Raw genomic sequence first — 55,618 nt, 5'->3', positions numbered from 1 at the left:
CTTTCTCGACGACGACGGGCAACGCCGTGCGCCCGCCCCGCGCGTTGACGGTTTCCATCCACGGGCGCAGGTCCGGCTCGCCGCGAAACGGCCAATAGAGGCTGACCACGCGGCCGGCGACGTCACCGATCACCGCGTCGAGCCCTTCGGCAATGCGCTGCGACATGGCTGCGCGCGTGTCGGCTGAAACGGCAAGGCGGGATGCGATCAATCGCTGGCGCTCGGCCTTGCGCCAGCGCCTTACGTCGGTCCAGTCGGATAGCGGAGCTTGGAACTCCGGGTCGAGCTCGTGCATAAAACAAGGCGGGGAGGCGTACTGCGCTGAGCCTTCGTCTTCATCCCTAGCCATGCTTCACCTGCAATATACAGTTCCAACCAAGTCGTATCGTGGACGCAGGCTATATCTGGGAACGAGTCTGCAGCATGCGTATTCACGACATCAAGAGACGACTCCCAGTTAGTTGCAGCGCAGGCATTGCTGCACTGCACAAGGACACTTACATCAGCCTTGGCGAGAGGGATGAGTGAGATGAACACAACCAACCATCACGTCGTCGTCGTGGGCGCCGGATTCGGCGGTCTCGAATTCACCCGCGCACTTGCCGGCGCGCCGGCGCGCATCACCATGATCGACAGGCGTAATCATCACCTCTTTCAGCCACTACTCTACCAGGTGGCGACGACGGCGCTGGCCACCTCCGAAGTGGCCTGGCCGATCCGCCATCTCCTGCGCAAGCGCGATGATGTGACGACGCTGCTCGCCACCGTTACCGGCATCGACCGCACCGGCAAGCGCGTGCTGCTGCAGGACGGTGGCACGGTCGCTTACGACACGCTTGTGCTGGCGACCGGCGCGCGGCACGCCTATTTCGGCCATGACGAGTGGGAACCGTTCGCCCCGGGCCTGAAGACGCTGGAGGACGCCACCACCATTCGACGGCGTATTCTTTTGGCTTTCGAGCGGGCCGAACGGGAAACCGATCCCGCCAAGCGTCAGGCATTGCTGACGCTGGCGATCGTCGGCGGCGGGCCGACCGGCGTGGAACTGGCCGGCACCATTGCTGAGCTGGCGCACGACACGCTGCGCGGTGAGTTCCGCAACATCGACACGCGGCAGACGCGTGTGGTGCTGATTGAGGCCGGCGACCGCATCCTCTCCAATTTCGCTCCCGAACTCTCCGGTTATGCAACGAAGGCGCTCGAAAGGCTCGGCGTGACCGTCGAACTCGGCCGGGCGGTTACGCGCTGCGATGCCGAGGGTGTCGTCTTCGGCGACACACACTTGCCGGCCAGGACAATCCTGTGGGCGGCGGGCGTCGCCGCTTCGCCGGCCGCCGAATGGCTCGGCGCGGCAGCGGACCGCGCGGGCAGGGTGCTTGTCGAGCCCGACCTGAGTGTGCCGGGAAACCCGGAGATTTTCGTCATCGGTGACGCAGCGCACGTCCTGCGGCCGGATGGCCGGCTGGTGCCGGGCGTCGCGCCGGCCGCCAAGCAGCAGGGGCGGCACGTCGCCGCGACGATCAAGGCAAGGCTTGCCGGTGACGCGACACCGCGTCCTTTCAGCTACAGGCATGACGGCGATCTGGCGACGATCGGCAAGCGCGCCGCGGCCATCGATTTCGGCTGGATCAAGCTCACCGGCCGGCTTGCCTGGTGGCTGTGGGGCTTGGCGCATATCTACTTCCTGATCGGCTTTCGTAACCGGCTTGCGGTTTCCCTGAGCTGGCTATGGATCTACTTCACCGGTCAGCGCAGCGCGCGGTTGATCACCCAGGGCGACGACGATAAGGGCTGATTGTTCGCTGCCGGACATTCATCGGCGCGTCACCTCCTCTTGATGGAATCGGCTTCTGGACTCGGCTGGATTTCGGCGCGAAGCTTTGCTTAGGGCAGGACTTGTCACGTCGTGGAAGAAAGAGAAAACGAATGTCCCAACTGCGCCACCTCGTCTCACGCCGCGATTTCCTCGCCGGCGTTGCCGCCAGCGGAGCGCTGATCATGCTGCACCCGTTCTCCGCCCGTGCTCAAGCCAATCAGGCGCATCTGAGAATTATGGAGACGACCGACATCCACGTGAATGTGCTGCCTTACGATACTACGCCGACAAAGCCAACGACACGATGGGGCTGTCGCGAACGGCATCGTTGATTGAAGCCGTGCGAAAGGAAGCAACCAACGCGATGCTGGTCGATAATGGCGACCTTCTACAAGGCAACCCGATGGGCGACTACATCGCCTACGAGAGAGGGATGAAGGATGGCGATCTGCATCCGGTCATGAAGGGCATGAACCTGCTCGGCTACGAATGCTCGACGCTCGGCAACCACGAGTTCAACTATGGCCTGTCGTTCATGGACAAGGTGCTGGCCGGCGCCAATTTCCCGTTCGTCTGCGCGAACCTGATCCGCGGCACCGAGCTCGCCGCGAACCCGCGCGACGACAAGCTCTATCTCAAGCCGTATGTCATCCTCGACAGGAAGATCAAAGACGGATCGGGCGCCGAGCAACCGATCAGGATCGGCATCATTGGCTTCGTGCCGCCGCAGATCATGGTCTGGGACCTGAAAAATCTCGAAGGCAGTGTCAAGACGCGCGACATCGTCGAGGCGGCCAAGGCGTGGGTGCCGCAAATGAAGGAAGAAGGCGCCGACATCGTCATTGCGCTCTCCCATTCCGGCATCGACGTGAAGCAAAGCGACATGATGGAGAATGCCTCCGTCTTCGTGGCAGGTGTCGAAGGCATCGATGCGGTGTTCACCGGCCACCAGCACCTCGTCTTCCCTGGCAAGAAGGACTTTCAGTTGCTGGAAGCCGTCGATCCGGCGAAAGGCACGCTGCAAGGCAAGCCCGCCGTTATGGCCGGCTTCTGGGGCTCGCATATGGGGCTGATCGATCTGTTGCTGGAGCGCGACGGATCGACATGGAAAATCGTCTCGGCGACCTCTGAGGCCAGGCCGATCTTTGAGCGGGTCGACAAGACGAACAAGCCGACCGTCGCGGACGACCAGCGCATCGTCGACGCGCTCAAACAGGATCACGAGGCGACGCTCGCCTATGTGCGCCGGCCTGTCGGCAAAACCTCGGCGCCGCTCTATTCCTATTTTGCGCTGGTCGCCGACGATCCATCGGTCCAGATCGTCAGTCAGGCGCAGACCTGGTACTTGAAGGACATCCTGAAGAACACCGAGTGGAAGGATATGCCGCTGCTGTCGGCAGCGGCACCGTTCAAGGCGGGTGGGCGCAACGGCGCCGACTACTACACCGACGTGCCGGTGGGCGATATCGCCATCAAGAACGTCGCCGACCTCTACCTCTATCCAAACACGGTGCGCGCCGTCGAAATCACCGGAGCGGAGGTGAAGGAATGGCTGGAAATGTCGGCCGGCATCTTCAACCGGATCGAACCGAACCGGGCAAAGCCGACCAGGCGCTCATCAACACTGACTTCCCATCCTATAATTTCGACGTGATCGACGGCGTCACCTACAAAATCGATCTGTCGCAGCCACCGAAATATGATTCGAAGGGCGGGCTGGTGAATGCTGGCTCGAACCGCATCATTGACTTGATGTTCAACGGCAATCCAATTGATCCCAAGCGGAAATTCGTCGTCGCCACCAACAACTACCGAGCCGGCGGCGGAGGCAATTTCCCGCAGATCAATGCCTCGAAGATCATCTACGAAGCGCCCGACACCAACCGCGATGTGATCGTGCGTTATATCGTCAGCAAAGGCACCATCAATCCGTCGGCGGACGCCAACTGGTCGTTTGCGCCACTACCGGGAACCAGCGTCGTATTCCAGACCGGCGCCAGGGCAAAGGATTTCATTGCGCAAGTGACGTCGCTGAAGATCGAGCCGGCGGGCGAGGGCGAAGCAGGGTTTGCCAAGTACCGCATCACTCTCTAGGTGAGGATTTGAGCGTCGACTCGAAACTGTCTCAGCGCTAAGATACTGTCCGGTATGGCAAACCTTTTTCCAGCAGATGGCCTTGTCACCCACGTGGTGCGAAACGCCGCTTGATGGCAGGCATGACCAGATCCAGTGCGTCCGTCGAAATCCCACCGGAATAATCGTCCGGCAGTTGGTCGATCGAGGCTGGGTCGTCGAGGCCTTGTGAAAAGCCGCCGCCGGAATAGGGACCGAGCAGGTAGACATGGCTGCCGACACCGTCCATACGGTCGAGAAAACGGTCCGGCCAGCCCCACATCCACTTTGCGATATTGACGGGGATGAGCAAAGTGCCCTGGCGGCAGGCATCAGGAACGTAGCCGCTCCAGCCGAGCGCAGTGTAGCGAAGAATGCAGCGCGTCAGGGATGCGCGGCTCAGCGTGTGCGTATCCGGCAACGCTGCCTTGACCGCGTCCATAGGCCTGTCGCCGCCATAGACCGTCAGATTGGCGCGCTCGGCCGGCGTCAATGTGGCGAGCCAGGCAGCCAGCATCTCGCCTTCCTTGGGATCGTTGCTTTTGACGTTGATGTTGAAGCGTCGGTTCGGGAAGCGCTGCAAGACTTCATCCAGCGACGGCATCATGCCGACACCCTTGCCGCGAAACGGAAAGGTCTTGCCGCCATCGGCAGTGTAGCCATAACCAATATCGAGCGCCTTCAATTCGGACATTGCATGGCTGCGCGTTTGACCCTTGCCGTCGGTGCGACAATCCAGCGTCCAATCGTGGAAGACGGCGAACTTGCCGTCCGTGGTAGGATGGACATCAAGTTCGAGCGCGTCCGCACCGAGCGCGAAGGCGGCTTCCATCGACGGTATCGTGTTCTCGAGGAGGGAATGGCGCGGCGTCAGCATGCGAGCGGCCGTGCATGTTTCCGATCCGAGGTTCGTACGGTCGAAATCCTGAGCCAGGCCGCGATGCGCAAGCACCGAAGGGGTGCCGGCCGGCCGGCTCGAAAGCAGCGAGGTGTTGTTGAGCCAGATGCCGCCTGCAGCGACAAGAATTGCAACGAGGGAGATCGTCCGTCTGCGCATGATATGATTTCCCATTGGCCGTTATGGCCGCATCCTGCGTCACGATCGGACTTTTTGACGGCCGGGCAGATCAAACGGCCGCTAAAGATTCCCGGGGAGGGTCCCCAGCAGCGTTGGAATCGTTATGGTTGCAGCCGTCCATATGCGCTAGTTTTAGTCATGCGCTATGTCATCGTCATCACGACCGTCACCTTTTTCCTGATCTGGGACGGCATTTACAACCAAGGCCGCTACCTCGACAGGACGGTCAGGGAGGTGACCCGCATCGTGCACTATGTAACCAGCATGGTGTAGTTTCTCTTCGCTGCTACGGTTCGCAGACGCGACAAACCTGCCGATTGACGGCACGCTGCCGCTGACACAAAAGAACGCCGGTCCAACGGTCGAGGAGGCTGGGTTGATCCGGCATATCGTTTTCTTCAGCGCACGGCATAAAGCGGATGTCGAGGCAGTGCGCACGGGCCTCCTTGAGCTTGGCAAGATACCTCATTCGCGTCATTTCGAGGTAACGCTCAACACCAAGGTCGACCCGCTCTCGGATGAGATCGATGTGGTCGTCTACGCCGAGTTCGAGGACGAAGCGGCGCTCGCCGCCTACAAGGCGCATCCGCTCTATGCAGAGACGACCAGCCGGGTCAAACCGCTACGCGAATTGCGTTATTCGGCCGACATCGTTGCAAGGTGACGAGCCGCCGTCCACTACCCGCTGATAGTGGTCTTGCCGCTGAGGCGTCGGCCAAGCCCTTGAACCATTTTCAGGAATGAGGCACATCGCGCGGACATGACCGAGAACACCTCCGCAAGGCCTCATCCGCTCGATCACTTGGTGCTGCCGACCGCGAGCCTCGATATTGCGCGGGCGCGCTTGACCCTGCTTGGCTTTACCGTTGCCCCGACAGGTATCCACCCTTTCGGAACGGAAAACTGCTGTGTCTTCCTCACCGACGGCACCTATCTCGAGCCGCTCGTGGTCGCCGACAGACAGGCCGTGGCAAAGGCGATCGCGAACCGCAATGTCTTTGTCGCGCGTGATCGCACCTATCGCGAAGAAAACGGCGATGAAGGATTTTCTGCCGTGGCGCTGGGCACCGAAAGCGCCGCCGCGGACTACGCGCGCTACATGGAAGCCGGTCTGTCGGCGGGAGACGCGCTAAGCTTTTCGCGCGCCTTCACCGATGCGACGGGAACGAGCGAAACCGCATCGTTCAAACTGGCCTTCGCGGCTACAGGCAAGGCAACGGACGCTTTTCTCTTCGCCTGCGAGCGGATCAATGCGCCGAACATCGACCGCACTGCGTTGCAGGTCCACGCTAATGGCGCAACCGGCATTGTCGAAGTCGTAGCAGTCACTGGCGAACCTTTCGAACAAGGCCGCTTGATTTCGATCGCAGCCGGAATCGAGGCGCAGGGCGGCACTGTCTATGAGCTGCCGAATGCCGTTGTAACCATTCTGGGTCCTGCAGCCTATTCGGCACGCTTCGGCATTCCTGCCGGCGCGCCATCTGAACTCCGCTTTGCTGGGATCGTCTTTTCGATTAGGCACGCCGACGCCGTCGCCAAGCTGCTTGCAGCCAATTCCGTCGAACACCACACGCGCGGCGGTGATATCATCGTGCCGCCGGCGCCAGGGCAGGGCGCCGCCTTCATTTTCCGGGAGATCGCATGAACAAGCTCAATCCACTGATGCCGAACTCTTCCGTTGCGGTCGGCAAAGTCATTTTCGGCAACAGCGCGCCCTTATCGCTGATCGCCGGTCCATGTCAGCTGGAATCGCGGCAGCACGCTTTCGACATGGCCGGTGCGCTAAAGGAATTGACTGAAAGGCTCGGCATTGGGCTCGTCTACAAGACCAGCTACGACAAGGCCAATCGCACCTCGCTTGGCGGCACGCGCGGCGCGGGGCTTGAAGCGGCAATGCCTATCTTCGACGACTTGCGCAAGAATTTTGTGCTGCCGATCCTGACTGACGTCCACACTGAGGAACAATGCGCGATCGTCGCTCCGCATGCCGATATCCTGCAGATTCCTGCCTTCCTCAGCCGCCAGACCGATTTGCTGATTGCTGCGGCAAGAACCGGCAAGGTGGTCAATGTGAAGAAGGGCCAATTCCTCGCGCCGTGGGACATGAAAAACGTCGTCGCCAAGATCATCGGCTCCGGCAACGCCAATGTCTTGGTGACCGAGCGCGGCGCATCCTTCGGTTACAACACCCTGGTGTCCGACATGCGGGCGCTGCCGATCATGGCCGAGATCGGTGCGCCGGTGATTTTCGATGCCACCCATTCCGTGCAGCAGCCGGGTGGGCAGGGCGGTTCGTCTGGAGGCGACCGGCGCTTTGTCGAGACGCTGGCGCGCGCGGCCGTCGCGGTTGGCGTCGCCGGCGTCTTCATCGAGACGCACCAGGACCCCGACAACGCGCCTTCCGACGGTCACAACATGGTGCCGCTAAAGGATCTTCCCGCATTGCTTGAACGACTGATGGCCTTCGATCGCATCGCCAAGAGCGTGGGTTGAACCAGCAGTTGCGCCACAGCAGCGTCGTCAGGAAAACTTTGAAGAATTTCGAACCCGCCTGGAACCTTAGCCCGCGGCCCTCATTGTCAAAATCTAATGTCAACGACGACGAGGAGAATACCATGACGACCCAGACGGGACACACCGAAGCCATCGCCGCTTCGCGGGTTATCGGCACATCGGTCTACAACACGGAAGGCACTCATATCGGCGACATCGAGGACGTCATGCTCGACAAATTGTCGAACGGAATCATGTTTGCCGTCATCGGTTTTGGCGGATTTCTCGGCATTGGCGAGAAATACCACGCCATTCCGTGGGCGAGCCTTGATTATGACGAGAACAAGGGTGGCTATGTCGTGCCGTTCACCAAAGACCAGCTGATGGCCGCTCCTTCTTACTCGATCAACGAGCTGACCGGCGCCGACGGCGAGGCCGCACGTGACGCCTCATACAACTACTACAAGGTCGAGCCTTACTGGCATTGACCTTACTGGCACTGACTAAGTCTCCTGGAATCAAAAAAGGCCCCCGGGAAATCGGGGGCCTTTCGATGTGGCGGGTTGCTACTGCGCAATCTGCAGGGCCGGCAAAGGCGACGATCCCTGCGGGGGTTGCTGATTGTCGCACGACGTCAGGAACGCAGCCGCGATCAGGAACAAACTCACAATACCGCTCAACTGGGACATGGCGAAACTCCTCCTGTTTCGCCCCGCGCGACAACAGCCATAAACCAGAAACCGGCATGCGGCCTATGACAAATGATGACAGTGTTTTGTGCTTCGTGAGTCCCAAGAGCGGCAATGGGCGCGGGGCAATATTTGCAACTGCCCCGATTGCGTTTTGCGGCGCTTTGGCTAAGAGGTGCGCGACGCTTCAATCGATCAATCGGGGACATCGCAATGACGGCCATCATCGACATTGTCGGGCGTGAAATCCTGGACAGCCGCGGAAATCCGACCGTCGAGGTCGACGTCGTGCTCGAAGATGGCTCGATGGGTCGCGCCGCGGTGCCGTCCGGTGCCTCTACCGGCGCGCATGAGGCGGTCGAACTGCGCGATGGCGGCCCCCGCTATCTCGGCAAGGGCGTGCTCACGGCGGTCGAGGCGGTGAACGGCGAGCTGTTCGAGGCGATCGGCGGCATGGAGGCAGAGAATCAGATCCATATCGACCAGACCATGATCGAGCTCGATGGTACGGCCAACAAGAGCCGGCTCGGCGCCAATGCCATCCTCGGCGTGTCGCTGGCGGTGGCCAAGGCCGCGGCCGAAGCGGCCGACCTGCCGCTCTACCGTTATGTCGGCGGTACCAAGGCCCATGTGCTGCCGGTGCCTATGATGAATATCATCAATGGCGGCGCGCATGCCGACAACCCGATCGATTTCCAGGAATTCATGATCCTGCCGATCGGCGCGCCGACGCTGCGCGACGGCGTGCGCTGGGGCTCGGAGATCTTTCATACGCTGCGAAAGAAGCTGAAGGACGCCGGCCATAACACCAACGTCGGCGACGAGGGCGGCTTTGCTCCCAACCTGAAGAGTGCGCCGGCCGCGCTCGACTTTATCATGGAATCGATCGAGCAGGCTGGCTTCAAGCCTGGCGAGGAGGTTGCGCTAGGTCTCGACTGCGCGGCGACCGAATTCTTCAAGGATGGCAACTACGTCTATGAAGGCGAGAGGAAAACCCGCGACCCGAAGGCACAGGCCAGATATCTGGCCAAACTTGCTGCCGACTACCCGATCATCACCATTGAGGACGGCCTGGCGGAGGATGACTGGGACGGTTGGAAAATACTGACCGATCTCATCGGCAAGCAAACGCAGCTGGTTGGCGACGATCTGTTCGTCACCAACACGGCGCGGCTGCGCGACGGCATCCGCATGGGTGTCGCCAATTCGATCCTGGTCAAGGTCAACCAGATCGGCTCGCTTACCGAAACGCTCGACGCCGTCGAGACCGCGCACAAGGCCGGCTATACCGCGGTGATGTCGCACCGCTCGGGCGAGACCGAGGATTCGACCATCGCCGACCTCGCCGTTGCCACCAATTGCGGGCAGATCAAGACGGGCTCGCTGTCGCGCTCGGATCGCATGGCCAAGTACAACCAGCTCATCCGCATTGAGGAGGAGCTCGGCAAGCAGGCGCAATATGCCGGCAAGTCGATCGTGAAAAGCTGATTTCGAGAGAAAATCCGTGGCGGCGAGGGCGGGGACATTCCCGCCCTTTTTTGCTTCCTGGCTCTGAATCCAACAGGCTGTAACCGTCCATTAAGCACAATCGGGCGACAAAGGCGGCGTAGAGGATTCGGACCATGTGGACACGCCAGCACAAGCAAAGAAACACCGGCCGGCTGATCATCCCCTCGCTCTGCGTGGTGTTCCTGACTTATTTCGGTTTCCATGCCTATCATGGCGAGTTCGGCATCTATTCCAAGTATCAGCTCGAAGCTGAGACTGCCGAATTGCAGGGCAGGCTCGATACCGTCAAGGCACGTCGGATCGATCTCGAGCGCCGCGTTCAGCTGATGCATGAGGGCACGCTGGAGAAGGACATGCTGGACGAGCAAGCGCGCAAGGCGCTTAATCTGTCTCACGCCGACGAGATCACCATCATGTTGCCGGTCGCAAGATAACCCGATTTCAGTTAATCGGCGATATTTGCAATGATTTTAATTGCTTAGATGCATGACAGCCATGCGTTTTCGGCATGGCGAAAGCCTTCCCTGCATGTTAGCCTGCCTCAAATCGGTGGGAGAACTGATCTCCCTCGCTGTCCGCCAAGAGACGCCAACAGGGAGTGATGCATGGCCACCGCCACCAGAAAAGCGCCTGCCAAATCCAAATCAGACGGTAAAACGCCGGGCCTTTCCACCCCGAAGCCTGTTGAATTCACCAAAGACCAGGAGCTTGCCGCCTACCGGCACATGCTGCTCATCCGCCGCTTCGAGGAAAAGGCCGGCCAGCTTTACGGCATGGGCTTCATCGGCGGTTTCTGCCACCTCTACATCGGCCAGGAAGCGGTCGTTACCGGCATGAAGATGGCGCTGATCGATGGCGACCAGATGATCACCGCCTATCGCGACCATGGTCATATGCTGGCCATGGAGTTGTCACCGCGCGGCGTCATGGCCGAACTGACCGGGCGCCGTAGCGGCCTGTCGAGAGGCAAGGGCGGCTCCATGCACATGTTCTCCAAGGAGAAGCATTTTTACGGCGGCCACGGCATCGTCGGCGCGCAAGTGTCGCTCGGCACCGGCATTGCCTTCGCCAACCGCTATCGCGGCAACAACAATGTGACGCTGACCTATTTCGGCGATGGCGCCGCGAACCAGGGCCAGGTCTACGAAAGCTTCAACATGGCCTCGCTGTGGAAGCTTCCGGTGATCTACATCATCGAGAACAACCGCTACGCCATGGGCACCTCGGTCTCGCGCTCTTCGGCCGAGACGGATTTCTCGCACCGCGGCGCCTCCTTCAAGATTCCAGGCATCCAGGTCGACGGCATGGATGTGCGCGCCGTTAAGGCCGCCGGCGACCTCGCCGCCGAATGGTGCCGCGCCGGCAACGGGCCGCTCATTCTCGAAATGCAGACCTATCGTTACCGCGGCCATTCGATGTCGGATCCGGCAAAATACCGCTCCAAGGAAGAAGTGCAGAAAATGCGCTCCGAACGTGACCCGATCGAGCAGGTCAAGGCGCGGCTGCTCGACAAGAAATGGGCAAGCGAGGACGAACTCAAGGCCATCGACAAGGAAGTCCGCGACGTCGTCGCCGACGCCGCGGAATTTGCCCAGAACGACGCGGAGCCGGATCCGTCCGAGCTCTGGACCGACATCGTACTTTAACGAGAGGGCAAGGACATGCCGATCGAAATTCTCATGCCCGCCCTCTCGCCGACCATGGAAGAGGGTAATGTTTCCAAATGGTTGAAGAAAGAGGGCGACAAGGTCGCGGCGGGTGACGCCATTGCCGAGATTGAGACCGACAAGGCAACGATGGAAGTCGAAGCCGTGGACGACGGCACGCTTGCCAAGATCGTGGTTCCTGCCGGCACCGAGGGTGTCAAAGTCAACACGCTGATCGCCGTGCTGGCCGTCGATGGCGAAGACATCGACGAGGCAGGCGAAGGTATCGGCGAGGAGGCTGTTGAGTCGCAAGCGGAAGCGCCCGCGGCTGCTCCGCCCCCCGCGGCTGCTCCGGCCAAGAACGAAGCGGCAGCACCTGTTGCCGCCTCCCCCAAGCTGGAAATTGCCGCCGATCCCGACATCCCGGCCGGCACCGAAATGGTCTCGACCACAGTGCGTGAAGCCTTGCGCGATGCAATGGCGGAGGAAATGCGCCGCGACGGCGACGTCTTCGTCATGGGCGAGGAAGTCGCCGAGTACCAGGGCGCCTACAAGATCACGCAAGGCCTGTTGCAGGAATTCGGTCCGAGACGCGTGGTCGACACGCCGATCACCGAGCACGGCTTTGCCGGCGTTGGTGTTGGCGCGGCGATGGCCGGCCTGAAGCCGATCGTCGAATTCATGACCTTCAACTTCGCCATGCAGGCGATCGACCAGATCATCAATTCAGCCGCCAAGACGCTCTATATGTCCGGCGGCCAGATGGGCGCCCCGATCGTCTTTCGCGGCCCGAACGGCGCTGCTGCCCGCGTCGCCGCGCAGCATTCGCAGTGCTATGCCGCCTGGTACAGCCATATTCCCGGCTTGAAGGTGGTGATGCCTTATACCGCCGCCGACGCCAAGGGTCTGCTCAAGGCGGCGATCCGCGACCCGAACCCGGTCATCTTCCTCGAGAACGAAATCCTTTACGGCCACTCCTTCGACGTGCCGAAGATGGACGATTTCGTGCTGCCGATCGGCAAGGCGCGCATTCACAAATCCGGCAAGGACGTGACCATCGTCTCGTTCGGCATCGGCATGACCTACGCGATTAAGGCCGAGGCGGAGTTGCGTGGCATGGGCATCGATGCCGAGATAATCGACTTGCGCACCATCCGCCCGCTCGACTTCGACACGATCATCGCCTCGGTCAAAAAGACCAATCGCCTGGTGGTGGTCGAGGAAGGCTTTCCGCAGAACTCGGTCGGCGACCATATCGCCAATCAGGTCTCGCAGCGTGCCTTCGATTTCCTCGACGCACCGGTCATCACCATTGCCGGCAAGGACGTGCCGATGCCCTATGCAGCGAACCTCGAAAAGCTGGCGTTGCCCAATGTCGGCGAGGTCGTCGAGGCGGTCAAAGCCGTCACATATCGCTGAGCAGGGCGGAGGACAAAATGCCTATCAACATCACCATGCCGGCGCTGTCGCCCACAATGGAAGAGGGCAACCTTTCCAAGTGGCTGGTCAAGGAAGGCGACAAGGTCTCGCCGGGAGACGTGATTGCCGAGATCGAGACCGACAAGGCAACGATGGAAGTCGAAGCCGTCGACGAAGGCACGGTCGCCAAGCTGGTGGTTCCGGCGGGCACTGAAGGCGTCAAGGTCAATGCGCTGATCGCGGTGCTGGCGGCTGAGGGGGAGGATGCGGCGGCCGCCGCGAAAAGCGGTGACGGCGCTGCGCCGGCAAAGGCTGAGGCTCCGAAAGCGGACGCCTCCAAAGCTGAAACACCAAAGCCCGAAGCGCCGAAGCAGGAGCCTGCCGCACCTGCAGCTAAGGCGGAAGCGGCGCCGGCCGCCAACGGCCATGCAAACGGTGAGCGCATCTTCGCCTCGCCGCTGGCCCGGCGCATTGCCAGCGAAGCTGGTATAGATGTCGCGGCGCTGACCGGCTCCGGCCCTCACGGCCGCGTGGTAAAGGCCGACGTCGATGCCGCGATTTCCAGTGGCGGCGCCAAGGCGGCACCAGCAGCAAAAGCGGCGCCCGCCGGCGCTGCGGCACCTGCGACCGCAGCACCCAAGGCGATGCCGGACGAGCAGGTGCTCAAACTGTTTGCCGAAGGCTCCTACGAGCTGATCCCGCACGACAATATGCGCAAGACCATTGCGCGGCGGCTGGTCGAGGCCAAGACCACCATTCCGCATTTCTATCTGACGCTCGACTGCGAACTCGATGCACTTCTGGCCCTGCGCACACAGATCAATGCGGCCGCCCCGGTGAAGAAGACCGAGAAGGGCGAAACGCCGGCCTACAAGCTGTCGGTCAACGACATGGTCATCAAGGCTCTGGCCATGGCGCTGATGGCGGTTCCGGACGCCAATGCGTCGTGGACAGAAAACGCCATGATCAAGCACAAGCACGCCGATGTCGGCGTTGCCGTGTCGATCCCCGGCGGCCTCATCACCCCCATCATCCGGCGTGCCGACGAAAAGACGATGTCCGTCATCTCCAACGAGATGAAGGATCTTGCCGGCCGCGCCCGCAGCCGCAAGCTGAAGCCGGAAGAATATCAGGGCGGTACCACGGCGGTGTCCAATCTCGGCATGTTCGGCGTCAAGGATTTTTCTGCCGTCATCAACCCGCCGCATGCGACGATCCTGGCGGTCGGCGCCGGCGAGCAACGCGCGGTGGTGAAGAACGGCGAGATCAAGATCGCAACAATCATGTCGGTGACGCTGTCGACCGATCACCGCGCAGTCGACGGTGCGCTCGGCGCCGAGCTGCTCGTCGCCTTCAAGCGCATGATCGAAAATCCGATGGGCATGCTGGTCTAAGCAGGGAACAGGGCGGTGCGGAAATTCTACACCAGCCTTTTCGCCTCCATCCAATCCGGCTCGTAAACGATTATCGTACATTGGCTGTTCGGGCGGTAGCGATTGCGGATAGGTCTTTGTTGGAGGGGGGAAAACGCATGAAAACGGTCCTCTGCTATGGCGATTCGCTGACCTGGGGCTATGACGCGGCAAGCCTCGGCCGGCACCCGCTGGAAGATCGCTGGCCGAGCGTGCTGCAGGCGGCATTGGGCAGCGGCGTCGAGGTCGTTGCCGAAGGCCTGAATGGCCGAACCACCGCCTTCGACGATCACTTGGCCGGGGCGGACCGCAATGGCGCAAGGCTGTTGCCAACAATCCTGACGACGCACGCACCGATCGATCTGATCGTCGTCATGCTCGGCGCCAACGATATGAAGCCGTGGATTCACGGCAATCCTGTCGCGGCAAAGCAAGGCATGCAACGCCTGATCGATATCGTGCGCGGTCACGATTACCCGTTCAATTGGCCGGCGCCGCAGATCCTGATCGTCGCGCCGCCCGTAGTCAGCCGCACGGAAAACGCCGAGTTCAAGGAAATGTTCGCTGGCGGCGATGACGCGTCAAAGCGGCTGGCGCCGCAATATTCCGCCCTTGCCGACGAGGCCGGCTGTGGCTTCTTCGATGCCGGCACGGTGGCCAAAACCACGCCGCTCGACGGCGTCCATCTCGATGCCGAAAACACGCGGAACGTCGGGCAAGCGCTGGCGCCGCTCGTGCGCCTCATGTTGGAATTGTGAAGGAGAAAGCCGTGGCTGAGAACTACGACGTCATCATCATCGGCTCCGGCCCCGGCGGCTATGTCACTGCAGTGCGTTCGGCCCAGCTTGGCTTCAAGACGGCGATCGTCGAGCGCGAGCACTTGGGCGGCATCTGCCTCAACTGGGGCTGCATTCCGACCAAAGCGCTGCTGCGCTCCGCCGAGATCATGCACTATTCGGATCATCTGAAGGACTACGGCCTGAAGATCGATGGCAAGGTCGGCGTCGACACAGCCGCCGTCGTCGATCGCTCGCGAAAGGTCTCGCTGCGGCTCAACGGCGGCGTCGGCTTCCTGATGAAGAAGAACAAGGTCGACGTCATCTGGGGCGAAGCCAAGCTGACCAAACCTGGCGAGATCGTCGTGTCGAAATCGTCGAAGAAGCCGATGGAGCCGCAGCCGCCGGCGCCCAAGGGCGTCAAGGGCGAGGGCACCTATAGCGCCAAGCACATCATCCTGGCGACCGGCGCCAGGCCGCGCGCCCTGCCCGGCATCGAGCCTGACGGCAAGTTGATCTGGACCTATTTCGAGGCGATGGTGCCGAAAGAGATGCCGAAATCGCTGCTGGTGATGGGCTCGGGCGCCATCGGCATCGAGTTCGCCTCATTCTACCGCACCATGGGCGCCGAGGTGACGGTGGTCGAACTGCTGCCGGCTGTGATGCCGGTCGAGGACGCCGAGGTCTCGAAATTCGCGCAGAAGCAGTTCGAGAAGCAGGGCATGAAGATCATCCTAGAAGCCAAGGTGACCAAGGTCGAGAAGGGCACTAACTCGGTCACCGCGCATGTCGAGATGAAGGACGGCAAGGTCGAGAAGATCACCGCCGATCGCATGATCTCGGCCGTCGGCGTACAAGGCAATATCGAGAACCTCGGCCTCGAGACGCTCGGCGTGAAGACGGACCGCGGTTGCGTCGTCGTCGACGGCTACGGCAAGACCAATGTGCCGGGCGTCTACGCCATCGGCGACGTTGCCGGACCGCCGATGCTCGCCCACAAGGCCGAGCATGAGGGCGTGGTCTGTGTGGAAAAGATCGCCAATTTCCCCGGCGTGCATGCCATCGACAAGCTGAAGATCCCGGGCTGCACCTATTGCAATCCGCAAGTCGCCTCGGTCGGACTGACGGAAGCCAAAGCGAAAGCCGACGGAAAGGACATCCGCGTCGGCCGCTTTCAGTTCGCGGCAAACGGCAAGGCGATTGCGCTCGGCGAGGACCAAGGCTTCGTCAAGACCATTTTCGACAAGAAGACCGGCCAGTTGCTGGGTGCCCACATGGTCGGCGCAGAAGTAACCGAACTGATCCAGGGCTTCGTCGTGGCGATGAATCTGGAGACCACCGAGGAAGAGCTGATGCACACGATCTTCCCGCACCCGACGCTGTCGGAGATGATGAAGGAGAGTGTACTCGACGCCTATGGCCGCGCACTGAATGCATGATAAATTAGTTGGGCGAGTCTCACACGGAAGACACAAAGGAACTCGACGGCAGAGCAATTCGTTTCGCAGGCATCATCCATCATACAAGGAGAGGGCATATGGAAATGAACGGCGTGGGCTGGGTTGCAGCCATCATCATCGGCGGCCTGGCGGGATGGCTCGCCGAGATGGTCATGAAGAGCAATACCGGCATCCTCATGAACATCGTTCTCGGCATTGTCGGCGCAATCGTGTTGAACGCCATCTTGCAGGCCCTGAACATCGGCATCTTCGGCGTCGGCTGGATAGCCTATCTGATCACCGGCTTCATCGGTGCCTGCATTCTGATTGCGGTCGGACGACTGGTGCGCCGCTAACCTCTGTCGGCACTTGCTATGCGAAAAAGGCCACCGCGGCATGCGTGATCGCGGCCTTTTTCTTTTCGCCGAAAAGTCCTAGATGACGTGGGTAGAGCGAGCGCTGGACAAGCGCTTGCCAATGAGCCGGGTTTCACATGGTCACCGTCCTCGACACGATTGCCAATGCGCCGCGCCTGCGGCATCCCGAAAAGGCGCACAAGCCGGATCAGGACGTACTGCGCAAGCCTGACTGGATCCGCGTCAAGGCGCCGATGTCGAAAGGCTATGCCGAGACGCGCGAAATCGTGAAATCTCACAAACTGGTGACGGTTTGCGAAGAGGCGGGCTGCCCCAATATCGGCGAGTGCTGGGAGAAGAAGCACGCCACCTTCATGGTCATGGGCGAGATCTGCACGCGGGCCTGCGCCTTTTGCAATGTCGCCACCGGCATCCCGACCGCACTCGATCCCGACGAGCCGGCGCGTGTCGCGCATGCGGTCAAGCAGATGGGGTTGAGCCATGTCGTCATCACCTCCGTCGATCGCGACGATCTCGCCGATGGCGGGGCCCAGCATTTTGCCGATGTCATCCGTGCGATCAGGGCAGCGACCCCATCGACGACGATCGAAATCCTGACGCCCGATTTCCTGCGCAAGGACGGTGCACTGGAGATCGTCGTGGCGGCCAAGCCGGACGTTTTCAACCATAATCTCGAGACCGTGCCGTCTAACTATCTGACTGTTCGGCCGGGTGCGCGCTATTTCCACTCGATCAGGCTCTTGCAGCGGGTCAAGGAACTCGACCCCTCGATCTTCACCAAGTCCGGCATCATGGTCGGCCTTGGCGAGGAGCGGAACGAAATCCTGCAGCTGATGGACGATTTGCGTTCGGCCAATGTCGACTTCATGACCATCGGCCAATATCTGCAGCCGTCGAAGAAGCACCATCCGGTGATCCGCTTCGTCACGCCGGAGGAATTCAAGTCCTTCGAGACGATCGGCAAGACCAAGGGCTTCCTGCTGGTGGCGTCAAGCCCGCTGACGCGCTCGTCGCACCATGCCGGCGACGATTTCGCCAGACTACGCGCGGCGCGCGAAGCGTTTCTCAGGAAGTCCGCCTAACACACTGGTTTCATGCCACAATTCGAAGCCCATCGCCGCGTTGCGCATACGCCGGAGCAGATGTTCGCTCTGGTTGCCGATATCGAATCCTATCCGCAATTCCTGCCGCTTTGCGAGGCACTGACGGTTCGTTCGCGCAAGGAACGCGACGGACGCACCTTGCTCATCGCCGACATGAGCATCGGCTACAAGGCGATCCGCGAGACCTTTACCACGCAGGTGCTGCTGAAGCCGGACGAGAACGCCATCGATGTCAAATATATCGACGGCCCTTTCAAATATCTGAGCAATGTCTGGCGCTTCGACCCGGCGGACGGCGGCGGTTGCAACGTCTGCTTCTTTATCGACTACGAGTTCAAGAGCCGCATTTTGGGTGCGTTGATGGGAACCATGTTCGACCGCGCCTTCCGCATGTTCTCCGAGGCGTTCGAGAAACGGGCCGAAATCACCTACGGCGCGCCATCGGCAGCCTGATCCGCAGCGAGCGCGCGTAGACCCAGTTCAAGCGCATGCCGCACCGTCTCCCGGCGGATGAAATCACGGCCCTTGTCGGCGAACAGCTGGCATTCGCTGACTACCGGCCGGCCAGCCACGGCAACGCCGAACCAGACCAGGCCGACAGGTTTTTCCGCAGAGCCGCCGTCCGGACCGGCGATGCCAGTCACCGCCAGGGCGAGCCCGGCCGGCGAATGCGCCAAGGCTCCGGCCGCCATCTCCACCGCAGTCTCGCGCGAGACTGCGCCGTGCGCCTCGAGCGTAGCGGCCGAGACGCCGAGCATCTCGGTCTTGGCCTGGTTGGAATAGGTGATGAAGCCGCGATCGACCACCGCGGAAGAGCCGGCGATGTCGGTCAGCGCGGCGATGATCATGCCGCCGGTGCAGCTCTCCGCCGTCGCCAGCATGATGCCGCGCTGCTGGCAGGCCTGAAGCAGGGCATCTGCGAGATCGCTATTGCTCACTCGGGGACATCCCCTGGAAACACAACGCTGGCGGTCGCGATGGCCGCTATGCCTTCCTCACGGCCGACGAAGCCGAGCTTCTCATTGGTTGTCGCCTTGATCGAGATGCGATTGCGCGAAATTCGCAGCATTGCCGAAAGCGCTTCGGTCATTGCCTCGCGATGTGGGCCGACGCGCGGCGCCTCGCAGATCAGGGTGATGTCGGCGTTGGCAATGCGCCCGCCGCCCTCGCGCACCAGCTTCACCGCGTGTTCGACGAAGATGCGTGAAGCGGCCCCTTTCCACTGCGGGTCGGAGGGCGGGAAATGCGTGCCGATGTCACCGGCGCCGCAGGTGGCCAGCAGGGCGTCGGTCAAGGCATGGAGACCGACATCGGCATCCGAATGGCCGGATAACTTCCTGTCGTGTGGAATGGCGACGCCGCACAGGGTGACATGGTCGCCGGGCTCGAACGCATGGACGTCATAGCCATTGCCGGTTCGGATGTCCGGAAAACGTGCCCCCCCGGAAAGCCGCTGATCCGCCATCGCAATATCCCTTGCCCAGGTCAGTTTGACATTGTCCGGCGAGCCGGGAACGATCTTCACCGGAATATGCGCCCATTCGGCGATTGCCGCATCGTCGGTGAAATCCGCCTTGCCCAGATGATGAGCCTTTTCGTGCGCAGCCAGGATCGGCCAGAACGGAAAGCCTTGCGGTGTCTGTGCGGCATGGAGCCCGGCCCTGGACACTGTTTCGCCGATCATGCCTTCGGCCGTTTCGCGCTTCAGCGTATCAGCAACGGGCAAAGCAGACAGCGCTCCCTGGCGCTCTTCAATGGCGGCGATCGTACGGTCTATCAGTTCCGCATCGACAAACGGCCGAGCCGCATCATGGATCAGGACCCGGCCCGGCGCATGGCTTCTCAACGCCAGCAGTCCAAGGCGGACGGACTCCTGCCGTGACGTACCGCCGGTGACCGCGACGACACGGTCGGCGTTCGCACCGGCCGCACGGCGAAAAAGCGCGCCGTCGTCGGCATGGATAGCAACGACGACAGCTCCAATTTTTGGATGCGTCAGAAAGGCGTCGAGCGTGCGTGCGATAACGGCGCCGCCGCCAATCTGCTGGTACTGCTTCGGCCCATTGGCCTGTCCGGCGCGCGCGCCGCGGCCGGCGGCAACGATGACCACCGCGACCTTGTCGTCCGCAGCTTGCTTTTCGCTCACATCTCTCATGCCGAGACGCTTAGCGCATGATCCCGAAAAGTGGTATCGCTTTCGGAAGACCCAGGATTGATGCGGTCCGGCGATCCTTTTTTTCCCAAATGCGCCTTAATGTCACGACATTGCGCGTTGCACATTGCCGTCGTTCTGGCTAGAGAATGTGCAGCAATCGAAGATGCTTGGTTTTTGTGCATGCCTGATGTGACCAAATTGGCTTCACCGCTGGACGTGGGTGGCGTGAGAATCCACAACCGCGTGTTTCTCGCGCCGATGTCGGGCATTACCGACGAACCGTTCCGGCAGCGCGCCCATGCGCATGGCGCCGGGCTGGTAGTTTCGGAAATGGTGGCGAGCGGTGAGCTTGCAAAGGGCAGGGCTGGCTCGGGCCTGCGCATCCGTCATTCCGGGCTGCCTGTCCACATGGTCCAGCTTGCCGGCCGCGAAGCGATGCACATGGCCGAGGGCGCGCGAATCGCGGTCGGCGAAGGCGCCGACATCATCGACATCAACATGGGCTGTCCGGCCAAAAAGGTGACGGGCGGCTATGCCGGTTCGGCACTGATGCGAGACCTCGACCACGCGCTGTCGCTGATCGAAGCGGTAGTCGGCGCGGTCGACGTGCCGGTCACGGTCAAAATGCGGCTCGGCTGGGACGAAGGCGCGCTCAACGCGCCGATGCTGGCGCGACGCGCCGAGCAGGCCGGGGTGATGATGGTGACGGTGCACGGCCGCACACGTTGCCAGTTCTATCAGGGCACGGCCGACTGGCGTGCCATCGCACGTGTCAAGCAGGCCGTCTCGATCCCGGTCGTTGCCAATGGCGATGTCGGCTCGCCGGCGGAGGCAGCGTCGATCCTCGACCAGTCCGGCGCCGACGCGGTGATGATCGGCCGCGCGCACTATGGCGCGCCTTGGACGGCCGGCAGCATTGTAGCGGCCGCGCTGGCCGAGCCGGTAGCCGGCATGCCGGCCAGCCCGCAAGCGCTGGGCGACTACGTCATTGCCCATTACGAAGACATGCTGACGCTCTATGGCGTGGAAAGCGGATTGCGCCAGGCGCGCAAGCATCTCGGCTGGTATCTCGACCGCCACGCCGGCGGCACAAGCGACGACCGGCGCAAGGCCATACTCACGTCTTTCGAGCCTGGGCGTGTCATTGCGTTGCTGCGTGACATGTTTTCAACCGCTCCCGAAGCGGCGAACCTGCGGAGTGCGGCATGAACGCCACCGTCACACAGAGCACGGATATGGCGGACGCCGCGCATATTGTGCTCAACACCATTCGCCGGCCGGTGATCATGGTCGATCCGCAAGGTTTCATCACCTTCGCCAATGCCGATGCCGAGGATTTTTTCCGGTCGAGCGCCACGATGCTCGCCCGCAACACGCTGCACAAGCTCATTCCTTTCGGCAGCCCGCTGCTGACGCTTGTCGACCAGGTGCGCGAGCGCCGGGCGCCGGTCAACGAATACCGGGTCGACGTGTCGTCGCCACGTCTCGGCATCGAGAAGGTGGTCGACCTCTACGTCGCACCAGTGACGGAATTTCCAGGCTCGGTCGTGGTGATGTTCCAGGAACGCTCAATGGCCGACAAGATCGACCGGCAGATGACGCATCGCGGCGCGGCACGCTCGGTTACCGGCCTCGCCGCGATGCTTGCCCATGAGATCAAGAACCCGCTGTCCGGCATTCGTGGAGCCGCGCAGCTGCTTGAACTGTCGGCGTCCGACGAGGATCGCGCACTGACCAGGCTGATCACCGACGAGACCGACCGCATTGTCTCGCTGGTCGACCGCATGGAGGTGTTTTCGGACGAGCGGCCGATCGACCGCTACCCTGTCAACATCCATGTCGTGCTCGACCATGTCAAAGCAATCGCCAAGAACGGTTTTGCCAAGCGGATCAAGATATTAGAGGATTATGATCCATCATTGCCTCCGGTCTTTGCCAATCGCGACCAGCTCATCCAGGTGTTTCTCAATCTGGTAAAAAATGCCGCCGAGGCGATCGGCAGCGATCCGCAGGGCGAGATCATGCTGTCGACCGCCTTCCGCCCGGGCATCCGTGTTTCCGTGCCCGGAACGCAGGACCGCGTGTCGCTGCCATTGGAATTCTGCGTGCGTGACAACGGTTCGGGTGTCTCCGAAGATATCCTGCCGATCCTGTTCGATCCCTTCATCACCACCAAGCCGAACGGCTCCGGTCTCGGTCTGGCGCTGGTCGCAAAGATCGTCGGCGAGCATGGCGGCATCATTGAATGCGAATCGACCCCGCGCGGCACCACTTTCCGCATCCTGATGCCGGCGTGGAAAGAAACCCAGTTTGGCACGGAAGACGACGGTGAAGGAGACCGCAAATGACCGTTCGCGGCAATATTCTCGTCGCCGACGACGATGCGGCCATCCGCACTGTCCTCAACCAGGCGCTTTCGCGCGTCGGCCACGACGTGCGTGTCACCTCCAACGCTTCGACGCTGTGGCGCTGGGTTGCGGCGGGCGAGGGCGATCTGGTTATCACCGATGTTGTCATGCCTGACGAGAACGCCTTCGACATGCTGCCGCGCATCAAGAAGGCGCGACCGGAACTGCCGGTCATCGTCATGAGCGCGCAGAACACGTTCATGACAGCAATTCGTGCCTCCGAAACCGGGGCCTACGAGTATCTTCCGAAACCGTTCGACCTGACGGAGCTGCTCAACATCGTCAACCGCGCTCTTTCCGAGCCGCGGCGGCCGAAGATCGATACGCGGGCCGACGAGCCGCCGGAAACGATGCCGCTGGTCGGCCGCTCGGCGGCCATGCAGGACATCTACCGCATGCTGGCGCGCATGATGCAGACCGACCTGACGGTCATGATCAGCGGCGAGTCGGGTACCGGCAAGGAACTGGTGGCGCGCGCGCTGCATGAATACGGCCGCCGCCGAGGCGGTCCCTTCGTCGCCATCAACATGGCGGCGATCCCGCGCGACCTGATCGAATCGGAATTGTTCGGGCACGAGAAGGGTGCCTTTACCGGCGCGCAGAACCGCTCCACCGGCCGTTTCGAGCAGGCCGAAGGCGGCACGCTCTTCCTCGACGAGATCGGTGATATGCCGATGGAAGCGCAGACGCGGCTGCTGCGTGTGTTGCAGCAGGGCGAATACACCACGGTCGGCGGCCGCACGCCGATCAAGACCGACGTGCGCATCGTCGCTGCCACCAACAAGGACCTGCGCACACTGATCAATCAGGGGCTTTTCCGCGAGGACCTGTTCTACCGCTTGAACGTTGTGCCGCTCAGGTTGCCGGCGCTGCGCGAGCGGTCGGAGGACATTCCGGACCTCGTCCGCCACTTCTTCAAGCTCGGCGTCAGTGAAGGCTTGCAGACCAAGCGCATTTCCACCGGCGGCATCGAGCTGATGAAGCGCTACCCATGGCCCGGTAATGTGCGCGAACTCGAAAACCTCATTCGCAGGCTGGCCGCACTGTATTCGCAGGACGAGATTTCCGCCGAGATCATCGAGGCGGAGTTGAAGACCGGCGAAAGGCCTGTCGTTCCAGGTGGCGGCAACCTCATTCCCGACGACCTTTCCATCGGCCAGGCGGTGGAGCATTTCCTGCAACGCTATTTTGCCTCGTTTGCCGGCGACCTGCCCCCGGCCGGGCTCTATCAGCGAATCCTCTCCGAGGTCGAATATCCGCTGGTCCTCGCCTCGATGACCGCAACGCGCGGTAACCAGATCAAGGCTGCCGAATTGCTGGGGCTCAACCGCAACACGCTGCGCAAGAAGATTCGCGAACTCGGCGTCAACGTCTACAAATCGTCCAGGCAGGTCTAGACGAATCCCTTTACGAGCGCTTTCCAGGGGATCGATTGCCGAAAGATTTCCGTCTCGGCCACACTTGTTGCATAATCGCCACAATGCGTTGCATACATCCGACGCAATCACTGGCTCTAGACGGCGACATGGCCCTGCACGCACCGACACTGAGCAAATCGCTTTTCAGCAATACGGGCGCGCGAGACGGTCGCCGGCTGCTTGCGCTGCCGGGCGTGATCGCCATTGCCGGTGCGCTGGTGACGGCAGCGATCTCCTTCGCCATTCTGGTCGGCGCGACGCCGATCACACCCGACGCGAGGACGACGCTGGCGCTGATTGCACTTAATGCGGCGTTCGTCCTGTTTCTGATCTTGCTGGTCGGCCGCGAGGTGCACCGCATCCTGATGGCACGACGACATGGCAAGGCTGCGTCGCGCCTGCATGTGCGCATAGTAGCGATGTTTGCCCTGGTCGCCGCCATCCCCGCGATCATGGTGGCGATCATCGCGTCGATCACGCTCGACATCGGCCTCGACCGCTGGTTCGAGATCCGCACCAAGACGATCGTCAATTCGTCGTTGTCGATCGCTGACGCCTATGTGCAGGAAAACGCGCGAAATCTTCAGGGCACGACGTTGTCGATGGCTTACGACCTCGACGCTTCGCGCACGCTTTACGGCCTCGATCGTACCGGTTTCCTCGACCTCATGAACAAGGAGGCGGTGGGTCGCTCGCTGGCGCACGCAGCACTCATCAAGCCCGATGGTTCCTTCGTCATGAGCGCCAAGACCGACGCGGACTTTGCCATGCCAGAGCCGCCTGAGGGCGCCGTGGCAAGCGCTGCAGACGGCAAGCCGGTGCTGATAGAACCGCGCACCCGTAACATCATGGGTGCCATCGTCAAGCTGCGCGAGATCGACGGCCTCTATCTTTACACCATCCGCCTCGTCGATCCCGAGGTGATCAAGGCGCGGCAGATCGTCAAATCCAACACAGCCGAATATCGCGGTCTCGAAGACAATCGCCGCACCTCGCAAGTGGCTTTCGCGCTTCCCTATTTGTCGCTGACGCTGATCATTATCCTGTCCGCCATCTGGACCGGCATTGCGGTGGCCGACCGCCTGGTGCGGCCGATTCGTCAGCTCATCGGCGCCGCCGACGAGGTCGCTACCGGCAATCTCGACGTAGCCGTGCCTGTCCGCCCCTCCGACGGTGACGTCGCCTCGCTCGGCGACACCTTCAACAAGATGCTGATGGAGCTGAAATCGCAGCGCAACGAGATCCTGTCGGCCAAGGATTTGATCGACGAGCGGCGGCGCTTTTCGGAGGCGGTGCTTGCCGGCGTCACCGCCGGGGTCATCGGCGTCGATCCATATGGCATCGTCACCATCGTCAACCGTTCGGCCGAAACGATGCTGGCCATATCCGCTCCGGCAGCGCTTGGGCAGAACCTTTCCGCGGTGCTGCCGCATGTCGGCCGCGTTTTCGAGATCGGCCGCAAATCGGGCAAGCCGGTCTATCGCGAACAGGTCACCTTCTATCGTGCCGGCACCGAACGGACCTTCAACGTGCAGATCACTATTGAAGCCGGCGACGACGGTTCGGAGGATTCGGAGGATAAGTCCTACGTCGTGACAGTCGACGACATTACCGATCTGGTCCAGGCACAGCGTTCCTCTGCATGGGCCGACGTGGCGCGGCGCATCGCCCACGAGATCAAGAACCCGCTGACGCCGATCCAGCTTTCGGCCGAGCGCATCAAGCGCCGTTACGGCAAGGTCATCACCGAGGACCGTGAGGTTTTCGATCAATGCACCGACACCATCATCCGGCAAGTGGAGGACATCGGCCGCATGGTCGACGAGTTCTCGGCGTTCGCCCGCATGCCGAAACCGGAAATGAAGGCAATCGATCTGCGCGATTCGTTGCGCGAGGCCTCGTTCCTGGTCGAAGTAAGCCGCGCCGACATCACCTTCGAGCGCGTCTTCGGCAATGAGCCGCTCAAAGGCACGTTCGACAGCCGCCTGATGGCGCAGGCGTTCGGCAACGTCATCAAGAATGCTGCCGAAGCCATCGACGGACTTGATGCAGAGGATCGTCCGCACGGCATAATCCGGATTCAAGCCGGGCGTCAGAATGGCGCGATTCGAATCGACGTCATCGACAACGGCAGGGGCTTGCCGCGCGAAAACCGGCAGCGCTTGCTCGAGCCTTACATGACGACACGCGAGAAAGGCACCGGGCTTGGCCTCGCTATCGTCAAGAAGATCGTGGAGGACCATGGCGGGCGACTCGAATTGCACGATGCACCAGCGGACTTCCACGATGGGCGGGGTGCAATGATCAGCATCATCCTGCCGGTTGCCGCCACAGTTCCGATACGCGGCGAGGGCAAGACAGAACACGAAAAAGAAACTGAAAAGGTCGGTAATGGCGTCTGATATTCTCATCGTCGATGACGAGGAAGACATCCGCGAACTCGTCGCCGGTATCCTGAGCGACGAAGGTCACGAAACACGCACGGCGTTTGACGCCGACAGCGCGCTGGCGGCGGTCGCCGACCGAGCACCCCGGCTGATCTTCCTCGACATCTGGCTGCAGGGCTCGCGGCTCGATGGCCTCGCTCTGCTGGACGAGATCAAGACGATGCACCCGAACCTGCCGGTGGTGATGATCTCGGGCCACGGCAATATCGAAACGGCGGTCTCGGCCATCCGCCGCGGCGCCTATGATTTTATTGAAAAGCCGTTCAAGGCCGACAGGCTGATCCTTATTGCCGAACGGGCGCTTGAAACGTCCAAATTGAGACGCGAGGTTTCGGATCTCAAGTTGCGCAGCGGCGAGACTTTCGACCTCATCGGCATGTCGTCCGCAATGAGCCAATTGCGCCAGACCATCGAGCGCGTCGCGCCGACCAACAGCCGCGTCATGATTATCGGCCCCTCCGGCTCGGGCAAGGAACTGGCGGCGCGCGCCATCCACGCATTGTCGGCGCGCAAGAGTTCACCTTTTGTGACGCTGAGCGCCGCCAACATCACGCCTGAGCGTATGGAGATCGAGCTGTTCGGCACCGAATCGAACGGCGTCGAACGCAAGGTCGGCGCGCTGGAGGAAGCCCATCGCGGCATTCTCTACATCGATGAAGTGGCCGACATGCCGCGCGAGACGCAAAACAAGATCCTGCGCGTGCTGGTCGAACAGCAGTTCGAGCGGGTAGGGGGCACCAAGCGGGTCAAGGTCGACGTGCGCATCATCTCGTCGACCTCGCAGAACCTCGAAGCCATGATCGCCGACGGCCGTTTCCGTGAGGACCTTTATCATCGCCTGGCCGTGGTTCCGGTCATGGTGCCGGGACTGGCCGAGCGTCGCGAGGACATTCCTTATCTGGTCGACAATTTCATGAAGCAGATCGCTCGCCAGGCCGGCATCAAGCCGCGTCGCATCGGCGACGACGCGCTGGCGGTGCTGCAGGCGCACAACTGGCCGGGCAACGTTCGGCAGTTGCGAAACAATGTTGAGCGTCTGATGATCCTGGCGCGTGGCGACGATGTCGATGCGCCGATCACCGCCGACCTCTTGCCTGCCGAGATCGGCGACGTCATGCCGCGCACTCCAAACAAGTCCGATCAGCACATAATGGCGCTGCCGCTGCGTGAAGCACGCGAACAATTCGAAAAGGATTATCTGATCGCCCAGATCAACCGTTTTGGCGGCAACATCTCGAAGACGGCAGAGTTTATCGGCATGGAACGCTCTGCATTGCACCGCAAGCTGAAGTCGCTGGGCGTCTGACAGCCAAACCAGTCGTGGCCCACGCAATTATCGGTTACTGCGGTCCTTGGAATCGCATAAGAAAGCTGGGACTTCTTCCAGGGATTTGCCATGCCGCGCATTGCCTATGTTAACGGGCGCTATGTCGCTCACGCCGAAGCTTCGGTGCATATCGAAGACCGTGGCTATCAATTCGCCGATGGCGTCTACGAGGTCTGCGAGGTGGCACGAGGCTTCATCGTCGACATGCCGCGCCATCTCGCTCGATTGAACCGCTCACTTACCGAACTCTCGATCGATTGGCCGATCACGCGCGGCGTGCTGCCGCTCGTCATGCGTGAGGTGGTGCGCCGCAACCATGTCGTCGACGGTCTGATCTACGTCCAGGTGACACGCGGCGTCGCCAGCCGCGAGTTTTTCTTCCCGCCGGCGGGCACGAAGCCGTCACTGGTGGTGATCGCCAAAAAAGCCGATCCTGCAGTTGCCGCGAAGCGGGCCGAGAGCGGGATCCGGGTCATCACGGTGCCGGAGAACCGATGGGATCGGGTCGATATCAAGTCGGTCGGCCTGCTGCCGAACGTGCTGGCCAAGCAGAAAGCCAAGGAAGCCGGCGCTCAGGAGGCCTGGTTCGTTGATGTTGACGGTACCGTCAAGGAAGGTGGATCGTCGAACGCGTGGATCATCACCAGGGACGGCGTGCTGGTGACACGGCCCGCCGAGCACGGCATCCTGCGCGGCATCACCCGCACGACACTGTTCGATGTCGCCGCCAAGCTTGGCCTGAAGATTGAGGAGCGCGGCTTTTCGGTTGCCGAAGCCAAGGCCGCGCGCGAGGTTTTCATCAGTTCTGCAACCACGATTGCCATGCCGGTGGTGGCGATCGATGGCGCTCCCGTCGCCAACGGCCACCCGGGCTCGATAACAGTTTCATTACGGCAGGCCTTTTTTGACGTTGCGGAAAAAAGTCCAGCCTGATAACCGCACAGATGGAATGAACATCAATATATCTCGTTCTGCTTGTCGTTACTGACGGCAAGATGGTGTTTGCGTGCTTGACATGTGCCGGCTAATTTGGCGCATTGGCCTGCAAACCGAAGGGGATCGGCGAAAGACAAGAACAATGGCGGAACGATCGCAAAATCTTCAGGACCTGTTCCTGAATTCAGTTCGCAAGAGCAAAAACCCACTCACCATCTTTCTCATCAACGGCGTGAAGCTGACCGGCGTGGTCACTTCGTTCGATAATTTCTGCGTTCTGCTGCGTCGCGACGGCCATTCCCAGCTTGTCTACAAGCACGCTATTTCCACGATCATGCCGAGCCAGCCGGTTCAGATGTTCGATGGTGAGGAAAGCCAGGGCGCCTGATTGGCACGTGAGAAAGACGCGGACCGCAGCGTTCGCGGAAAACCAGCACATCAGACCGGGACAGAGGCGAACGGTCCGACCCGGGCGGTCGTCATCGTGCCGGTGCTTACCCGGCAGCCGCGTGGCGACGACGATACCAATCGTCCGCGCCTGACCCGTTCCGCCGAGGCCCGTCGCGACGAGGCGGTCGGCCTCGCCAGCGCCATCGACCTTGACCTGGTCCACACGGCGGTGGTGACCGTCAACGATCCACGTCCGGCGACCCTGCTCGGCAGCGGCAAGGTCGCGGAGTTCGCCGAGATCGTCAAAGAGGGCCACGCGGAAGTGGTTATTGTCGATCATCCGCTGACCCCGGTACAGCAGCGCAACCTCGAAAAAGAGTTGAACGCCAAGGTGCTCGACCGCACCGGGCTGATCCTGGAGATTTTCGGCGAGCGCGCCCGCACCAAAGAAGGCACGCTGCAGGTCGACCTTGCCCATCTCAACTACCAGAAGGGCCGGCTTGTCCGAAGCTGGACCCACCTCGAGCGCCAGCGCGGCGGCGCCGGCTTTCTCGGCGGTCCTGGCGAGACCCAGATCGAGTCGGATCGGCGTGTGCTGCAGGACAAGATCACCAAGCTGAAGCACGAGCTCGAAACCGTGCGCCGCACCCGCGACCTGCACCGCGCCAAGCGCAAGAAGGTGCCATTTCCGGTGGTGGCGATCGTCGGCTACACCAATGCCGGCAAGTCGACGCTGTTCAACCGGCTAACCGGAGCAGGGGTGTTGGCCGAAGACATGCTGTTTGCCACGCTCGACCCGACGCTGCGCCGCGTGCGCCTGCCGCACGGTACGCCGATCATCCTTTCCGATACGGTCGGCTTCATTTCCGACCTGCCAACGCATCTGGTCGCGGCCTTCAGGGCGACGCTGGAGGAAGTGGTCGAGGCAGACCTCGTCATTCATCTGCGCGACATCTCCGATCCCGATACGGCCGCGCAGGCCGGAGATGTCGAGCGCATCCTTGCCGATCTCGGCGTCGATGCCCGCGATAGCAAGCGAGTCATCGAAGTATGGAACAAGATCGACCGGCTCGACGAGGGCAACCGGGCGCGGCTGCTTGCTGATGGTGCTGACGGCAAGAAGGCACCGCCAATCGCCATATCGGCGGTGACCGGCGAGGGCATCGATGCGCTGAAGGCGATCATCGAGACGATGATGTCGGGCGAACTGGAGACGTTCACCGTCACGCTCAAGCCCGACCAACTCGCCGTCGTCGACTGGCTTTACCGCAACGGCGACATCGTCTTGCGTGATGACAATGAGGATGGCAGCGTGACCATCGCGCTCAAGGCCACGCACAGCGCCCGGCAGGAGATCGAAAGCCGATTGCGCCGTCAAAACAACGGGTAGGGACCTTTACTTCGCACTTTTTGCTTGCTGCCAGAGCGCTTCCATCTCGTCCAGCGTCGCCTCTTCGAGGCTGTTTCCCGACGCTTGCAGCGTCCGCTCGACATAGTGGAAGCGCGACCGGAATTTTTCGTTGGTGCCGCTGAGTGCCGCTTCGGAATCAATTCTGAGGTGCCGGCCGAGATTGACGACCGCAAACAGCATGTCGCCGAACTCATCCTTGATCGGCGCGCTGTCGCCTTTGGCCAGCGCTTCGCGCAATTCGCCGATCTCCTCCTCTATCTTTTCGAGGATCGGTGCCGCCTCGCTCCAGTCGAAGTCGACGCGGGCGGCCTTTTCCTGCAGCTTGAGCGCCCGGGTCAGCGCGGGCAGCGCGACCGGCACGCTGTCGAGAAAGCCCTTGCCATGGTCTTCCGGGTCGAGCCCACGGGTGAGGCGCGCACTGCGCTTCACCGCCTTTTCCTCTGCCTTGATCTTTTCCCACATGCCCTTGGCCATGCCGGCGCTGCGCGCCTTGTCGTCGCCGAAGACATGGGGGTGGCGGCGGATCATTTTTGTGGTGATGGCCTGGACCACATCGCCGAATGAAAATTCGCCGGCCTCCTCGGCCATTTGCGCGTGGTAGACCACTTGCAGCAGGAGATCGCCGAGCTCATCCCGCAGATCGTCGAGGTCGCCGCGCGCAATGGCGTCCGCCACTTCGTAGGCTTCCTCGATCGTGTATGGCGCGATTGTCGAAAAGTCCTGCTCGATATCCCACGGGCAACCGGTTTCCGGCGCCCGCAGCGCTGCCATGATCTCGATCAGCCGGGAAATATCTTTCGAGGGTTTCATCTGGGAAACGCTATCCTGTACACGGCTGTGCGGCCAACGGCTTCAGCCGGTGAGGGCGCCTTGTCCACAGATGGGTCGCCAGACCATGATACGAAAGTGGAAGCCGGTTTCCGGAAGATCCTAGTTAGCAAAAGCATCAGTCGAGCACGGAGACGATCGCCTTGGCGAGCGCATCCATGCCGTCCTCGGGCAGCCCGGCAACGTTGATGCGGCTGTCGCCGACCATGTAGATGCCATGCTCGGCGCGCAGCCGCTCGACTTGGTCTTCCGACAGGCCGAGCCGGGAAAACATGCCGCGATGGCTGGCGACGAAATCGAAACGGTCGGAGTTGGACTGCCGCCGCAGCGCCTCGGCGAACTGGACGCGCAGCCGCAGCATGCGCAGCCGCATCTCTTCAAGCTCTGCCTCCCAATCGGAACGCAATGCGGAGTCTTCGAGCACGATGCGCACCGCCGCCGCGCCGTGGTCCGGCGGCATCGAATACATGGCACGTGCCGCCGACAGCATCTGGCCCATCGCCAAATCCGCCTGCGCGCCGTCTTTCGCCATGATCAGCGCTGCACCGACTCGGTCGCGATAGACGGCAAAGTTCTTCGAGCAGCTCGAGGCAACGACCATTTCCGGAACTTTTGCCGCCAGAAGGCGCAAGCCGGCGGCATCCGCATCAAGCCCGTCGCCAAAGCCCTGATAGGCGATGTCGACAAAAGGCAGCAGACCACGCTCAACGACAAGATCGGCAATGGCAGCCCATTGCGGGATGTCTAGATTGGCGCCCGTCGGGTTATGGCAACAGCCATGCAACAATACGACGTCGCCAGGATTCGCGGTTCTCAATGCATTCAGCATGTCGTCGAAGCGAACCGCACCAGAAGCAGCGTCGAAATAGGGATATTCGCGTGTCTGCAGGCCAGCGGCGCGCATGACCGGCGTGTGGTTCGGCCATGTCGGATCCGACAGCCAGACCATCGCGTCGGTGCGGGTCCTTTTCAGCAGCTCTGCCACCAGCCGCAGCGCGCCGGAGCCGCCAGGCGCCTGTGCCGCACAAATGCGTGTCATGTCGGCGGCTGGGCCGAACACCAACCTGGCCAGCGCCGCGTTGAAGGCGGTATCCCCGGCGAGGCCGAGATAGGTCTTGGTATCCTGGCCCTGCAGCAACCGCTTTTCGGCTTCGCGCACCGCGCGCATCACCGGCGTCTTGCCGTCGCGATCCTTATAGACGCCGACCCCGAGATCGACCTTGTCGGGACGCGGGTCGGCGCGATAGAGGCCGATCAAGGCCAGGATCTTGTCGGCAGGCGCGGGCTGGAGATTTTCGAACATCGATAAGTTTCCGTTGGCGGCGGAGTGATACGCAAACCGGCCGTGCTTTGCCAGCAGTTTCATATGCGCCAACGCGGCGTCGGTTTGCCTCGAGGGCGGCCGATACTATCTGCCGGGCGAGGGCAGGCGCGATATCTCCCAGAGAGAGCGCGGCGAGCCGAAAAATTCGGGCGAGCGGGATTAAAATTCCGACCTGCTCCGTAAACAGGACATGAAACGGCCGATGCCACGCTTCGACATTCTGGGACAGCTCGGTTCACTGCGCCGCTATGCACGCTCGCTGACACGCGACAGCGCCGATGCAGAGGATCTGGTGCATGATGCGCTGGTGCGTGCCTATGAGCGACGCGGCAGCTTCCGCTCCGGCGGAAACCTTCGCGTATGGCTGCTGTCGATCGTCCACAACGCGTTCATCGACGGCTTGCGATCCCGCAAATCCGAAGCAATGCGCATCGAACAGGCCGGCTATCTCGCCGAGGCCAGCGTCCAGGCTGCGCAGGAACATTCGGTCCGTCTGGCACAGGTGCGCGACGCTTTTTTCACATTGCCGGAAGAGCAACGTTGCGCGCTGCATCTCGTCGCCATCGAGGGGCTCAGCTACAGCGAGGCGGCCGAGGTTAGCGGCGTGCCGCTTGGCACGCTGATGTCGCGCATCGGCAGGGCACGTGCGGCACTCCGCGAGATGGAGGACGCGGCACCGGCACGGGCGAAAGGCCATCTGAAGATCGTCGGAGGTCGATAATGAACCAACTGCGCGATCCCGTGACCGACACCGATCTCGACGCCTATGTCGACGATCAGCTGGACGTGGCACGCCGCATCGAGGTCGAGGCGTTCCTTTCGGCCCGCCCGGACGCGGCCGCGGGGGTGATGTCCGACCTGCGGATGCGTGACGAATTGCGCGTGGCGCTTGCCGGATCGAAAGGCATGGCGCGGCCCTCGACGGCCGAGGCCGCACGGCGGCTGGAGCGGGGATTGGCGCGCGGCCGCGTCCTTGGTGCTTTGCAGCGAGCGGCGGCAGTCGCTGTCTTCGTCGCTGCCGGCTGGCTTGCGAACGGGCTCATCGGACCGATATCGGTGACGGAAGTCGTCGCTTCGACCCATCCGCCCGCCTATGTGGAGGACGCGGTCCGGGCGCACCGCACGACGCTCGTGCGCGAGGCGATGTCGTCGCAACCCGAAGCGCCCGGCTACAATGCCGACGAAGTTCGCGCCGCGACGGCGATCATTATGCCATCGCTGCCAGCGGACTGGACGGTCCGCGACGTGCAGATCTACCCATCGCAGTTCGGCCCGAGCGTCGAGATGGCTGTCGAGACGAAAGAGATGGGGCTGGTCTCGTTGTTCGCAATCAGGCCCGGGACATTCGACGTCGTCAAGCCGACTGTCGTTCCCTCGGGCGACGTTTCCTCAGCTTATTTCCAGATCGGCGAGGTCGCCTACGCGGTCGTCGCACGTAGCGACATCCAAGGCATAGATCTCACGGCCGAAGCGCTCGCCAAGACGCTTTACTGATCGACCTTCAAGAAGGAGAACCACATGAACAATCTCGGATATATCGGGGCCGGAGCCCGAGCCGGAGCCGTCTACGACGAAGGCCTGCGCCGGCACATGCTGCGCGTCTACAACTACATGGGCCTTGGCCTCGTCGTTACGGGCGTGATCGCGTTCGTGGTGGCTTCCACACCCGCGCTTTACGTGCCGATCTTCTCCACACCGCTGAAATGGGTGGTTATGCTGGCACCACTGGCTTTTGTGCTCTTGTTCTCCTTCCGGATGCAGACGATGTCGGCGGCCGGCGCCCAGGCGATGTTCTGGGCATTCTGCGCGGTCATGGGGCTGTCGCTGGCTTCCGTGTTCCTGGTCTTTACCGGCACCAGCATCGCACGCACCTTCTTCATCGCCGCCACCATGTTCGGCGCGACCAGCCTTTACGGGTACACGACCAAACGCGACCTGACGCAGTTCTCGTCGTTCCTGATCATGGGCCTGATCGGCGTGGTGATCGCCAGCATCGTCAATATCTTCCTGGGCTCGACCGCGCTCCAGTTCGCGATCTCGGTGATCGGCATCGCCGTCTTCATCGGCCTCACCGCCTGGGATACCCAGACTATCAAAGAGCAGTATGCGGAAAACTTCGGTGCGGAATCACAGCAGAAGCTCGCTGTCTTCGGTGCATTCTCGCTCTATCTGAACTTCATCAACATCTTCCAACTGCTGTTGAACTTCACCGGCGAGCGCGAATAGCCGGCGTCGGACCACGACCGGAGGCGGATATCATGGACAGAAACGATCAACAGGCGATCGGACGCCTCTTCGAGAAGTTGGCAAATGTCGAGCGCCAGGCGTCGCCGCGCGATGCGGAAGCAGAGCGCTTCATCCAGGATCAGATCGGCCAGCAGCCTGGCGCGCCATATTACATGGCCCAGACGATCGTGGTTCAGGAGCAGGCCTTGAACGCAGCTCAGGCGCGCATCGAAGAACTGGAAGAGCAGGCGCAGCAGCCCGCCGGCGGTGGACCGCTCAGCAGCTTCTTCGGCCGCAGCGGCGGCAGGCGCTCGGGCTCGGTTCCGCGGGTAGGGCGCGCCGCCTCCGTTGCAACTGAAGGGCCGCAGGACACGCCACAGCGGGCAGGCGGCGGTTTTCTTGCTGGCGCTGCGCAGACCGCGATGGGCGTGGCCGGCGGAGTGCTGCTCGGCAACGCGATCGCCGGCATGTTTGGCGGCAGCGAAGCGAAGGCAGCTGAACAGCCGACGCCGCAGCCGGACGAAGCCGATCAGGCAGGCGATGCCAGCTCCGACAATGGCGGTGACTTCGGTGATATGGAGTTCTGACGAGCGACCCAGACTGTGCCTGTGCCGGCGCTGGTGACGATTGCGGGCCAGCATAGGCGAGATGGCGAGGGCAGCATCCGGGAAGCGAGCCCTCGCCGGCGGCTAATAACCCAGGCGCTTCAGTTCAGTCTTGACCGCTGCGATCGTCTTGAAGCGGAAGTGCTTCGTTGTGCCGTCGCGCCAATGGCAGTCGCATGTGGCGTCGAACTTCCGGCTCGCTTTCAATTGAGTCAGCGCCTTCTGGCCTGGCTTGGGGCCATCGAAGATGCGAACTTCGTAGAGCGTCCCTTCGACATCGTAGTGCATCTGAGCCCAGGAAAGTATCACGATCAGTTCCTTTGCCGGGTCGTGGTCGGCGTTGGCGAGGCCGAGCGCTATGTCCGGCGTGTCGCCCTCTTGTTCACCGATCGTGACCTGGATTGTGCGATATCTGTTGTCAGCTAGCCGTTGCAGCGCGACGAGCGGGCGTTCCGGATAGTCCTCAGCGGTCTGGTAATCGACGAAGAGTGTCTGGAGGCCGCTCCAGCTCACGGCTGTGGTGTGCGGATCAGCATTGTCGGCGAACCCGACAACACGTTTGGCGAAAGCCAGGTCGTTCTCGCCTGGCGCACGATCAAAGTCCTGCGCTCGCGCGCCAGTGAGCACGCAGGCGAGGGTGAGGACGAAACTTGTGAAGAGCCCAAGTCGCTTCATGATTCGCAACCCTAGCATGCCGGTTGAGAATCTTCGCGCCTGGCCGGCAGCCGATGAAATCTTGTCTGGCCATCATGCGTGAGGAAGCCGGCTTTCAAACTTGACGGACGATGGTGCCGATTACATTGACGAGAAGGCGCGCGGCGGTCATCGCCGACAGGCCGTCAATGTCGGCGGGAGGATAGAGCTCGACAAGGTCGAATCCTGCGATCTTGGCCCGCCTGCCGAGGCCCGCGATCAGGTCGATCACTTGCGTATAGGTGAGGCCGCCGGGTGTACGCGCAGCTACGCCAGGCATGATACCGGGATCGAGGCCATCGCAGTCGAGCGTGATGACGATCCGCGCTCCTTCCGGAATGTATCGGAGAGCGGCTTCGACGCCCTGGGCGTGAACCTCGCGGGCGGTCACGAAACGGCTGCCATAGCGCCGCGCAGCTTCGATTTCGGTGATGCGTGCGCTACCGACGCCACGGATGCCGACCTGCACGATGCCGGCAACATGCTGCATCTCGCTCGCCCGGCGCATCGGGTTCGAATAGCCGTATCGTTCGCCATGCAACTCGTCGCGCCAGTCGATATGGGCGTCGATCTGCAGGATCCAGACCGGGCCGTGATCCGCAAATCCGGCGAGGAAGGGAATGGGCACGGAGTCGTCGCCGCCGAGCAGGATCGGCACGGCCGGCAATGCCAGGACCTCGCGCGTCTTCGCCTCGATCTTGGCCCGGTTGCCGGCATTGTCATGCATGGTGGTCGGGATGTTGCCGGTATCGATGCAGCAGATCGGCCTGCCGTCGAACAGCGGGCCACCAAGATCGAAATCCCAGTGCTCGATGAGCGTGGCATCGACCCGGCTTGCAGCGCGGATGGCGTCGGCTGCCAAGGCATAGCCATGACTGTCCTCGCTGGGATACGTGCTGCCGTGACCGGCTCCGAAGATCACCGCACGAGGCATGCGGCCATCGGCGAGGTGATCGGGAAAGCCGAGAAAGTGGGTCATTTGCTGGTTGTAATGCTGCGGTTCGTCAGACGCACGACAAATGTCGCATCTCTAATTTGCTCAACCGTCGCATTCCTAAAATGGCTGCTACAAGCTTCAGTCGCATAAGATAGGTTATGCACGAAAGGAGTGAAGATATAGCGAACCTTGTTGTAGTATTTCCGGGTTAAACGAACGTTAAGCCCGGAAAACGAAGATCGCCGTGATTTGCGATCGATTGTCAACAGGGAGCAACCCCTATTGACCCTTTTTTTCGAGGGCCGCCGCGATCCTTTGGAGGGAGGCGGCAATGCTGGAAATCCATGACATCACGGCGATCACCGCGAACAGCGGTAGCAGGTAAGACAGCAGCAGCAAGAAGCTTACGCCGAGGGGTTCCATCAGGAGCACCACGGCACGAATTTACGCGGCCCCCCACCGTTTTTTCCCTTTGCAGTATTGTCGCGCGGTCGCGCTTTGCAGACGGCATTTAGGTTGCGCGCACTGGAGTGACGGGCGGAGCCCGGCGCAGATGCCGCAGCGGAGGGGGCAAGCCCCCTCGCACCCCCGGCTAGGGGGGCTGCGCCCCCCTGTACCCCCGCAAGAGCAAGAGGAGAGGTGGGGAGTTTTTTTGTCTCGCCAAGTTTCTCTCTCCTTACGGATGATCGGGGCCGAGGGGCCAAGGGCGAGATTTTGAGCCGCGAGAGATTGCGCTTGCCACTTTCGTTCAGCGCTAAGAACCCAGCCGCTACGCGTCTGTCATGCTCCGCATGCAACCTCTCAACGCGAGCGCTACGCTGGATAGCAGCGGTGTCCGGCATGACCTGTTGTCTAAGCGGCTTGGGAGGGAAGAATTCAGGCCCGAGGCCGAGCTTCATTTGGTTACGCCGCGCCCCGAACGCAACGCGTCTTGAGGGCGGGCGAGGTAGGGAGCGTCGCGCAGTATCCCGCCTAGGGCGATCCTGCCGTTGCTCACGGCGCTCCCGTTTTTTCCGATTTTCGTATGCCATACCAAGTCCCCCTGTGGGTTGAGATAGAACCATAACCGGCCGGCTATGGTGTCGGAGTAATAGCAGTTGTGCGACTCCGAGAATAGTGGCGGAGAACCGCCTGGAGGAGGGGCCGAAGGCTTAGCGCCACGGCGTATAGGCTTGAACTGGAGAGGCTCAGTAAGGACCGTATTCCGGTCAATGAATTCCTCGACCAGATCGGAGTGAGGCCAGCGATCATTGCCATGTATCGAGGCCCAAGCGTCGATGAACGACGAGAGGAACGTAATACCGGCTGCACTATGTTTGGACAGGTAGAACCTTTCGGGCAGGCCGGTTTTTGAGTTCAGCACGTCAGGGAACCAGTAGAACATTTCGCGGGGCGCGATCCCTTGTTGTGCGTAATCGTATGCGAGTTTTTGGAAGTAAGGCACGCCGATAGCCGGCAGTTTAGATAAGACGAATTTGGCTTGCTTACTTTCGTCAGCGCCAGCGTCTTTATAGAGATACTTCACGCAATACCGCATAGATGCATTGGAGGCTATTTCCCACTGTGAAAAACCATGTGGCCAATGCTTCTCATTGACACGCTCATCCATTGGCATTTCTGGAGGCGTGTCTTGATAGAATAAGATCAGATGCCAGTGACAACGGCCCTTCTTAGAGCCGTATTCACCTACTGCGAAATACCTGAATTTGTGTCCGCTCTTGCGAAGACGTTTCAGGTATTTTTGCACATCTGAATAAGTCAGGACCTCAGACCTTTCGGTTAGACCACCGCCATAGGTAAGGGTCACGAAGCGTGACGCCACAGAAGTCCGACTTTCAGCAATGCAGCGGCCGACCCAATCCTGTGCACGGACCGACATGCATTGCATACATTTACGACACCCAACGACTACACCGTCTGGCAGATTGCGGGGGCTACTGCACATAGGGACGGGTCTCGTTAGAGGTGTCAGTAATTGCACTATACGACGAGAGGTGTGCGGGGGCCGGCGCGCGCGAATAAATCGCGCGACGCCGGAGTTCAAGAGGCTTGAACATAAAATAACTCATGGACTTAGCTCCAAACACGGTTGACCGGTTACCAGTAACGCGTTACTGGTATTGACCGTTACTAATAACGGGGTACAGGAGGACTCAATGGCCAACTATGAAGAGGAAGTTAATTTCGTATCCTCGCAGTCTCCAAAGGAGAGGCAGCGGACCTTCAAAAAGAAGATGTACGATGCCGGATACGTCCAAGTCACAGTATGGGTTCACGCTTCACAAGCCGCCGATATTAAGACACTGGCGGATCGGCTAAAGGCCGACAGAGATTTGACAGTCGGCCCGATCCGCAACGAGGCGACGGGCCGACTGCAGAAGCTAAGACGTTAGGCCGACGAGACGACGCCAGCCCCTGATTTCCCAATGGGCTGGGTCCCAGAACTTCCAGTCGCCGCCCCAGTCGATTTTCATCTGATTGCGGGCGGCAACGTCTTTACCGATATGGCCGATGACGGACCATTCTCGCTTAGTGAGCGACCACGCCTTACGCGAGTGAACGATATCGACGGCACAACCAAAGTTGTGGGGGCTTTCGCCGGCTTGCGCCTTGCTGTGCCCGGTCGCATACGCCTCGTCTTGAGCGTGGCTGTCGCGCACGAAGCAGTGCGCGAACATAGGGACGCCGAGCGCCCGTAGTTGCCTCTGAAAGGCATCGTGAAAGGTGACAATTTCCGCCCTGGCACCTTCGGTCGGGGCGCGCAGCTGTTGTGCTGCATAGCGTTCGGACATCATGAACGCGCGATCGCGCAGACCCTGTAGAACAGTTTCGTGTTCGGCCGAGGCCTCACGAGCCGGAAGCATGCCGGTTTCCCCGGCGAGCATTTTAAGGTTCATTGGAGGTTCCACCCCGCGTTTGCGATAAAGGGAGAGTGCGACAAGCGAGGCCCGGGCGCGAACGCCCGAGCCTCCTTTTTCATCCGCCGTAATGGTCACTGCCGCCACGACCCTGCGAGTTAAGCCGCGCCGAGGTCTGGAGCGCCGTCAGACGCTGGCGGAGCAGTGCCGGACCCGCCCCCGGTGTCGGGCTGCGGGAGGCCCCCAGAAAGCCCGTCAGGAGCGGGCGAGGTGCCCCCGCCCCCTGCCGCTTTTTGTAGTTTTTCACGTTGCGTAGCCGGTCGCTGATGTAGACCGTCTTCGCTGTTAAGGTTCGTGCCATCGTGCAGCCCTTTCGTTATGCCGGCCATGCGGCGTTCCATTTCCTGTTCCATGACAGCCATCCGGGCTTCCATGTTCTGGTTCATCATGAAGTGCATATATTCCACCTCAGGATTGCGGGCGCGCCGGTGCGCGATTTTGGTAAAGCTTTCCGGATCGCCATCGACGTGGATGAAGTCGAATTCAGGCGACGAGAACAGCAGATGACCGTCCTTTGCGAAGTTCGGCACAAGCCGCATTTCGTCAGCCACGAGCAGTTCAATCGTGGAGTTGCCGGCCGGGGTGAGACAGAGGAATTCCTCGTTGACCACGCCGTCTTCATCGGCGCGCTCGACGAACCAGAGGCAGTAGTCCGAAGCGCGCAGATCGAGGCGAACGGTGCGCACCTTGCGCCCGTCCAGCTTGATGTAATCGCCCGACTTGACCGCCGACCAGCGGCTTAGATCGCCCATACGAAGGATAGTTGCAGACATTGTTTTGACCTTTCAAAAGAGGGAGGGGAGGGGATCAGACGCCGGTAAGGCGCGTCTGATCGACCTTGGCGAGGACCTTGGCGTAATCGTCGTTCGCCTCGATGAGAGGCGTTCCGAAGACGGTGTTTCCCTCGATGAGGAAATCGCCTTGCGTCATGCACTCGAACGGGTCTTGGTTGGTGACGACAAAGACCTTGGTGTTCATGTTCGTGCACAGGTAGAAGTCCACGCCGAGCGTCGGGTTGACGGTTTCCACCGCCCAGAGGCGCTGGCGGTCTTCATCGAACGGCGCAGCCGGGTCAGGGTTGTAGAACTTGCCGCCAATGCGCGGTTGCTGGACGTTCCAGCGATAGTTCAGAGGCGCATAGCCGAAGGTTCCGGCAGGCGTGGCGTGGGCAGTGTCGATATAGCGGTTTGGCACCGCCTCGACCTTCTCCGGATCGAGGGTATCCCTCAAATAGTGAGGGAACGCGCCGCCAGTGTGAGCGTTCGTGCCCGCGACAACCGGATAGTGATACATCGGGTCAGCCTGTCTTTCGAACAGCTGCTCCGGTGTGATTTCCGCCACCACCATGACGATACCGCCCGGCGCAATGCGCGGCGTTTGTATAGCCATGTCGATCATGGTCGCGCCGTTGACGACGCTTTCAGTGAGGTTCGCGGCGTCCGAGGCATAGCGCTTGCTCATGCCGAAAACGGTCGTGCTCTCACCGAGCAACATCGGCTGGCGCATGGCCTGCTCAGGGATGGTGAGACCATCCATCAACATGTTGATCAGGTAATTGTCGTCCAGTTCGCTGTACTGGGTCCGAAGCTGCGCAAAGGCCGCAGTCTTCTTTGCCATTTCGATGTTCGACAGCGACACGGTGATACCGTTGGTCGCCAGTTCGGCGAAGATCGCCGGAAGGACCGTGCCAGAGATAGCGCCAGCAAGCTTGGCACCGAGGAGCGCTTCCTGTGCGACGACGCCACCAGCACCGCCCGTCCAGCTTGCGCCGGTACTATCGCGGAAGGTGGCAGTAGAGGCAGTCGGAGTGCCCTTGATGCCGAGGCCCGAGACCGGCAGTTTCGTGTTGACCACGTTAAGCGGCACCTGACCATCGATCAAGGCTTGGTCGAAGTCGGGCACGATGTGTTTGAACTGTTCGTGCCGCCAGAAGGCCGGAGCCAACGACTTGTCGGTTAGCGCCCGGATAGCGAGATCGGGTGAGCGATTTTTGGCCCTGAAATTCCAGATTTCATTGTAGGCCTCATGATAGGCGGTCGTGACAGTATCGCCGGTCTTAGCATGAAGACCGAGATAGACCTTGATATCGTCCGAGGTAACAGCGTTGAAGGTTTCACGCTGGACGAACGGTTGAACCGGGCCGCCAGCATATTGTTCCGTGCCGTCATAGGCGCGGTTTACTGCATCGACACTGTCGAAGCGAGTAAACGCGGACCATGGGACGAGATAGGCTTTCACCGATACATAGACGGCGTTCATGAGGATTTCGGCCGTTTCCATCATTTCGAACGTGAAGCGTAGCCGACCGGATTTTACCGCGTCCTCGCGGAGCAGAGGAACAGCGGCGATGGGGACCATCTTACCGGCGGGCAGGGAAGTGATGCCGCGAGCGGTGTGAACCCGCATCGAGCGGTTGACCATGATGGGAGTGGTCAAGGTACGGTTCATCCGCAGGAGATCGCCCGAGCCGGGCGCCAGTTCAGCGGATTGATTGCGAGTAGCCATTTTTACGACCTTTCAGAGAGCGCATGACGCGCGTTGATTTTTTGGAGATTGCTCGGAGCGTCCGAGCGACGGCCTTGCGCCGCCGAGTACAAGCGGCGCAGGGCATCACCAGCTACCCGACATGCCGGACGAGCGGGCGAGGGGAGGGAGGACATACGCCTGTCCGCCCGGTTGATTGCCGGATGCAGGAGGGACCATCCATGGATTGCCACGCGACCACGCGTTGCGGATGGCCCGACGACCGTCCGAGAAGACGGTATCCGCCCCCGGCCAGTAACGCCGGATATTGGCGTCCATATCAGCGCCAACATTCACGAGGGCGCCGACCCACCCGCCCGGGTCAGAGTACCGGGCTTCCCATGCATCAGCGTCCGCAAAGGTCGGATCGATGATGGCACGACCGGGGAGAGGGTTGGTTGCCGATACCTTGCCAGCTGGCAAAGCGCCGGGCACGGAGCTACCAGAGACACCGGCAGTTCCCGGCCTACGAAGGACCGGACCGGAGGGCGTAGAGAGCGTCCGCATGTGACTGCCGGTTTCAGCATTGAGGTTGCTGATTTGCGCCTCGACAAGGCGCGACTGTTGATCACGCGCCGCATCGGCGTATGGGTCAAAGTTTGTGAGCCAAGAGCCAGCGGCAGAGAGACCGGCAGCCAGAGGATTGCCGGGGGTAGTTGTCCTAGTGAAGCCCGCCGCGCCGCCATTGCGAATGGCGGTAAGAGGGTTGAAGCCGGCTTTTTCAGCCGACCTAACCATTGCTTCGTAATCAACCGTAGAGGTGGTGGTCTGATCGCCCCCACCCATGATAGCGCCTGCAATAGAGGCGATACCGCCCAAGAGCGCCCCAATGAATTTAGGACGCCTCCCGATTGTCGATGCCGACGAGGGAGAGGGCTTTTCCGGTGATTACATCGCAACCAACCAGAACGACAGCCAGCACACCATTTGCGAACTGGTCTGCCAGAGTACCATCAAGGCCTTTCGCCATGAGGTAGGCAGCAAGCGCGGTCCCAGCGCGCGAGGCGAGCGGGACGACGAAGCTGCGGAGTAGGACATTTTTCAAAGCTCCAATTCCTTTCGGTTTTGGTTCGCTTTAGCTCGCTTCGTGAATTAGTCGCATAAGATAGGTTATGGAACTGAAATGGCGGATAAGAATGTGGCGTGGAAGTGGCACCAGCGAGCCGCTGGGCCGGCTTTAGAGCGAGAATTGGTTTCACGCACCTTGCGAGACCCCACTCAGAAACCCAACCGTAAAAACTCGATCCTTCACGCTGATTCGTAAGGGATTTCGATCGTCATGCCATCATAAGCAGGCTCGACGTTGGCCGGCGTCTCGGCCATTACCGTTGCGTAGTCGAGTGGCACATGCATATGCGTCAGCACCGCGTTCTTCGGCGCCAGTCTTTCGATCCAGCCAAGCGCCTGGCCAAGCGACAGATGGCTCGGATGGACGGTGTATTGCAGCGCGTCGATGACCAGCACGTCCAACCCGCGCAAGCGCTCGGCGGTCGCGTCCGGAAAGTCGCTGACATCAGGGCAATAAGCCAGCCCGCCGATGCGGAAACCCAGCGAGGTGATGTCGCCATGAAGCTGCACCAGCGGTTCGAGGGTGAGGGCGCCGCCCTCGCCCTCGATCACCACCGGCCTGTCGTGGTCGATGATATGGGCGTTCACGATCGGCGGATACGAACTGCCTTTCGGTGTTTCGAAACAGTAGCGGAACGCCTCGCGTAAGCGCAGCATGGTGGCCTGATCGGCATGGATGTCGATCCGGTGGCGCTGCTCCAGTACGAAGCCGCGCAAATCGTCGATGCCGTGGATATGGTCGGCATGCGGATGTGTATAGACCACCGCATCGATGCGCCTGACCGATGCCAGCAGCATCTGCTCGCGGAAATCCGGGCCGGTGTCGATGACGACCGTGGTCCGGACGCCATTCGCCGCGATCCGCTCGACGAGCGCTGCGGTGCGCGTGCGCCGGTTTCGGGGGTTCGCGGGATCGCAACTGCCCCAGTCGCCGGTGATGCGTGGCGTGCCCGGCGATGAGCCGCAGCCGAGGACGGTAAGACGTAACCGGTCGCTCATGCGTCAGGCGCCCGGCGCGCTCGGGCGCGGCATTTTCCTGAACAGCCGGAAGAAATTATCCGTGGTGATATCAGCGATCTCGGCCTCGCTGAAGCCGATCGTCTCGGCCAGCACCTTGGCTGTATGCGCGACATAGGCGGGCTCATTGCGCTTGCCGCGAAACGGGATCGGCGCAAGGTATGGCGCGTCGGTTTCGACCAGCAGACGGTCGCGCGGCACATCGGCGGCGACGGCGCGCAGCTCGGCGGAGTTCTTGAAGGTCAGGATACCGGAAAACGAAACGTAGCCGCCGAGCGCGACACCGATCTCGGCTAGCCTGCGCCCAGACGAAAAACAGTGCAGGATGAAGGGGAAGGCGCCCTTCCCTGTTTCTTCTTCGAGGATGTCAGCCATGTCGTCGTCGGCGTCGCGCGAATGGATGACCAGCGGCAGACCGGTCACGCGCGCCGCGGCGATGTGGGTGCGAAAGCCCTGAGCCTGTGCGTCGCGCGGCGCATGATCGTAGAAATAGTCGAGCCCGGCCTCGCCGATCGCCACCACTTTGCGATGAGCAGAGAGCCGCACCAGATCATCGACAGCGACGTCAAGCTCTTCCGCCGCATTGTGCGGATGGGTGCCCACCGAGCAATAGACCTCATCGAAAGTCTCTGCAATCTCAAGCACTTGGCTAAATCGCTTCACCCTCGTCGAGATCGTCACCATACGGCCGACGCCGGCCGCGAGGGCGCGGGCGACGATGGTCGCCCGCTCTTCGGCGAAATCCGGAAAGTCGAGATGGCAGTGACTGTCGACCAGCATCAGGCGCTTGTATCCGTTTGCTCGACATAGCGTGGAAATACTGGTTCCGGCGCCGGCAGCGCCGTACCGGACACCAGCGCATGACGTTCGGCGACATGCGCGAAGTCGCGGCTGTCCGCCGGCACTGCCAAAAGATCGAGCAGCTTTGCCGCCGAGCCTGGAATGAAGGGCTGGCACAGCAATCCGACACGCCGGATCACCTCTGCCGTCGTCCACAGCACCGTTTCCATGCGTGCCGGATCGGTCTTCTTCAGCGCCCATGGCTCCTGCCCAGCGAAATAGCGGTTGGCTTCGGCCACCACGCCAAAGATCGCCGCCAGCGCCAAATGGATGCCCTGGTCGGCCATCGTCCTGCGCGCCGTGACAAGGGCAGCATCTGCCTGATCGAGGATCGCCTTGTCGGCGTCGCTCAATTCGCCACGCTTCGGCACCACGCCGCCGCAGTTCTTGCCGATCATCGACAGCGAGCGCTGCGCCAGATTGCCAAGATCGTTGGCAAGGTCGGCATTGGTGCGGTTGACGATCGCATCATGGCTGTAGCTACCGTCCTGACCGAACGGCACTTCGCGCAGGAAGAAATAGCGCACCTGGTCGAGACCGTAGTGCTCGATCATGGCGAACGGGTCGATGACGTTGCCGACCGACTTCGACATTTTCTCGCCGCGGTTGAACAAAAAACCATGCGCGAACACGCGCTTCGGCAATTCGATGCCAGCCGACATCAGGAAAGCCGGCCAGTAGACCGCGTGAAAGCGCACGATATCCTTGCCGATGACATGAACGTTTGCAGGCCAGAAAGACCATCTCTCGCTGGCCGGATCCGGATAACCGGCAGCGGTGATGTAGTTGGTCAGTGCATCGACCCAGACATACATCACATGCTTGTCGTCGCCCGGGACCGGCACGCCCCAGTTAAACGTGGTGCGCGAGATGGACAGATCCCTGAGGCCGGATTTGACGAAGCTGACGATTTCATTGCGCCGCTCCGCTGGCCCGACGAATTCGGGGCTGTTCTCGTATAGTGCGAGCAGCCTGTCCTGATAGGCGGAAAGCCGAAAGAAGTAGCTTTCTTCTTCGGTCCATTCGACAGGCGAGCCGAGCGGTTCGCGGCGCACGCCGTCGTCGCCGACCTTGGTTTCGGCCTCATCGAAATAGGCTTCCTGCCGAACCGAATACCAGCCGCTGTAGCGGTCGAGGTAAATGTCGCCATTCTCAGCCATGCGTGTCCAGATCGCCTGGCAAGCCTTGTAGTGCCGCTCCTCGGTAGTTCGGATAAAAACGTCGTTCGAGCAGCCGGTCGCTTCGAGCATCGAACGGAAGATCGCCGAATTGCGATCGGCAAGCGCCTTCGGCGTCAGGCCTTCGGCGTCCGCCGTCTGCTGCATCTTCAAGCCGTGCTCGTCGGTCCCCGAGACGAAGAAGACGTCCTTGCCGTCGAGCCGCTGGAAGCGGGCAAGCGTGTCGCTGGCGATCACATTGTAGGCATGGCCGATATGCGGCTTTCCGTTCGGATAGAAGATCGGCGTCGTGACGTAGTATTTTTCGCGTGACATGGATGAGCCGTCATGAATGTCTGAATGAAAGATGTCGCGGTGAGATATCGCATCGAAACGGCAATTGCCATCCGACGCCAATGTGGTGGCTTCGAAGTTCCTGCGATTGATTGGGATCAATGCTCAGGGGCTTCAAAGCCACGCCAGCGGCCGTCACATTCGCATTGCAGAATTCAGGCGGTCGATCATGGTCAGGGCGTGCTGCTTTTTGTCGAGATTGTAGGTCTCGGTTTCAGATATAGCGTTCAAAGCCTCGTGCCAAGTATCCGACAGCGTTTTGGCCCGCGCGAGATCGCCGGCGAGCGCGGCCTGGCTGGCGCCGGCCGACAGCAGGTCGAGCGCGCGGCGATTGAATATCTCGAACGGGATTGCCTGGTCGCGGCCGGCGACCGCCTCGGCAAGACGGTAGGCGCCTGCGACATCTATCTTTTTGGACATCACCAGGGCATCGAGGGTCGCGGCGATTTCAAGCCCGCCATACTGCGTCAACAGGATCGCGTTGCGCGCGCTGCCCCCTGCCCGCTCCGCCAGCGCCGCGCGCGCCGCAGGATCCTCCGGTGGCGGCGGCTCGATGCCCTCCAGAACCGCCATCAAGCTCTTGGCATCGAGCGGGGCTAATCGCACCATCTGGCAGCGCGACCGGATCGTCGGCAGCAAACTGCCCGGCGCATGGACGATGAGGATGAACAAGGTGCGCGCGGGTGGCTCTTCAAGATTCTTCAGCAAAGCATTGGCAGCATTGGTGTTCATGTCGTCGGCGGGATCGACGATAACCACCCGGTAGCTGCCGTCGTGCGAGGTCAGTGACAGAAAGCGGCTGACCTTACGGATTTCGTCGACCGTGACCACTGTCTTGAAGCTCTTGGTCTTGTCATTCGCGGGGCGTGTAAGATGCAGAACCGAAGGATGTGCCCCGGTGGCGATCTGGCGAAACAGCGACGAAGCCGGATCTGGAACGGCAAGGCTTTCCAGCGCCTGCTCGAAGGCCGGGTGCTTCAACAGATGATGCGCCAGATGAAAGGCCAGCGTCGCCTTGCCTATGCCCACCGGTCCGGCAAAGATCAGTGCGTGCGGCAGCTTTCCCGAGCGGTAAGCGGTGGCGAGCATGTTGGCTGCCTGCGGGTGACCGACAAGACGCGGCGTCTCGGATGGCTCGGGCACCCCGTCCAGCGTATCGTGCTGTTCCGGCGCGATGCGTTCGAAAATCATGCCGGCGCCGCCTGCCTTCTTTGCGCCGGCATCATCCTCTCGAGAGCCGCGAAGACGATGGCGGTAAAGATATCCTCCACGGTGTCGGGGTCGGCTGACGCATCGACGACGACGCAGCGTTCGGGTTCAGCTGCGGCGATCGCGAGAAACGCCTCGCGCCGGCGTTGGTGGATGGCCAATCTTTCCTTCTCGAAGCGGTCCGGTCCGTCACTGCTCCCCCGCCGGGCGGTAGCGCGCCTCAGGCCCTCGGCGGGGTCGATATCGAAGATCAGCGTCATGTCCGGCACCATGCCGTTGATGGCGACCTTCTCCAACGCGTCCATGAATGCCGGGTCGAGGCCGCCGGTGACGCCCTGGTAGACGCGCGAAGAATCCATGAAACGATCGCAAAGCACGACCGAACCGCGCTCGACCGCCGGCCGGATGACCTGTTCGACATGGTCGGATCGCGCAGCGGCGAAAAGCAACGCTTCCATCTTGGGGCCGAACGGCTCGGCTGCGCCTGAAAGCAGGACATGCCTGACCGCCTCCGCCCCCGGCGAGCCACCCGGCTCACGCGTCACCAGCACATCGTATTTCTTGGCGCGCATCTTCTTTGCCAGCCGCTCGATCTGCGTCGACTTGCCTGCTCCTTCGCCGCCTTCAAAAGTGATGAAAAATCCGCGCGCCAAAGCCTTTGTCCATACTTCGGGGACCGTATAGTCCCGGCGGGAAAAAAGGTCCACCGCGACGGTGCTAACGCAGCCAGCCGACGGCCAGTTCCTTGGCGGCGTCGAGCGCGCGCTGCGGCAGGGAACCGACACCGATCGACTCGGCGGCAAACAGCGGCGTCTCCTGGCTCAGAGTATCGCCGATCCAGACGCGCAGCGTACCGACCGGCTGCCCCTCCTCCACCGGCGCGGCAACCGGTCCGTCATAGACGATCCGGGCGGTGAGCTTGTCGCGGTTGGTGATCGGCAGGAAGATCTGCACCGGTCCTTTTGCCTTTAACGCGACTCCGGACTTGGCGCCGCCAAAGACCTGGGCTTCGCCAACCACTTCGTCCTTGGCGAATATTTCAGCCTTCTCGAAGGAGCGAACGCCCCAGTCGAGCAGCTTTCGCGCTTCCTCAGCACGCTCGCGGTCGTTTGCCAGGCCGCCCATCGCCGCGATCACCCTTGTGCCGTTGTGGCTGGCCGAGCCGACAATGCCGAACCCGGATTGCTCGCTGGCGCCGACCGCGAGCCCGTCGGCGCCTATATCCATGGCCAGCAGCGGATTGCGGTTTCTCTGGGAAATCTTGTTCCAGGTAAAATCCTTCTGGCCGTAATAGCGGTAGAGATCCGGGTAGTTGCGCCACATATGCAGCGCCAGAAGCGCGAGTTCGCGAACGCTCGTTTGCTGCCCATCTGCCGGCAGACCGGTGGAGTTGACGAAGGTCGATTTCTGCAAGCCGATCTGGCGGGCACGCTCGGTCATCTGCGCCGCGAAGTTTGCCTCGGACCCCGCGATTCCTTCAGCGATGACGATACAGCCGTCATTGGCCGCCTGCACGGTCACGCCCTGGATCAGGTCTTCAAGCCGGATCGTCGACTTGAGTTTCGCGAACATAGTCGATGTCCCCGAAGGAGCGCCGCCCTTGCGCCAGGCGTTTTCGCTCACCACGAAGGTGTCATCGAGCGTCATGCGCCCCGATTTGATGGCGTTGAAGACCACTTCCATCGTCATCAGCTTGGCCAACGAGGCCGGCGGGATCAACCTGTCGGCGTCCTTGGAAAACAGCACGGTTCCGGTTTCGGCATCGATCATGAAGGCCTGCGCGGCCTTGGTCTCGAAAAGCTGTGCTGAGGCCGGCGCAAGCGAGAGCAGCAGCAGCAGGCCGAGCGCCATAAGCCCAGTGAAAGGGTGAAAAAATTTCATCAGATTCGACCAGTGAGCCGGCGCTCTTGCACGTTGGCAGAAGCTATCAGGCTTTTGCCTGGCGGATCAATCGCGCACGAAAAACCAGGCAGCCCCGAGCTCAATTGCGTACAGCAAGCGCATCCGGCGCACCGTGCGACCACGCTGCCTGCAGCATCTCGTCCAGGCTGCCACGGCCGTCGGCATAGAGGTTGACCGAGTACCAGTCCTTTCCTTCAAGTTCCGAGCGCTGGATTTCGGTCTTGCCGAAGCTGGAAAGCTGGGTCGCCACCTGCTCGGCTTCGGCGGCATCCTCGAACGAACCCGCCGCGACATAGTCCGTGGGCGACTGGATTGGAGGAGCTTGCCGCTTCCACGATTGAAGAAGCTCGGCGGGCGACATGCCGGTGTCGTCCAGCTCGGCAAACGCGTTGGAGGCGCGCTGCACGCGCTCGTCGGCGTAAGACAGCGACGCCATGGTGAATGGAGATTGCGCCGGCAGGTTGATCTCCGGACGCTCCGGCACGATCGGGCCGAAATCGGGCAGTACAATGTCTCCCGAAGCAGACGCTTGCACCGCTATGACAGGCCCTGCATCGGATCCCTGCCCGGTATTCGTCAGCTGACCGGGGAACGGCACGGCTGCAGCGCTCACCGCCAGGCTTGGCGACGGCCCATTCATGGCGACCATGACACCGCTGGGCAGACCGTCCGACGGATCCGGCGCCCTGTTGCCTGGACGATACGAAGCCATAAGATACTGCCCGTCATTGCCTTCGAGCGGCGCACGGCCGACATATTCGACCTTCACCTCGGCCGTACCGATATTGGCATAATCGAGCATTTCAGCAGCGCGCTTCGACACATCGATGATGCGTCCATCATGATAGGGTCCGCGATCGTTGACGCGCACGATCACCGAGCTGCCGGTCTTCATGTTGGTGACCCGCGCATAGCTCGGGAGCGGCATAGTCGGATGCGCCGCCGTCAGATCTGCCATGTCGTAGACTTCGCCATTGGCGGTCAACCGGCCGTGGAACGCCTCACCATACCAGGACGCTAGGCCAACCTTGGCGTAACGTTTGTCTTCCTTCGGATAATACCACTTGCCGCGCACCTGATAGGGCTTGCCGAGCTGGTCGCGCCCCCGAGACGTCTTGAACATCACGCGCGGGCTGGCTTTCACGCCATATTCGGCTTCGGAAAAATATTCCTTGGAGCGAGGTTTCTTGTTGACCATCGCCTTTTGCTGCGGCGCGGCACATGCCGCAAGAAACGCTGCCGACAAGGCCAACAGCGCGAAAGCGAAAGCGCGACGAAGACGCGGGCGCGCCGTGGTCTGCATATTTTGATTGCCCCTATAGCATCGACGAAGGCACCGCAGCATAAACGTCAGCGATGCCAAAGCACCCACTCCAGAAACGCCGGCAACGCCCTACCCCAATGCTTTTTGTGCGCAGGAATTGTTTATCACCGTATTAACCGATTGTGGTCGGAACCGGGCGAGATTGTGGCGCGGACCGTCTCGCCGGTCGGGATGAAGCCATCGCTTAGATCAGCAAAACGCCGTTCGTGGCGGGCTTTGAACCTCGCCTGGCGTGTCTGCGAGCGCAGACTCAGGGACCGAAGATCACGAGCTCGGTGAACGTCAGATCTCCAGGTGTGGGTGGTCTGGGACCCTTGAAGTATTTCAGCCCCTTGTTGGGGCGGTACCATCCCACCAAACCTGGAATCGGCTCCTTGGCGTCGACAAAGCAAACCAGGATTCCGCTTCGCAAGAGAAAGCGCCCCATGGCACCGGCGCAGCGGCTCAAATCCGCGAGCGAGCGGCAATAGATGACCTGATGGCAGCGGATAAGACCGTGCAAAATCCGGCGCGGCATCAACACCAGGGGGAACGCTGCTCCGTCGCAGATGCAGATCAACGACAGGCACCCCAGCGCGGCGTGTTCCGAGAGTATGTATCTCTCACTCTCGGGAAGCATCGCCAGTTCCGGAAGATCGGGACGCACTTCGACCACGCGACATGGCCGCGGCGCCGAACTTAAAGCCGGCAAGAAGGTAAATTGTCCGCTGGAGAAGAGCCGAAAGCCGAGCGCCCGGTTGGCTTTCAATGTCGCTTGCGCCGGCGAAATGTTCGTGTAGGTCACGTCCTTCCGCTTGAGAACCGCCGCAACCAACATGGCGCCATAGGAACGGAATTCTGCGTCGACTGACCAGCTCGAAAGATTGCAGCGGATTTCCTCGCTCTCCGACCCCTGGTAGCGCGCATAAAGGGTGAGCACAACGCCGACGATCCGATCGGCATGCTCCAAAGCAAAGCCATATTGTGGGAACTCGGCAACCGCAGGCCGCTTTGACAAACGCGTCAGAGCCCGGATCCAGTAACTTCGGTTACGCGCCGGAAAGCCCCTGCACAGACAATCGACCACTCCCTCCCAGTCGGTTTCACGAATTGGTCTGCAGCGAAGACCGGGCGGGAGAGCGCCAAGTACGGCCAAAATTCAACTCCAGAAGACGATTTTACTTACATGTGCCTAATGCGCCCAACATATCAGCGCGCAACGATTAATAGTCCGTGCGGGTTTTAAAAACGATTTTCCACACTCAGCACAAACAGCTCGCCATGACGCTGCTCACCGTCCTGGATCGCGCCGAAAGGTGCGGCCGCCACGGTTGACTTGGCGTTGAATGCGGCTTTACAGGAATGGAGCGCGAACCGATCGGGGACCGTCCTGGTGCCAATCCGGTACCGACAGCTCGAACCCGCTCCTCTCGCGATATCCTAAGTGATTGAAAAATCACCCTGGAGGGATGGCCGAGCGGTTTAAGGCACCGGTCTTGAAAACCGGCGTGGGTGCAAGCCCACCGTGGGTTCGAATCCCACTCCCTCCGCCAGTGACGCTCTTTATCCCGAAAGCAATCTCCCGGGCTTGCATCGAGATGACCGGGACGCGAGCGAGCCCCCGATCGGATTGATTTTTGCGCCGAAATATGGTGCTTCTCCCGCCCATGAATAGGTTATTTTTTGCGCTCCTCGCATGGATGGCGCTGCCTTGGCCGGCCAGCACGGGTGCTGCGTTTCGCAGCAAACGACAATGGTACCGGTTGAAATTCAAATGCGAGACAGCGCCGGACCATATGGAAGTCCTGCAGCTCCGCTACCGGATCGGTGATAAAATTCCGGAAAGCGACTGGCCCAAATACAATCTCTATAACTAGGCATTCGCGACCTGTGGCCGCATTTTGCCGGTGTTTCGGGCCGATCGTCGCAAACTCTGTATATTGCCGACCTTGTTCCAACCAGTCCCTTGACGCGCGGGAACCATACACGTTAGGCCCTCCAGGCATTCGACGCGAACGGTCGGCCAACCAGCAAGGGACTTCCAGTCGATGGAAATTTTCACTGCCGCGGGCTTCTCTGCCCTGCTCCAGGTCATCGCCATCGACCTCGTGCTTGCAGGCGATAACGCCATCGTCATCGGCCTGGCCGCAGCGGGCTTGCCGGTCGAGCAGCGCAAGAGAGCGATTCTCATCGGCGTGGTGGCGGCAACGGTGCTGCGCATCGGTTTTGCCGCGATCACCGTCACCCTGCTGCAGATTGTCGGCCTGCTGCTGGCCGGCGGCATCTTGCTGCTGTGGGTGTGCTGGAAGATGTATCGCGAGCTGCGCACGTCGCATGCCGACGAGATGGAGGCGACCGAAGCGCTGTCCAATTCCGATATCAACAGCGATGACATGGTGGCCGGCAAGGCGCGCAAGAAGACCTTGGGTCAGGCGGCATTGCAGATCGTCATCGCCGACGTTTCGATGTCGCTCGACAACGTACTGGCGGTCGCCGGCGCGGCGCGCGATCACTTCCAGGTGCTGGTGATCGGCCTCGTCCTGTCGATCGCGCTGATGGGCCTTGCCGCGAGCTTCATCGCCAAGCTGCTGCACCGCCATCGCTGGATCGCCTATATCGGCCTTTTGATCATCTTCTATGTCGCACTCGATATGATCTATCGAGGCGCGGTGGAAGTCTTCCCGCATGTCAGCAGTGCGGTGAGCTGACGCATCGACTCGAATTCGCATCGGCCGCGACTTCGATTTCGGCGAGCCTTCGGCGATGCCGGCGGTTGCGTTTCGCCGCAGCCGCTGCCCATACCAATGCGGCAACAACTGTGGTACTGCGCCGCCAATCCTGAATCCGGAAAAGCTTGATGTCCGCCCCTCGCGTCAGTTTCGTCAGCCTTGGATGCCCGAAAGCCCTTGTGGATTCCGAGCGCATCATCACGCGCTTGCGGGCTGAAGGCTACGAGATCGCCCGCAAGCACGACGGTGCCGACCTTGTCGTCGTCAACACCTGTGGCTTTCTCGATTCGGCCCGCGACGAATCGCTCAGCGCTATCGGCTCGGCACTTTCGGAGAACGGCAGGGTTATCGTCACCGGCTGCCTCGGCGCCGAGCCGGACGTCATTCGTGAAAGACACCCCAACGTCCTCGCCATCACTGGTCCACAAGCCTATGAAAGCGTTATGGCGGCAGTGCATGAGGCAGCACCGCCGAGCCACGATCCCTACGTCGACCTTTTGCCGCCGCAAGGGGTCAAGCTCACGCCGCGCCACTATGCGTATCTCAAGATTTCGGAAGGCTGCAACAACCGCTGCACCTTCTGCATCATCCCGGCGCTGCGTGGCGACCTCGTATCGCGGCCGGCCGCCGACGTGTTGCGCGAAGCCGAGAAGCTGGCCAAGGCCGGGGTCAAGGAGATCCTCGTCATCTCGCAGGATACCAGCGCCTACGGCATCGATATCAAATACCAGACCAGCATGTTCGGCGACCGCGAAGTGCGGGCGAAGTTCCTCGATCTATCGGAAGAACTGGGCAAGGTCGGTGTCTGGGTGCGCATGCACTATGTCTATCCCTACCCGCATGTCGCAGACGTCATCCCCCTGATGGCCGAAGGTAAGATTCTTCCCTATCTCGACATTCCGTTCCAGCATGCCTCGCCGCAGGTGCTGAAGAACATGCGCCGGCCCGCTCATGGCGAAAAGACGCTCGAGCGCATTCGCAGCTGGCGCGACGTCTGCCCGGACCTTGCCATCCGCTCCACCTTCATCGTCGGGTTCCCCGGCGAGACGGACGACGATTTCGAGATGCTGCTCGACTGGCTGGACGAGGCGAAGATCGACCGCGCCGGCTGTTTCAAATACGAGCCGGTCAGAGGCGCCCGCTCCAACGAGCTCGGCCTCGAGCAGGTGCCGCAGGAGATCAAGGAAGCCCGCTGGCACCGCTTCATGCAGCGCCAGCAGAAGATTTCGGCAACGCAGCTCACCAGGAAAATTGGCAAGCGACTGCCGGTCCTGATCGACGAGGCGCATGGCAATTCGGCCAAGGGCCGGACCAAATACGACGCGCCCGAAATCGACGGCTCGGTCCATATCCAGTCGCGGCGGCCACTGCGCGCCGGCGACATCGTCACGGTCAAGATCGATCGCGCCGACGCTTACGACCTCTACGGCTCGGCCGTCTGATTCAGTCCGAAATGAAAGGGCGCCTCGCGGCGCGCTTTCGTTACGATGTGCTTCCGGTTGCTTATTGCGGCAGCTTGTCGTCGACGCCCTTCACGTAGAAATTCATGCCGAGCAACGTGGCGTCGTCGGCGACCTCGCCCTCCTTCAGCCAAGGTGTGCCGTCCTGCTTGGCGATCGGCCCG

The 55,618-nt window shown here is 61.3% G+C and carries 55 protein-coding genes, 1 tRNA gene and 2 pseudogenes (2 of these 58 running past the window's edge); 35 read left to right on the top strand and 23 right to left on the bottom strand.

The features are described 5' to 3' along the window. Window positions 1–349, bottom strand: partial view of a 5-formyltetrahydrofolate cyclo-ligase gene (locus NKI63_RS12940; RefSeq protein ID WP_352689288.1) — the 5' portion only. It extends 308 nt beyond the left edge of the window; only the first 349 of its 657 coding nucleotides appear in the window; the start codon lies at window positions 347–349; its stop codon lies beyond the left edge, outside the window. Between the two features lie 180 nt (window positions 350–529). Here NKI63_RS12940 and NKI63_RS12935 point away from each other — a divergent pair, with 180 nt between their 5' ends. Next, window positions 530–1,795 carry an NAD(P)/FAD-dependent oxidoreductase gene (locus NKI63_RS12935; RefSeq protein ID WP_352689290.1) on the top strand — a complete coding sequence of 422 codons (1,266 nt, stop codon included), beginning with the start codon at window positions 530–532 and terminating at the stop codon, window positions 1,793–1,795. Between the two features lie 131 nt (window positions 1,796–1,926). Continuing rightward, window positions 1,927–3,910, top strand: a pseudogene (locus tag NKI63_RS12930) (bifunctional 2',3'-cyclic-nucleotide 2'-phosphodiesterase/3'-nucleotidase). 85 nt (window positions 3,911–3,995) lie between these two features. Here the strand turns inward: NKI63_RS12930 and NKI63_RS12925 are convergent. Beyond that, window positions 3,996–4,985 (bottom strand): glycerophosphodiester phosphodiesterase family protein, encoded by a 990-nt coding sequence (locus NKI63_RS12925; RefSeq protein ID WP_352507425.1) that lies wholly within the window; start codon window positions 4,983–4,985, stop codon window positions 3,996–3,998. A gap of 159 nt (window positions 4,986–5,144) precedes the next feature. Between NKI63_RS12925 and NKI63_RS12920 the strand changes: the two genes are divergently transcribed. The 5 genes from NKI63_RS12920 to NKI63_RS12900 all read left to right on the top strand — a co-directional run bounded on the left by NKI63_RS12920 (window position 5,145) and on the right by NKI63_RS12900 (window position 7,987). Continuing rightward, the gene (locus tag NKI63_RS12920; protein WP_292655342.1) at window positions 5,145–5,279 is read left to right on the top strand and encodes a hypothetical protein; all 135 of its coding nucleotides are present in this window, start codon (window positions 5,145–5,147) and stop codon (window positions 5,277–5,279) included. Window positions 5,280–5,382: 103 nt separating this feature from the next. Beyond that, complete coding sequence (locus NKI63_RS12915; protein ID WP_352507424.1) at window positions 5,383–5,670, top strand: Dabb family protein; 288 nt, start codon at window positions 5,383–5,385, stop codon at window positions 5,668–5,670. Between the two features lie 96 nt (window positions 5,671–5,766). Further along, window positions 5,767–6,651 carry a VOC family protein gene (locus NKI63_RS12910; RefSeq protein WP_352821731.1) on the top strand — a complete coding sequence of 295 codons (885 nt, stop codon included), beginning with the start codon at window positions 5,767–5,769 and terminating at the stop codon, window positions 6,649–6,651. Continuing rightward, a complete protein-coding gene (gene kdsA, locus NKI63_RS12905) occupies window positions 6,648–7,499 on the top strand; it encodes a 3-deoxy-8-phosphooctulonate synthase (RefSeq protein ID WP_352507422.1) in 852 nt (283 codons plus the stop codon). Before NKI63_RS12910 ends, kdsA begins: the two co-directional genes overlap by 4 nt. Before the next feature lie 122 nt (window positions 7,500–7,621). After that, a complete protein-coding gene (locus NKI63_RS12900; protein WP_023675091.1) occupies window positions 7,622–7,987 on the top strand; it encodes a PRC-barrel domain-containing protein in 366 nt (121 codons plus the stop codon). Between the two features lie 78 nt (window positions 7,988–8,065). Here NKI63_RS12900 and NKI63_RS12895 read toward each other — a convergent pair whose 3' ends face one another. After that, on the bottom strand, window positions 8,066–8,188 hold the full coding sequence (locus NKI63_RS12895) for a hypothetical protein (protein ID WP_084642452.1): 123 nt from the start codon (window positions 8,186–8,188) through the stop codon (window positions 8,066–8,068). Between the two features lie 213 nt (window positions 8,189–8,401). Here NKI63_RS12895 and eno point away from each other — a divergent pair, with 213 nt between their 5' ends. From eno to NKI63_RS12845, 10 genes are all read left to right on the top strand, one after another. Continuing rightward, on the top strand, window positions 8,402–9,676 hold the full coding sequence (gene eno / locus NKI63_RS12890; protein WP_352507421.1) for a phosphopyruvate hydratase: 1,275 nt from the start codon (window positions 8,402–8,404) through the stop codon (window positions 9,674–9,676). Between the two features lie 134 nt (window positions 9,677–9,810). Then, window positions 9,811–10,131 (top strand): FtsB family cell division protein, encoded by a 321-nt coding sequence (locus NKI63_RS12885; protein ID WP_352507420.1) that lies wholly within the window; start codon window positions 9,811–9,813, stop codon window positions 10,129–10,131. Window positions 10,132–10,302: 171 nt separating this feature from the next. Continuing rightward, window positions 10,303–11,343 carry a pyruvate dehydrogenase (acetyl-transferring) E1 component subunit alpha gene (pdhA, locus tag NKI63_RS12880; protein WP_352507419.1) on the top strand — a complete coding sequence of 347 codons (1,041 nt, stop codon included), beginning with the start codon at window positions 10,303–10,305 and terminating at the stop codon, window positions 11,341–11,343. Between the two features lie 15 nt (window positions 11,344–11,358). Beyond that, window positions 11,359–12,762 (top strand): pyruvate dehydrogenase complex E1 component subunit beta, encoded by a 1,404-nt coding sequence (locus NKI63_RS12875; protein ID WP_352507418.1) that lies wholly within the window; start codon window positions 11,359–11,361, stop codon window positions 12,760–12,762. A 17-nt stretch (window positions 12,763–12,779) separates the two neighbouring features. Beyond that, the gene (locus tag NKI63_RS12870) at window positions 12,780–14,156 is read left to right on the top strand and encodes a pyruvate dehydrogenase complex dihydrolipoamide acetyltransferase (RefSeq protein WP_352507417.1); all 1,377 of its coding nucleotides are present in this window, start codon (window positions 12,780–12,782) and stop codon (window positions 14,154–14,156) included. Between the two features lie 137 nt (window positions 14,157–14,293). Next, the gene (locus tag NKI63_RS12865) at window positions 14,294–14,932 is read left to right on the top strand and encodes an SGNH/GDSL hydrolase family protein (RefSeq protein WP_352507416.1); all 639 of its coding nucleotides are present in this window, start codon (window positions 14,294–14,296) and stop codon (window positions 14,930–14,932) included. Between the two features lie 11 nt (window positions 14,933–14,943). Next, window positions 14,944–16,389 (top strand): dihydrolipoyl dehydrogenase, encoded by a 1,446-nt coding sequence (gene lpdA / locus NKI63_RS12860; RefSeq protein ID WP_352507415.1) that lies wholly within the window; start codon window positions 14,944–14,946, stop codon window positions 16,387–16,389. Window positions 16,390–16,487: 98 nt separating this feature from the next. Further along, a complete protein-coding gene (locus tag NKI63_RS12855) occupies window positions 16,488–16,745 on the top strand; it encodes a GlsB/YeaQ/YmgE family stress response membrane protein (protein ID WP_023675081.1) in 258 nt (85 codons plus the stop codon). A gap of 137 nt (window positions 16,746–16,882) precedes the next feature. Further along, window positions 16,883–17,848 carry a lipoyl synthase gene (gene lipA / locus NKI63_RS12850; protein ID WP_352507414.1) on the top strand — a complete coding sequence of 322 codons (966 nt, stop codon included), beginning with the start codon at window positions 16,883–16,885 and terminating at the stop codon, window positions 17,846–17,848. 12 nt (window positions 17,849–17,860) lie between these two features. Beyond that, complete coding sequence (locus NKI63_RS12845; protein ID WP_352689293.1) at window positions 17,861–18,322, top strand: type II toxin-antitoxin system RatA family toxin; 462 nt, start codon at window positions 17,861–17,863, stop codon at window positions 18,320–18,322. Here NKI63_RS12845 and NKI63_RS12840 read toward each other — a convergent pair. Together NKI63_RS12840 and NKI63_RS12835 are read right to left on the bottom strand one after the other, a co-directional pair. Further along, the gene (locus tag NKI63_RS12840; protein WP_352507412.1) at window positions 18,298–18,807 is read right to left on the bottom strand and encodes a CinA family protein; all 510 of its coding nucleotides are present in this window, start codon (window positions 18,805–18,807) and stop codon (window positions 18,298–18,300) included. The genes NKI63_RS12845 and NKI63_RS12840 overlap by 25 nt on opposite strands. Then, window positions 18,804–20,024: a bifunctional 2-C-methyl-D-erythritol 4-phosphate cytidylyltransferase/2-C-methyl-D-erythritol 2,4-cyclodiphosphate synthase gene (locus NKI63_RS12835; protein ID WP_352821724.1), complete on the bottom strand. Its 1,221-nt coding sequence runs from the start codon at window positions 20,022–20,024 to the stop codon at window positions 18,804–18,806. The genes NKI63_RS12840 and NKI63_RS12835 overlap by 4 nt, the downstream gene beginning before the upstream one ends. Before the next feature lie 180 nt (window positions 20,025–20,204). Here NKI63_RS12835 and dusB point away from each other — a divergent pair, with 180 nt between their 5' ends. The 8 genes from dusB (at window position 20,205) to hflX (ending at window position 30,340) form a co-directional block, all read left to right on the top strand. Further along, window positions 20,205–21,233 (top strand): tRNA dihydrouridine synthase DusB, encoded by a 1,029-nt coding sequence (dusB, locus tag NKI63_RS12830; protein ID WP_352689294.1) that lies wholly within the window; start codon window positions 20,205–20,207, stop codon window positions 21,231–21,233. After that, a complete protein-coding gene (locus NKI63_RS12825) occupies window positions 21,230–22,372 on the top strand; it encodes a two-component system sensor histidine kinase NtrB (RefSeq protein ID WP_352507408.1) in 1,143 nt (380 codons plus the stop codon). Before dusB ends, NKI63_RS12825 begins: the two co-directional genes overlap by 4 nt. Continuing rightward, entirely contained in the window at window positions 22,369–23,829 is a 1,461-nt protein-coding gene (ntrC, locus tag NKI63_RS12820; RefSeq protein ID WP_254817199.1) for a nitrogen regulation protein NR(I), read from the top strand. The genes NKI63_RS12825 and ntrC overlap by 4 nt, the downstream gene beginning before the upstream one ends. A 128-nt stretch (window positions 23,830–23,957) precedes the next feature. Next, window positions 23,958–26,252 carry a sensor histidine kinase NtrY-like gene (locus NKI63_RS12815; RefSeq protein WP_352689296.1) on the top strand — a complete coding sequence of 765 codons (2,295 nt, stop codon included), beginning with the start codon at window positions 23,958–23,960 and terminating at the stop codon, window positions 26,250–26,252. After that, on the top strand, window positions 26,242–27,603 hold the full coding sequence (ntrX, locus tag NKI63_RS12810) for a nitrogen assimilation response regulator NtrX (RefSeq protein WP_352689297.1): 1,362 nt from the start codon (window positions 26,242–26,244) through the stop codon (window positions 27,601–27,603). The genes NKI63_RS12815 and ntrX overlap by 11 nt, the downstream gene beginning before the upstream one ends. Window positions 27,604–27,693: 90 nt before the next feature. Beyond that, window positions 27,694–28,557, top strand: a complete 864-nt coding sequence (locus NKI63_RS12805; protein ID WP_352689299.1) for a D-amino-acid transaminase — start codon at window positions 27,694–27,696, stop codon at window positions 28,555–28,557. A gap of 145 nt (window positions 28,558–28,702) precedes the next feature. Beyond that, window positions 28,703–28,948, top strand: coding sequence for an RNA chaperone Hfq (hfq, locus tag NKI63_RS12800; RefSeq protein WP_006202172.1), 246 nt, complete (start codon window positions 28,703–28,705; stop codon window positions 28,946–28,948). Next, window positions 28,949–30,340 carry a GTPase HflX gene (hflX, locus tag NKI63_RS12795; RefSeq protein WP_352689300.1) on the top strand — a complete coding sequence of 464 codons (1,392 nt, stop codon included), beginning with the start codon at window positions 28,949–28,951 and terminating at the stop codon, window positions 30,338–30,340. Between the two features lie 6 nt (window positions 30,341–30,346). Here hflX and mazG read toward each other — a convergent pair whose 3' ends face one another. Both mazG and NKI63_RS12785 read right to left on the bottom strand, forming a co-directional pair. Further along, window positions 30,347–31,171, bottom strand: a complete 825-nt coding sequence (gene mazG, locus NKI63_RS12790) for a nucleoside triphosphate pyrophosphohydrolase (RefSeq protein ID WP_352689302.1) — start codon at window positions 31,169–31,171, stop codon at window positions 30,347–30,349. A gap of 136 nt (window positions 31,172–31,307) precedes the next feature. Continuing rightward, complete coding sequence (locus NKI63_RS12785; RefSeq protein ID WP_352821718.1) at window positions 31,308–32,492, bottom strand: amino acid aminotransferase; 1,185 nt, start codon at window positions 32,490–32,492, stop codon at window positions 31,308–31,310. Between the two features lie 211 nt (window positions 32,493–32,703). On the opposite strand from NKI63_RS12785, the gene NKI63_RS12780 reads away from it, so the two are divergent. Genes NKI63_RS12780 through NKI63_RS12765 form a run of 4 tightly spaced genes read left to right on the top strand, consistent with a single transcriptional unit; the run spans window position 32,704 to window position 35,326 of the window. Beyond that, on the top strand, window positions 32,704–33,234 hold the full coding sequence (locus tag NKI63_RS12780) for a sigma-70 family RNA polymerase sigma factor (RefSeq protein WP_352876799.1): 531 nt from the start codon (window positions 32,704–32,706) through the stop codon (window positions 33,232–33,234). Continuing rightward, on the top strand, window positions 33,234–34,007 hold the full coding sequence (locus tag NKI63_RS12775) for an anti-sigma factor family protein (protein ID WP_352821715.1): 774 nt from the start codon (window positions 33,234–33,236) through the stop codon (window positions 34,005–34,007). The genes NKI63_RS12780 and NKI63_RS12775 overlap by 1 nt, the downstream gene beginning before the upstream one ends. A 24-nt stretch (window positions 34,008–34,031) precedes the next feature. Further along, window positions 34,032–34,739 carry a Bax inhibitor-1/YccA family protein gene (locus NKI63_RS12770; RefSeq protein ID WP_254817208.1) on the top strand — a complete coding sequence of 236 codons (708 nt, stop codon included), beginning with the start codon at window positions 34,032–34,034 and terminating at the stop codon, window positions 34,737–34,739. A 32-nt stretch (window positions 34,740–34,771) separates the two neighbouring features. Beyond that, the gene (locus NKI63_RS12765) at window positions 34,772–35,326 is read left to right on the top strand and encodes a DUF2076 domain-containing protein (RefSeq protein WP_352689307.1); all 555 of its coding nucleotides are present in this window, start codon (window positions 34,772–34,774) and stop codon (window positions 35,324–35,326) included. Window positions 35,327–35,428: 102 nt separating this feature from the next. Here the strand turns inward: NKI63_RS12765 and NKI63_RS12760 are convergent, their stop codons facing one another. The 4 genes from NKI63_RS12760 to NKI63_RS12745 all read right to left on the bottom strand — a co-directional run bounded on the left by NKI63_RS12760 (window position 35,429) and on the right by NKI63_RS12745 (window position 38,781). Further along, window positions 35,429–36,019: a hypothetical protein gene (locus tag NKI63_RS12760; protein WP_352689308.1), complete on the bottom strand. Its 591-nt coding sequence runs from the start codon at window positions 36,017–36,019 to the stop codon at window positions 35,429–35,431. Between the two features lie 94 nt (window positions 36,020–36,113). Continuing rightward, entirely contained in the window at window positions 36,114–37,016 is a 903-nt protein-coding gene (locus tag NKI63_RS12755; protein WP_352689309.1) for an agmatinase, read from the bottom strand. 237 nt (window positions 37,017–37,253) lie between these two features. Further along, window positions 37,254–37,397 carry a hypothetical protein gene (locus tag NKI63_RS12750; RefSeq protein WP_352821711.1) on the bottom strand — a complete coding sequence of 48 codons (144 nt, stop codon included), beginning with the start codon at window positions 37,395–37,397 and terminating at the stop codon, window positions 37,254–37,256. A 472-nt stretch (window positions 37,398–37,869) separates the two neighbouring features. Then, entirely contained in the window at window positions 37,870–38,781 is a 912-nt protein-coding gene (locus NKI63_RS12745) for a rolling circle replication-associated protein (RefSeq protein ID WP_352821708.1), read from the bottom strand. A 349-nt stretch (window positions 38,782–39,130) separates the two neighbouring features. Between NKI63_RS12745 and NKI63_RS12740 the strand changes: the two genes are divergently transcribed. Then, on the top strand, window positions 39,131–39,367 hold the full coding sequence (locus NKI63_RS12740) for a hypothetical protein (RefSeq protein ID WP_352821705.1): 237 nt from the start codon (window positions 39,131–39,133) through the stop codon (window positions 39,365–39,367). Here the strand turns inward: NKI63_RS12740 and NKI63_RS12735 are convergent. From NKI63_RS12735 to NKI63_RS12725, 3 genes are all read right to left on the bottom strand, one after another. Next, window positions 39,356–39,871 carry a M15 family metallopeptidase gene (locus NKI63_RS12735; protein WP_352821703.1) on the bottom strand — a complete coding sequence of 172 codons (516 nt, stop codon included), beginning with the start codon at window positions 39,869–39,871 and terminating at the stop codon, window positions 39,356–39,358. The two genes, NKI63_RS12740 and NKI63_RS12735, sit on opposite strands and share 12 nt — an antisense overlap. A gap of 119 nt (window positions 39,872–39,990) precedes the next feature. Beyond that, on the bottom strand, window positions 39,991–40,665 hold the full coding sequence (locus NKI63_RS12730) for a hypothetical protein (RefSeq protein WP_352821700.1): 675 nt from the start codon (window positions 40,663–40,665) through the stop codon (window positions 39,991–39,993). Window positions 40,666–40,699: 34 nt separating this feature from the next. Further along, window positions 40,700–42,397, bottom strand: a complete 1,698-nt coding sequence (locus NKI63_RS12725; protein WP_352821697.1) for a hypothetical protein — start codon at window positions 42,395–42,397, stop codon at window positions 40,700–40,702. An 847-nt stretch (window positions 42,398–43,244) separates the two neighbouring features. On the opposite strand from NKI63_RS12725, the gene NKI63_RS12720 reads away from it, so the two are divergent. Then, window positions 43,245–43,448 carry a hypothetical protein gene (locus tag NKI63_RS12720; RefSeq protein ID WP_352821694.1) on the top strand — a complete coding sequence of 68 codons (204 nt, stop codon included), beginning with the start codon at window positions 43,245–43,247 and terminating at the stop codon, window positions 43,446–43,448. 215 nt (window positions 43,449–43,663) lie between these two features. Here the strand turns inward: NKI63_RS12720 and NKI63_RS12715 are convergent, their stop codons facing one another. The 8 genes from NKI63_RS12715 to NKI63_RS12680 all read right to left on the bottom strand — a co-directional run bounded on the left by NKI63_RS12715 (window position 43,664) and on the right by NKI63_RS12680 (window position 52,235). Continuing rightward, window positions 43,664–44,482 carry an MBL fold metallo-hydrolase gene (locus NKI63_RS12715; protein ID WP_352478841.1) on the bottom strand — a complete coding sequence of 273 codons (819 nt, stop codon included), beginning with the start codon at window positions 44,480–44,482 and terminating at the stop codon, window positions 43,664–43,666. A gap of 3 nt (window positions 44,483–44,485) precedes the next feature. Beyond that, entirely contained in the window at window positions 44,486–45,280 is a 795-nt protein-coding gene (locus NKI63_RS12710) for a TatD family hydrolase (RefSeq protein WP_352689311.1), read from the bottom strand. Then, window positions 45,280–46,866 carry a methionine--tRNA ligase gene (gene metG / locus NKI63_RS12705; protein ID WP_352689351.1) on the bottom strand — a complete coding sequence of 529 codons (1,587 nt, stop codon included), beginning with the start codon at window positions 46,864–46,866 and terminating at the stop codon, window positions 45,280–45,282. The genes NKI63_RS12710 and metG overlap by 1 nt, the downstream gene beginning before the upstream one ends. A gap of 120 nt (window positions 46,867–46,986) precedes the next feature. Then, window positions 46,987–48,042: a DNA polymerase III subunit delta' gene (locus NKI63_RS12700; RefSeq protein WP_352689312.1), complete on the bottom strand. Its 1,056-nt coding sequence runs from the start codon at window positions 48,040–48,042 to the stop codon at window positions 46,987–46,989. Next, on the bottom strand, window positions 48,039–48,713 hold the full coding sequence (gene tmk, locus NKI63_RS12695; protein WP_352689313.1) for a dTMP kinase: 675 nt from the start codon (window positions 48,711–48,713) through the stop codon (window positions 48,039–48,041). The genes NKI63_RS12700 and tmk overlap by 4 nt, the downstream gene beginning before the upstream one ends. Before the next feature lie 64 nt (window positions 48,714–48,777). Continuing rightward, complete coding sequence (locus tag NKI63_RS12690) at window positions 48,778–49,911, bottom strand: D-alanyl-D-alanine carboxypeptidase family protein (protein ID WP_352689353.1); 1,134 nt, start codon at window positions 49,909–49,911, stop codon at window positions 48,778–48,780. Between the two features lie 130 nt (window positions 49,912–50,041). Then, on the bottom strand, window positions 50,042–51,265 hold the full coding sequence (locus tag NKI63_RS12685) for a septal ring lytic transglycosylase RlpA family protein (RefSeq protein ID WP_352689315.1): 1,224 nt from the start codon (window positions 51,263–51,265) through the stop codon (window positions 50,042–50,044). Window positions 51,266–51,536: 271 nt separating this feature from the next. Then, window positions 51,537–52,235: a hypothetical protein gene (locus tag NKI63_RS12680; protein ID WP_352689316.1), complete on the bottom strand. Its 699-nt coding sequence runs from the start codon at window positions 52,233–52,235 to the stop codon at window positions 51,537–51,539. 493 nt (window positions 52,236–52,728) lie between these two features. On the opposite strand from NKI63_RS12680, the gene NKI63_RS12675 reads away from it, so the two are divergent. From NKI63_RS12675 to rimO, 4 genes and pseudogenes are all read left to right on the top strand, one after another. After that, a tRNA-Ser gene (locus NKI63_RS12675) sits at window positions 52,729–52,818 on the top strand. A 168-nt stretch (window positions 52,819–52,986) separates the two neighbouring features. Further along, a pseudogene (locus NKI63_RS12670) lies at window positions 52,987–53,142 on the top strand (DUF930 domain-containing protein); the annotation flags it as partial. A gap of 171 nt (window positions 53,143–53,313) precedes the next feature. After that, a complete protein-coding gene (locus NKI63_RS12665; protein ID WP_352689318.1) occupies window positions 53,314–53,973 on the top strand; it encodes a TerC family protein in 660 nt (219 codons plus the stop codon). Between the two features lie 149 nt (window positions 53,974–54,122). Beyond that, complete coding sequence (gene rimO / locus NKI63_RS12660) at window positions 54,123–55,436, top strand: 30S ribosomal protein S12 methylthiotransferase RimO (RefSeq protein ID WP_352821685.1); 1,314 nt, start codon at window positions 54,123–54,125, stop codon at window positions 55,434–55,436. A 61-nt stretch (window positions 55,437–55,497) separates the two neighbouring features. Here rimO and NKI63_RS12655 read toward each other — a convergent pair whose 3' ends face one another. Continuing rightward, window positions 55,498–55,618, bottom strand: partial view of a BMP family ABC transporter substrate-binding protein gene (locus tag NKI63_RS12655; RefSeq protein WP_352508441.1) — the 3' end only. The gene runs 947 nt beyond the window's last position; only the last 121 of its 1,068 coding nucleotides appear in the window; its start codon lies off the right edge, out of view; it ends in the stop codon at window positions 55,498–55,500.

The organism is Mesorhizobium sp. M0410 (genome assembly GCF_040321435.1).
Lineage (GTDB): Bacteria > Pseudomonadota > Alphaproteobacteria > Rhizobiales > Rhizobiaceae > Mesorhizobium.
This window is presented reverse-complemented; position numbering and strand designations above follow the sequence as displayed.

What these genes read in the sequence shown, in the direction of transcription:
- NKI63_RS12935 (WP_352689290.1), top strand. Translation starts at nt 530, where the DNA reads ATGAACACAACCAACCATCACGTCGTCGTCGTGGGCGCCGGATTCGGC.
- NKI63_RS12925 (WP_352507425.1), bottom strand. Translation starts at nt 4,985, where the DNA reads ATGCGCAGACGGACGATCTCCCTCGTTGCAATTCTTGTCGCTGCAGGC.
- NKI63_RS12920 (WP_292655342.1), top strand. Translation starts at nt 5,145, where the DNA reads ATGCGCTATGTCATCGTCATCACGACCGTCACCTTTTTCCTGATCTGG.
- NKI63_RS12910 (WP_352821731.1), top strand. Translation starts at nt 5,767, where the DNA reads ATGACCGAGAACACCTCCGCAAGGCCTCATCCGCTCGATCACTTGGTG.
- kdsA (WP_352507422.1), top strand. Translation starts at nt 6,648, where the DNA reads ATGAACAAGCTCAATCCACTGATGCCGAACTCTTCCGTTGCGGTCGGC.
- NKI63_RS12900 (WP_023675091.1), top strand. Translation starts at nt 7,622, where the DNA reads ATGACGACCCAGACGGGACACACCGAAGCCATCGCCGCTTCGCGGGTT.
- NKI63_RS12895 (WP_084642452.1), bottom strand. Translation starts at nt 8,188, where the DNA reads ATGTCCCAGTTGAGCGGTATTGTGAGTTTGTTCCTGATCGCGGCTGCG.
- eno (WP_352507421.1), top strand. Translation starts at nt 8,402, where the DNA reads ATGACGGCCATCATCGACATTGTCGGGCGTGAAATCCTGGACAGCCGC.
- NKI63_RS12885 (WP_352507420.1), top strand. Translation starts at nt 9,811, where the DNA reads ATGTGGACACGCCAGCACAAGCAAAGAAACACCGGCCGGCTGATCATC.
- pdhA (WP_352507419.1), top strand. Translation starts at nt 10,303, where the DNA reads ATGGCCACCGCCACCAGAAAAGCGCCTGCCAAATCCAAATCAGACGGT.
- NKI63_RS12875 (WP_352507418.1), top strand. Translation starts at nt 11,359, where the DNA reads ATGCCGATCGAAATTCTCATGCCCGCCCTCTCGCCGACCATGGAAGAG.
- NKI63_RS12870 (WP_352507417.1), top strand. Translation starts at nt 12,780, where the DNA reads ATGCCTATCAACATCACCATGCCGGCGCTGTCGCCCACAATGGAAGAG.
- NKI63_RS12865 (WP_352507416.1), top strand. Translation starts at nt 14,294, where the DNA reads ATGAAAACGGTCCTCTGCTATGGCGATTCGCTGACCTGGGGCTATGAC.
- NKI63_RS12855 (WP_023675081.1), top strand. Translation starts at nt 16,488, where the DNA reads ATGGAAATGAACGGCGTGGGCTGGGTTGCAGCCATCATCATCGGCGGC.
- lipA (WP_352507414.1), top strand. Translation starts at nt 16,883, where the DNA reads ATGGTCACCGTCCTCGACACGATTGCCAATGCGCCGCGCCTGCGGCAT.
- NKI63_RS12845 (WP_352689293.1), top strand. Translation starts at nt 17,861, where the DNA reads ATGCCACAATTCGAAGCCCATCGCCGCGTTGCGCATACGCCGGAGCAG.
- NKI63_RS12835 (WP_352821724.1), bottom strand. Translation starts at nt 20,024, where the DNA reads ATGAGAGATGTGAGCGAAAAGCAAGCTGCGGACGACAAGGTCGCGGTG.
- dusB (WP_352689294.1), top strand. Translation starts at nt 20,205, where the DNA reads ATGCCTGATGTGACCAAATTGGCTTCACCGCTGGACGTGGGTGGCGTG.
- NKI63_RS12825 (WP_352507408.1), top strand. Translation starts at nt 21,230, where the DNA reads ATGAACGCCACCGTCACACAGAGCACGGATATGGCGGACGCCGCGCAT.
- ntrC (WP_254817199.1), top strand. Translation starts at nt 22,369, where the DNA reads ATGACCGTTCGCGGCAATATTCTCGTCGCCGACGACGATGCGGCCATC.
- NKI63_RS12815 (WP_352689296.1), top strand. Translation starts at nt 23,958, where the DNA reads ATGGCCCTGCACGCACCGACACTGAGCAAATCGCTTTTCAGCAATACG.
- ntrX (WP_352689297.1), top strand. Translation starts at nt 26,242, where the DNA reads ATGGCGTCTGATATTCTCATCGTCGATGACGAGGAAGACATCCGCGAA.
- NKI63_RS12805 (WP_352689299.1), top strand. Translation starts at nt 27,694, where the DNA reads ATGCCGCGCATTGCCTATGTTAACGGGCGCTATGTCGCTCACGCCGAA.
- hfq (WP_006202172.1), top strand. Translation starts at nt 28,703, where the DNA reads ATGGCGGAACGATCGCAAAATCTTCAGGACCTGTTCCTGAATTCAGTT.
- mazG (WP_352689302.1), bottom strand. Translation starts at nt 31,171, where the DNA reads ATGAAACCCTCGAAAGATATTTCCCGGCTGATCGAGATCATGGCAGCG.
- NKI63_RS12785 (WP_352821718.1), bottom strand. Translation starts at nt 32,492, where the DNA reads ATGTTCGAAAATCTCCAGCCCGCGCCTGCCGACAAGATCCTGGCCTTG.
- NKI63_RS12780 (WP_352876799.1), top strand. Translation starts at nt 32,704, where the DNA reads ATGAAACGGCCGATGCCACGCTTCGACATTCTGGGACAGCTCGGTTCA.
- NKI63_RS12775 (WP_352821715.1), top strand. Translation starts at nt 33,234, where the DNA reads ATGAACCAACTGCGCGATCCCGTGACCGACACCGATCTCGACGCCTAT.
- NKI63_RS12770 (WP_254817208.1), top strand. Translation starts at nt 34,032, where the DNA reads ATGAACAATCTCGGATATATCGGGGCCGGAGCCCGAGCCGGAGCCGTC.
- NKI63_RS12765 (WP_352689307.1), top strand. Translation starts at nt 34,772, where the DNA reads ATGGACAGAAACGATCAACAGGCGATCGGACGCCTCTTCGAGAAGTTG.
- NKI63_RS12760 (WP_352689308.1), bottom strand. Translation starts at nt 36,019, where the DNA reads ATGAAGCGACTTGGGCTCTTCACAAGTTTCGTCCTCACCCTCGCCTGC.
- NKI63_RS12755 (WP_352689309.1), bottom strand. Translation starts at nt 37,016, where the DNA reads ATGACCCACTTTCTCGGCTTTCCCGATCACCTCGCCGATGGCCGCATG.
- NKI63_RS12750 (WP_352821711.1), bottom strand. Translation starts at nt 37,397, where the DNA reads ATGGAACCCCTCGGCGTAAGCTTCTTGCTGCTGCTGTCTTACCTGCTA.
- NKI63_RS12740 (WP_352821705.1), top strand. Translation starts at nt 39,131, where the DNA reads ATGGCCAACTATGAAGAGGAAGTTAATTTCGTATCCTCGCAGTCTCCA.
- NKI63_RS12735 (WP_352821703.1), bottom strand. Translation starts at nt 39,871, where the DNA reads ATGAACCTTAAAATGCTCGCCGGGGAAACCGGCATGCTTCCGGCTCGT.
- NKI63_RS12730 (WP_352821700.1), bottom strand. Translation starts at nt 40,665, where the DNA reads ATGTCTGCAACTATCCTTCGTATGGGCGATCTAAGCCGCTGGTCGGCG.
- NKI63_RS12725 (WP_352821697.1), bottom strand. Translation starts at nt 42,397, where the DNA reads ATGGCTACTCGCAATCAATCCGCTGAACTGGCGCCCGGCTCGGGCGAT.
- NKI63_RS12720 (WP_352821694.1), top strand. Translation starts at nt 43,245, where the DNA reads ATGAATTTAGGACGCCTCCCGATTGTCGATGCCGACGAGGGAGAGGGC.
- NKI63_RS12715 (WP_352478841.1), bottom strand. Translation starts at nt 44,482, where the DNA reads ATGAGCGACCGGTTACGTCTTACCGTCCTCGGCTGCGGCTCATCGCCG.
- NKI63_RS12710 (WP_352689311.1), bottom strand. Translation starts at nt 45,280, where the DNA reads ATGCTGGTCGACAGTCACTGCCATCTCGACTTTCCGGATTTCGCCGAA.
- NKI63_RS12700 (WP_352689312.1), bottom strand. Translation starts at nt 48,042, where the DNA reads ATGATTTTCGAACGCATCGCGCCGGAACAGCACGATACGCTGGACGGG.
- NKI63_RS12690 (WP_352689353.1), bottom strand. Translation starts at nt 49,911, where the DNA reads ATGGCGCTCGGCCTGCTGCTGCTGCTCTCGCTTGCGCCGGCCTCAGCA.
- NKI63_RS12685 (WP_352689315.1), bottom strand. Translation starts at nt 51,265, where the DNA reads ATGCAGACCACGGCGCGCCCGCGTCTTCGTCGCGCTTTCGCTTTCGCG.
- NKI63_RS12665 (WP_352689318.1), top strand. Translation starts at nt 53,314, where the DNA reads ATGGAAATTTTCACTGCCGCGGGCTTCTCTGCCCTGCTCCAGGTCATC.
- rimO (WP_352821685.1), top strand. Translation starts at nt 54,123, where the DNA reads ATGTCCGCCCCTCGCGTCAGTTTCGTCAGCCTTGGATGCCCGAAAGCC.